Raw genomic sequence first — 54593 nt, 5'->3', positions numbered from 1 at the left:
TGCGCGAGCCAGACCAGCTCGGGGTCGAGCGCACGCACCCGCAGCTGGCCTGCGGTCTGCGGCTCGTCGAGCTCGCCGAACCACACCGCGACGTCGCCGGCGACGACGACCGGACGCCCGCCTGTCTCGACGACCACCACCTGGGTGCCCCGTGTGTGGCCCGGTGCGGGGACGAGTCGGACTCCGGGAAGCAGCTCGAGCTCGCCGTCGACCGGCACGTACCGCACGCCGGGCGCCTCGACCCACTCGCGAATGGTGTAGTCGTCCTCACTGCGCGCCTCGTCGAGCTCCCCCCGCTGGACGTAGACCGGCTTCCCGGCGAAGAGGTGGTTGCCGCCGCAGTGGTCGAAGTGCAGGTGTGTGTTGACCACGATGTCGATGCCGGCGAGATCGAAGTCCTGCTCGCTCAACGGGCGGAGACGGGGATCCATGTCGGCCACTGCCGGATGCAACTCCGTCATGCCGGTGTCGACCAGCACACGCGCATCGGGATGGTCGATGACGTGCACGTAGACCGGCATCAGCTCCCCCTCGGCGCGCAGGTCGGCAACGTGGACTGGCGTGATGGTGATGGAAGCGGGGGCGCTCATCGTGTACCGACCGCCGGGATCGTTGTTGGCAGGTGAGTCATGACGAGCTCCTTCACTGGGTGAGGTCACGCCCATGCATGGACGGTCGGAGCTGTCATGACTCATCGGTGCGATCAGCGGGGAGGACGACGACCACCACAGTTCCCCGCTGCCGGGCTCGGGTAGGTGGGCCTGCCCGGGACAGGAGTCGGGACGGCGGTCCCATGTGCCGGGACCACCGTCCGACCACCGTCGGTCGTGCGGCGCGGCGCCCGGCCGCGCACCGACCGAGAGGAACCACCATGCGATCCCAGCGGCTGGCACTCGCGAGCGGGGCGGTCTACGTCCTCGCCATCCTGATCGGCAACGGCCTCGCCGAGGCCGGCACCAGCGACGGGGACGACGCCGCCGCCGTCCTGGCCGACCTGCAGCGCGGTTTCTCCCCCGTCCAGGCCTTCGGGCTGACCCTCGAGATCCTCGGCTTCGCCCTGTTCCTCGTCTTCCTGGGCGCGCTGTACCGGACGCTGCGTCGCGCCGAGACCGCCGACGGATGGCTCGCCGCCACGGCGCTCGGCGCCGGGCTGGTGACCGTCGCGGTGAAGATCTCCTCCGTCGCGCCGGCCTTGGCCGCCCGGTTCCGCGCCGACGACCTGTCCCCCGAACTCGCGCGCACCATGGAGGACATCGGCGGCGCCGGCTTCGTGATCAGCGGCTACACGCTCGGGATCTTCGTGGGGGCGGCCGCGCTGGCGACCCTGGTCACCCGCCTGGTTCCCCGGTGGCTGGCCGCCGCGGGGGTCGTGGTGAGTGTGCTGACCATCGCGGCCGGGACGGCGGGCATCCTCGACCCGGCGGGCTACGTCCCGGTCCCGTTCCTGCTGGGCCTGGTCTGGATCGTCGCGGTCAGCGTCGTCCTGACCGTCCGCGCCCGCCCGGCCGGGGACCCGATCCGGCCCGGCCGTCCGGCAGAGGTTGTTCCGGCGGGTGCAGCCAGGACAGCATGAGGACCATGCGCCGCGAGGCCTGGGCACGGGCCGCGTGGATCGTCCCGGCGGTCTGCGCGGCCCTGCTCCTTGCCGCCGTGCTGTGGGAACGCTGGACCCACAGCGGCCTGCTGGGCGACGTCGAGGTGCTCGCCAACGTCCCGCTGTCGCTCGGCTTCGCGCTGGTGGGTGCGCTCATCGTCTCCCGGCGACCGGACAACCGGCTCGGCCGGCTCTACCTGGGCTCGGCGACGGCCATGGCGCTCACCGCGTTCGTCTACCAGTACGCGCAGTACGGCCTGGTCACGCGTCCCGGCTCGCTGCCCGGCGCCTCGGTGGCGGCCTGGGTGTCCTCCTGGATCTGGGCGCTCGGCTTCGCACCGCTGTTCACCCTCGGCCTGCTGCTCTACCCCGACGGCCGGGTGCCCTCTCCCCGCTGGCGGTGGCTGGTCCCGGTCGCCGTGCTGACGATCGGCTGCCTCGTGCTCCCCGGCGCCCTGATGCCCGGGCCCTTCCTCAACCATCCCGTCGCCGCCAACCCGATCGGCATCGAGGGCGCCGCGCCGGTCCTGGAGGCGGTGGGCGCGCTGGGCTTCCCGCTGGTCCTCTTCGGGGTCGTCGCGGGCATCGCGGCGCTGGCCGTGCGCTGGCGACGGGCGGCGCCCGGCGGCCTGGAACGCCGGCAGCTGGTCCTCCTGCTGATCGCGGCGACCCTGTGCCTGCTGGTCATCGCCTCCCCGGGCGACGCCCAGCCGCCGGTCTGGCTCGCCGTGAGCAGCCTGGTGGTGCTGGCGCTGGTGCCGGCCGCGATCGGCGTGGCCATCGTGCGACATCGGCTCTACGAGATCGACGTCGTGCTGAACCGGTCGCTGGTGTACGCGGGCCTGACCGGCGCCATCGTCGTCCTCTACACGGCCCTGGTCTGGGCGCTGGGCCGGCCGCTGGCCGCGGACGGCTGGGCCACCGCGGTGGCCGTCGGCATCATCGGTGCGCTGGTGCTGCCCCTGCGCACCGGGCTGCAGCGGCTGGTCGACCGGGCCATGTACGGCGACCGCGGGGATCCGTACGCCGCGCTGTCCCGGCTCACGGCCCGGCTGCAGGCAGCGGCGGCGCCCGGCGCCGCACTGCCCGCGCTCGCCGAGGCGATCGCGGCCTCCCTCCGATTGCCCTACGTCCGGGTCGAGGTGGCCTCCGGTGGGTCGGCGGACGCCGGCGAGCCGCGCGGCGGCCCGCTGCACGAGCTGCCGCTGACCCAGCACGGGCAGCAGGTCGGACGACTCCTGCTGGAGGGGCGCGACCGCCGCCCGGTGTCCGCGCGGGACCTCCAGCTGCTGACCGAGCTCGCCCGGCCGGCGGGGGCCGCCGTCGCGGCCGCCGCACTGGCGGACGCGCTCAGCGCCTCGCGTTCGCGGCTGGTCCAGGCGCGCGAGGACGAGCGCCGCCGGCTGCGCCGCGACCTGCACGACGGAGTCGGCCCCACGCTCGCCGGGGTCGCACTCGGGCTGGACCTGGTCGCGGCACGGATCGACGACGACCCCGCCGCCGCGCGGACGCTGATCGGGGAGCTGAAGGGCGAGACGGCCACGGCCGTGGACGACGTCCGCCGCCTGGTGCACGGGCTGCGGCCGCCCGCGCTGGACGAGCTGGGCCTCCTCGGTGCGCTGCGGCAGCAGACCGATCGCCTGGCGCTGCGCACGCCGGGGCTGCAGATCCGGGTGGACGCGAGCACGCCCTTGCCACCGTTGCGGGCCGCGACGGAGGTGGCCGCCTACCGCATCGCGCTCGAGGCGGTGACCAACAGCGTCCGGCACGCGGGTGCGCGGACGTGCAGCGTGTCCCTCGCGGCCGACGACGCGCTGCACGTCGAGGTGGCGGACGACGGCGTCGGCATCCCCGAGGGAACGCCGACCGGTGTGGGGCTCGGCGCGATGAGCGAGCGGGCCGCCGAGGTGGGCGGGGTCTGCACCGTGCTGCCCGCGGGTCGCACCGGAACGCGCGTCGTCGCCGTCCTGCCGCTGGACCCGCGGTGACCGAGCCGGCCGTGCGGATCCTGGTCGCGGACGACCACCCGCTCTACCGGCGCGGGCTGGCCGCACTCCTGGCCGGCCACGACGGGTGGCAGGTGGTGGGCGAGGAGTCCGACGGCGTCGGAGCCGTGACCGCGGCCCACGCCGGGCAGCCGGACGTCGTCGTCATGGACCTGCGCATGCCGGGCCTCGACGGCATCGAGGCCACCCGCCGGATCGTCGCGACCAGCCCGCACGTCGCCGTCCTGGTGCTGACCATGTACGACGACGACGCCTCGGTCTTCTCCGCGATGCGGGCCGGCGCCCGGGGCTACCTGCTCAAGGGCGCGGACCAGGCCGAGATCGTGCGTGCCGTCGCCGCGGTGGCCGGCGGCGAGGCCATCTTCGGCCCGTCGGTGGCCGCACGGATCATCGAGTTCTTCACCGCGGACCGGCCGCGCGGGACGGAGACGGTGTTCCCGCAGCTGACCGCCCGCGAGCACGAGGTGCTCGACCTGATCGCCGCCGGCCGGAGCAACGCCGAACTGGCCGCGGTCCTCGTGCTGAGCCCCAAGACGGTCCGCAACCACGTGTCCAACATCTTCACCAAGTTGCAGGTGGCCGACCGGGCGCAGGCGATCGTCAAGGCCCGGGACGCCGGCCTCGGTCGCTGAGGTCGATCAGCCGGTCGTTCGTAGGCAGGGGTCAGCCGGTCCTGAGGACGGCTGACAAGGGTGATGCCGATGGGTCCAGGGCGCCTTCACCCATCGGAGGTTCTCGTCACAGTCACCGGGACTACTCCGTCGCGTTTCGTGGTACTCGTGCACGCGGATGGGTCCGGCGCCGGCGACGTCGAGCAGAGACGTCCTGCCCTGCTGACGCTGCGGCTCGGGGGGAACCGATGGGGGCGACGCCGACCCTCGAGCTTGCCGAGATAGCCGATTCGACCAGCCCCCTCCCCGAACGGGCGCGGGAGATGCTGGACAGGCTTCGTCGCCTCGCGCCGTTCGACGCCGCCTGGCTGGCCCTCGCCGACCCGATGAGCAGCAGCTACCCCACAGTGGCCAGCAGCGACCTCGACGAGAGCATCCTGCAGTACCTGGACGGCCCCACCGTGGCGCACGACATCGAGCGGGCCCAGACCGTCCGGGGCCGGGCGCCGCTGAGCCCGTCCGACCTGCCTTACCCGGCCGTCGAAGTGCCGACCTGGGCCGAGTGCTTCATCCCTGCCGGCTTCCACGAGGCCCTGGGCGTCGCCCTGTTCGCCGGTGGGCAGCGCCACGTCGGACACCTGGTGCTGTTCTACAGGAGTGAGGAGCCACCGCCCCAGGTCCTGCGGCGCAGGCTGCACCAGCTCACCCCCGTCCTGGCGAGCGGCGCCGATCCATTGCGCTCGCTGGCCGCGGTGGCGCGGGTGGTGCGGGGGGCCACCGCTGGCGCGGTGCTGTGCTGCAGCGGAGCCACCGGACCACTGCCCGGCCTCGACGGCGACCCGCTGCTCGCGGAGGGATCGCCCGTCGTCGCCATCGCCCGCTCGTGCATCGACGATGGCCAGTACTACGCGTCCTTCCTGTGGCCGCGCGGGGGCCGCCACGCCCCGGACGGGCACGTCCGCGTGACCGTCCTCGCCAGTCCCGATGGAGTTGCGGCACGCCTGCTCGGAACGGTCGTCCTCTCGCCCGTGACCGACCTCCGGGGCCTGACGCCGCGGGAGCTGGAGGTGCTCGGGTTGCTGATCGACGGGTGTTCCAACCATCAGATCGCCCGGGCGCTGATGGTGGCCCCGCGCACCGTCGCGGCGCACCTGGAGCACATCCTCGCCAAGCTCGATGCGGCCACCAGGACGCTCGCCGCGGTGCGGGCCAAGCGCGCAGGCCTCTACGTGCCACTGTCGCCGTCACCCCTGCGTGCGTGAGTCAGGGCGTTCCTCAGATGCAGACGCCCCGTTCGGCACGACTCATGTGAGGACCGGATGTTCCGAGGGGTCGTCAAGCGGAGATCCGCGGCACGGTCGTTCATCGAGGCGGCGGGCGGCAGGGCTCCGGCAGCTCGCCCAACTGCACAGAGACGGACCCATCCATCATCCTGGTCTGCCGTACTCAGCCGGTCCAGACGTCGGCGATCTGCGCGGCCACCGTGGCGGCCTGCGCGCGGCCGGCCTTCGCCGACGGCGCCCTGGCAGCGGGGTCGAGCACGTTCTTCCCGATCGCCGTCCGGCTGGCCTTGTCCGGCGAGATCACCGCGACCCGCGACACCATCCCGGTGACCTGGGCGTCGACGCTCGCCATCGGACCGAAGCCGCGCGGGATGGGCGCGAGCACGACGAGCCGGTCGTAGCCCTGCGCCAGATCGGCGTTGGCCGCCGAGCGCATGCCGCCGTCGACGTACCGCCGTCCGCCGATCGTGACGGGCGGATAGACGCCGGGGACGGCGCAGCTGGCGGCCACCGCGGACAGCAGCGGGACGCCGGAGGACCTGTCGAACGGCGTGAACTCGCCGGTCCCCGCGTCGACGGCGGTGATCGTCAGGTCCCGCTCGGGCCAGTCCTTCCCGCCCAGGATCGCGTCGAAGACGTCCAGCCGCTCCTGCTCCGTCGGCGTGAGGCCGGCCTTCTCCGCGGCGAGCGCCAGCGCACCGATCCGGCGGCGGAACTCGACGTCCCGACCGCGGCTGCGCAGCATCGCCCAGCCGAACTGGGCGAGGGTCGCGCGGTTGAGGCGGAACGCCGTCTCCCCGGTCGCGGGCGCCAGCTGACGGACGTACATCTCGCCGAGGTCCTCCCCGGTCGCGAGCCGGGCCCCGACCACCGACCCGGCCGACGTGCCGACGACGAGGTCGGCCGCGCTGAGGTCGGTGCCCGCCTCGGCGAGTCCGGCGAGGAGCCCGATCTCCCAGGCGATGCCGGTGATGCCACCGCCGCCGAGGACGAGGGCGGTGCGCTGGTCGCTCATGGCGCCATCCTCACAGATCCTCCGACCGCCTCCCGGATGTCGACACCGCGTATGACCTGAGCCACGCTGTGTGCCCGCCTTCCGACGACGAGAGGTTCCGCATGACCGCCACGCAGTCCGACCCCACCACCGCCAGCTGGCCGCCGGGACTCCCCCGGTCGCTGGACTACCCGGAGGTACCGGTCGGGTCGATCCTGCGGGCGGCCGCGCGGCGCTGGGGCGACCGGCCGGCGTTCATCGACCACGAGGAGCCGCTGACGTTCACGGAGTTGGCGGAGCGGGCGCATGCCGTCGCCGGCTGGCTGGCCGACCACGGCGTCGGCCGCGGGGACGTGGTCGCCGTCCACATGCCGAACTGCCGCCAGTACCCGCCGGTCTACTACGGGGTCCTGCTGGCGGGCGCGGTCTTCTCCCCCACCAACCCGCTGCTTCCCGCGGCCGACCTGGCCGCCCAGCTCACCGACGCCGGCGCCACGGTGTTCATCACCTGGGACCAGGTGCTGCCCTTCGTCCGGAGCGCGCTCGCGCAGACCCCGGTCGCGACCGTCGTGGTCACCGGCGAAGCACACATCGTCGACTTCGCGGCCCGCCTGGACCTGACGGACGGCGACGTCGACCTCGCCGACCTGCTCACCGCCGATCCCACCGACCGGCGACTCGACGCCGGCATCGACCCGGCCGCCGATCTGGCCCACCTGGCCTACACCGGCGGCACGACCGGCGTCAGCAAGGGCGTCGAACTGCCGCACCGCAACGTCGTCACCAACGTGCTGCAGTCGGCGTGCTGGACCTCGGGCTCCGTGCCGGAACTGGACGGCGCCGGCGACGTGACCATCCGCCAGGTCCTGGGCGAGGACGAGTGCCCCACGCGTCTCGGCCAGGCCCGGATCGTGAACCTGACGCCGTGGTTCCACGCCATGGGCGCGATCGGCTACCTCAACGGCCTGGTCATGGGCGGTACGACGACAGTCATCCACATGCGCTTCGACCCGGTGAAGTACGTCGAGGACGCCGTGAAGTACGACGTCACCGCCATCGGCGGAGCCCCGCCGGTGTTCGTCGCGCTGCTCCAGGTGCCCGGCTTCGCCGACCACGACTGGTCCCGCGTGCGCGGCGTCTCCAGCGGCGCCGCACCCCTGCCGGTCACGCTCATCGAGAAGCTGCAGACCCTCCTGCCCAACGCCGTCATCGGCGAGGGCTACGGCCTGACCGAGGTCACCATGCAGGCGACCGGCAACCCGGCGTTCCGGTCCGGCACCCGCAAGGCCGGCACGGTCGGCGTCCCGGTGTTCGACACCGAGATCAGCATCCGGCCGCTCGACGGCGGCGACCCGCTACCACCCGGCGAGCGCGGCGAGGTCTGCATCCGCGGCCCGCAGGTGATGCGCGGCTACGCCCACCGCCCCGACGCGACGGCCGAGTCGATCGACCCCGACGGCTGGTTCCACACCGGGGACGTCGGGATCCTCGACGCCGACGGCTACCTGTCGATCGTCGACAGGACCAAGGACATGCTGCTCTACAAGGGCTACAACGTCTTCCCCCGCGAGCTCGAGGAGATCCTCTTCGGCGTCCCCGGGGTCGCCGGCGCGGCCGTGGTCGGGCGCCCTGACGAGGAGGCCGGTGAGCTGCCGATCGCCTACGTCGTCCGCAAGGGGGACGACGACGGTGCCGCGCTGACCGCGGAGTCGGTGATGGCCGCGGTCAACGCCGAGGTGACCCCCTACAAGCGGCTGCGCGACGTCGTGTTCATCGACGCCATCCCGGTCTCGGCGGCCGGCAAGGTGCTCAAGCGTGAACTGGCCGCCAAGGAGCGGGAGAAGGTCGGCGGCTGACCTGCAGCGCCGCACCTGTTCATGACCCGAACGGGTGCGGCGGCGCGCAGCAGCGCCCGCCGCTCACTACTGTCCCCCGGGTGGAGAGCGGGCACGTCGGTGCGGAGACCGAGCACACCGGTGTACGGCTCGCCCACCAGGAGCAGTCCCCGGTCCGCCAGGTGTGGCGCCGGGTGCTCATCGGTCTGGTCCTCCTGCTCTTCACCGTGGGGGTCATCTACCTCGACCGGGACGGGTACCGGGACGGCGACGACGTCGGCCTGACCCTGCTCGACTCCTTCTACTACGCGACGGTCACCCTCTCGACCACGGGCTACGGCGACATCACGCCGATCACGCCGACCGCGCGGCTGGTCAACATCCTGCTGATCACCCCGTTGCGCATCATGTTCCTGCTCGTCCTCATCGGAACGACCCTGGAGGCGCTGACCGCGCGCTCCCGGGAGGAGTTCCAGATCCGTCGGTGGAGGTCCCGCGTGCGCCAGCACGTCATCGTGTGCGGCTACGGCACCAAGGGCCGCAGCGCCATCCGTTCCCTGCAGGCCCTCGGCACGCCCCCGGACAAGATCGTCGTCGTCGACCCGGAGTCTCGGGCGATCGACGAGGCGAACTCCCTCGGGCTGACCGGCATCGTCGGCGACGCCGGGCGCACCGAGGTGCTGCGCCGGGCGTCGGTCGAGCGGGCCCGCGCCGTCATCGTCGCGGCCAACCGGGACGACGCCGCCGTCCTCATCACCCTCACCGTCCGGCAGCTCAACCCGACGGTGCCGATCACGACCAGTGTCCGCGAGGAGGAGAACGCCAACCTGCTGCGGCAGTCCGGCGCGGACACCGTCATCACCACGTCGGCGACGTCCGGCCGGCTGCTGGGTCTCTCGACCGACGCACCGCGGGTGGTCAACGTCGTCGAGGACCTCGTCACCGGCGGGGCGGGCCTGGACCTGCACCAGCGCTCGGTGTCCGCCAGCGAGGTCGGCCTGGACCCGCGGTCGCTGCGCGACCTCGTCCTGTCGGTCACGCGCAATGGGCAGAACTTCCGCTTCGACGACCCGTTGATCGGCACCCTGCAGGGCGGGGACGTCCTGGTCGTCGTGCGCTCGCACCATTGAGCGGTTCGCGGGCTGTGCGCTGATCCACCCCGGGAGCAGGATGAGGTGGACCAGCGCACGGTGACGCGCCCGGGTCACGTCAGGCGGTGACCCGCTTCCAGGGGACGAATGCGTTGTCCACTCCCCGCAGGGACGGGCGCAGCTGCGGGAAGTGGCGAAGCAGCACCGTGCGCATGTCGTTGTCGCGGATCCAGGCCAGGCCCGTCGGTGAATAGATCTCCGGCCGGTAGTCCGTCGTGAAGAACCGGTCGCTGTTGAGGCGGCGCGAGGCCATGAGGACGAAGATCCGGAACGCGGTGTCGCTGAACGCGAACCCGGTCGGCCGCTGCTCCGCGAACAGCCCGACCATCAGGTCGACCTTCTCGACGTCGCCGTCGTAGAGCCGCTCCATCTCCTCGACCAGCTCGGCGTCGTCGGTGATGTCGGCGATCGTCCTCGGCGCCGGCAGGTGCATCAGCCGCCGGAACTCGCAGTAGCGGGGCACGCCCATCTCCCGGATCCGCAGGATGTCGGTCGCGGCGAGGTCGATCACGGTGCCGTCGGGCCGGGTGAACTCCTGCAGGAAGTGCGGGAAGTTCCGCAGCACGATGGCCCCGGGGTGCGTCGTCCCGAAGGAGTAGAAGACGTCCTCCAGATCGAACCGGGCGTCGACGTCCTTCGAATGCGGCCCGGCCATCTCCGGGAAGGAGAGCTCGGCCAGCGGTCGGTCGCCGTCGAGCGACCGCAGGTCGAACAGGTCGGGCAGCAGCGGGTGCATCCGGTAGACGCTGGTGAACTCCTCGGTCAGGCAGAACGGGACGCCGTAGTGCTGGGTCTGCGAGCCCGGGATGCCGCTGATCACCTCGCTGTCGCTGATCCGGCCGAGCGAGCGGGCGATCCGCTCCCCCGCGACGCCGAACCAGTTGGCCCGCAGGGCGAAGGCCGTCGTGGGGTGGCTGATGACGGCCGGCGTCCACTCGGCGGTGTGGATCTTGGCGAGCAGCGCGGCGATCACCAGGCGGGCGCGCTGGAAGAGCTCCTCGTCGTCCCAGGTCGGGTAGTCGGTCCGGAGCCGGTCGCAGACGGCGTTGTGCTCGCGGACGAACAACGTGGCCAGCATGCCGAGGCCGGTCCACCAGCCGGGCACCCGCGTCGGGTCGAGCTCCGGGTCCTCCGGCAGCGGGATCTTCCCCTCGGGGGTCAGCCGCAGCTTGCCGTCCTCGTGGCTGCGCACCCGGTCCTGCTCCGCAGCGGTCGAGCCGTACAGCGACGAGCCGTCCCACCAGTGCGTGATCCCGTTGACGGAGGTGACCGGGCCGGTCGCACTCTCCGGCCGGCTGGGGTCGGGCAGGATCCGTGGGATCGTCATCGGGTTCTGGTGCCAGTCGTCGTCGGGCTCCAGCGGGATCTCCACCAGGCGGGTCGTGTCGCCCTCGCCGTGGGTGAACCAGTCGCGGATCATGAACTGCAGCCAGGCGGCGGCCAGGGTGTTGACGGTCTCGGCCGGCAGGAACGTCGTCCGGGTCATCAGCCTGCGGCTGACCTCCCGGGGGCTCGGCTCCATCAGCTGCTCACGGGTGACCGGCAGGACCTTGTCCAGCGGGATGTTGCGGCCGAAGCGGGCCTTCGCCATTCCCATCTCGGGGAAGCCGAGGTCGTTGTGCGAGCCGTCGGCGCTGCGGCTCACCAGGTGCTGCGGCGTCCGCGGCGGGGCGGTGGGGCCGCCGACGATCGGCACGACGGTGGAGGGGTCGTGCAGGTTCTCCCTCCGGAGGACGTTGCGGACGCCGATCAGGACGGCGAGCCCGCCCGGCAGGGGCAGCCGGTCCCAGCCGACCCTGCGGTCGACGATCTCGGCCACGGTGTCGTAGAGGCGCCAGAAGAGCGACTCGCGGTAGTCCCCGCCGGGCACGGGCGAGGGGGCCGGCGGCTCGACGCGGCCGGTCGCCGGATGGCCGTCGGAGTGGGCCCGGGGCTGTGGCACGGTCGTGCCGGAGAGGGTCCTGGGGCCGGGGGTCTCGGTGCTCATCGGATCTCCTGGACGGCGGTGGGGCGGGGGCCTGCGGGGTCGGGGCGGGACAGGGGCGACGGAAGGTCATCCCCCGCCCCTGCGGGACCCCGCGAGCGCGAGGACGGCGAGGGCGGTGTTCGCCCCCGACAGCACGGCCAGGGGGCGGGCCTGACCGGACGAGACCTGCCCGTTCCTCCACAGCGTCAGGACGGTGGCCAGGTCGCCGGCGTGGATGAGGGGTGCTGCCCGCAGCGCCCGCTCGAGCGCGCGCCCCTCCAGCCGGAAGAGATCGGTGCCGATCACCACGCTCCGGACACCGAACAGCCGCAGCCCGTAGATCGCGGCCGGGTTGTGGGCCGGGTCCTCGTCGCCGAAACGGCCGATGATCATCGCGGGCGCGAGCAGTCCGGCCGTCCCGCCCAGGACGCGGACGCCCCCGAGGACGAAACGGGCGGCCGTGCCGAGAGCTCCGATGGCGGACACTCCGGTCCTCCCCGCCCGGCTCGCACCGGACGAACTCGTCGGAGGAGGGCACGCGGGAACGCACGCGGCGCGGAACAGGGATCTGGCGTCGCGCGCATCCCGGTTCCGACAGGGACCGGGCCGGATTCCCCCTGGGTGGATGGCGCACCGGGTCTGCCCCCGGCGGCGCACAGGTTCCTCCCGGGCTCCCGAGATCACAAGGGTTTGCCCCATCGTCGCCCGCGCCGGACCCGACGCGCGGGGCGAACCCGCGACACGCGGCAGGAGCGGTCCGCGGGGCCGGCGGACCCTTGACGGCCCCAGGGCTTCGGCGGACGCTGCTCGACCACATGCGCGGGGGTCCGGCACCACCGACACGGAACAGGGACCGATGCGATGACGCACCCCGATCGCCGGGCCGACCTGGTGCTGGAGGGTGGCGGGGTCAAGGGGCTGGGCACCGCGGGTGTGGTCATGGGGCTGCTCGACGCGGGCTGGACGTTCCCGCGGGTCGCCGGCACCTCGGTCGGCGCGGTGGCCGCCGCGTTCGCCGCCACCGGCACCGACTCCGCGACGTTCCGGGAGGTCCTCGGACGCCTGGACCTGCGGCGGATCCCCGATCGGCAGGTGCCGTTACCCCTGCTCAGCGAGGGTTTCTCGCTGGTGGCGCGCCGGGGCGCCTACGCGGGTGACTGGGTCCGGGACTGGCTCCTGCGCGAACTGGAGGACCTCGGCGTGCGCACCTTCGGCGACCTGCGGCGCGAGGATCCGGGAGCCGACCCGGCCGACCACCGCTACCGCCTGGTGGTGACGGCCACCGACGTCACGAACGGCCGGCTGCTGCGGCTGCCCTGGGACTATCCGCGCTTCGGCCTCGATCCCGACGAGCAGCTGGTCGCCGACGCCGTCCGGATGTCGCTGTCCATCCCGTTCTTCTTCCGGCCCTGCACGCTGCGCAACGCCGACACGGGGGACGTCGCCACGATCGTCGACGGCGGGGTGCTCTCCAACTTCGCGATCGAGATCTTCGACCGCACCGACGGCCGCCCGCCGCGGTGGCCGACGTTCGGGGTCCGGCTGCTCCCAGACCTCCCCGCGGGGCTCGGCGACCTGGTCCCGTTCTTCGGGGTCCCGATGCTGCCTGCGGTGCGGCTGCTGGAGCAGGTCGTGGCGACCGCCCTGGTCGGCCGTGACCAGACGCACCTGGACCGGCCGGGTGTCCGGGAACGGACGATGACCGTGGACACGGCGGGCACCGCCATCACCGAGTTCGGCATCGGGCCGGAGGAGCGCCGCCGCCTCATCGAGCAGGGCGAGCAGACGGCCCGGGACTTCCTCGGACGCCGGGCCTAGACGTCGCGGCGCACCCAGGTCGTCGTCGTCTCGTCGCGGCCGCGGAGCTCGACCTGCGCGCCGGGCTGCCAGTGCGCGCGTTCGCCGTCGGCCGCGGCCAGCACGGTGGCCTCGCTCGCCACCGCCCGGCCGGGGTGGTCCTTCGCCAGCTCGGTGAGCCGCGCCGCCTCGTTCACCGGGTCGCCGATGACCGTGTACTCGAGGCGGCTGGCCGCGCCGACCTGCCCGGCCCAGACCCGGCCGCAGGCGACCCCGACGCCGACGTCGACCTCGCCCGCGCTGCGGACGGCGTCGCAGATCCGGCGGGCCGCCGCGAGGGCGGCCCCGGCCGGGTCGGGGTGGTCGGTGGGGGCGCCGAAGACGCAGAGGGCCGCATCGCCCTCGAACTTGTTCACCAGCCCGCCGCCGTCGGTCATGGTCTCGACGACGATCTCGAAGAAGCGGTTGAGGAGGCCCACCATCTCCGCCGGACCGGTGCGCCGGACCAGTGACGTCGAACCGGCGATGTCGACGAACAGCGCCGCGACCGTGCGTTCCTCCCCACCCAGGGAGACGCCGGTGTCCAGTGCCCGCTGCGCCACCGTCGTCCCGACGTGGCGGCCGAACAGGTCCCGCATCCGCTCGCGCTCGGCCAGTCCGGCGGCCATGGTGTTGACGCCCTCCTGCAGGAGGCCGATCTCGCCGGCGTCGTCCACCACCACGCTCACCCGGTAGTCGCCGTGGCCCACCCGCTGCACCGCCTGGCGCAGGTCGCGCAGCGGCTGCCCGACGGCCCGGGCGGTGAGCACGGTCGCGAGCCCGCCGACCAGCAGCGCGACCACGACCAGGAAGACCACCGCCCCCTTCCCCGGTCCTTGCGGATTGCTGGGGTCCAGGTACAGCAGGACGACGCCGAGCATCGGGACCCCGCTGGTGAGCCCCCAGGTGAGCAGCAGGCGGGGGCGCACGCCGAGGGTCAGGGCGCCCGCGGGCGGGTGGGCGGCGAGGGCGATGGCGGTGACCGACCGGGCCGCCCGCGCGACGAGGAGGTACGTGACCCCGGCCGTGGCCATGCCGCCCAGCAGCGTCGCCACGCTCGTGCGCAGGCCCACGAGCGGATCGGGGAAGGACGCGGCGGTGACAGGTCCGACGAGGACGGCGCCGACCAGCCAGATGGAGCCGGCGATCAGGGCGGTGTCGACCGGCAGCCGCAGGGCGTGCGCGGCCTCGTCCCCGGTCGGGCGTCGCCCCTCCATGAGCCAGCGGTTGGTGACCCGCTGCCGCCGGAGGCCGGCGACGGTGCCCACGGGGAAGGCGACCGCGAGGTAGATCGCCGCGGCGAGCAGCACCGGACCCCGGCCGGTGTCCCCGGCGCCGTCGTCCACGCCGATCAGCAGGAGGACGACGGTGGCCACCCCGACCAGGTTCGCCACGATGACCAGCAGCACGATGGCCGGCACGGCCCCGCGACCGGACGGCGCCCAGTAGGTCCAGGCGCCGTCGTCGCGGACCGTCTCGGGGTCGTCCGGACTGGTCACCGGCTCATGATCGCGGAGCAGCCGGGATGGTGCCCGGCCGGTCCCCCGGCCGGGGGACGACGACTCACCCCTGCTCGAGCAGCGAGCGCAGCCTCGCCAGGTCCTGCTGGTTGGCCCGGCGCATCGCCGCGGCCATGACCGGGCCGGCCACGGCGGCGAACCCGCTGGGACGGCCGCGGTTCCGCAGCGTCATGCGGGTCGCCCCGTCGTCCAGTGCCTGCCACGTGTAGGTGGTCTCCATCGGGAAGGGACCCTGCGCGGTGCGCATCACGAGCCGCTCACCGGGGACGAGCTCGGTCACCTCGTACGTGTAGGCCAGCCGGCGGCCGAGGAAGCGCGCCACGAACGCCATGCGGGAACCGACGGCGACCGGTGGCGGCGTCTCCCACTCGACCGAGGCGATGTTGACGTACCACTCGGGCGCGTTCGTGGGGTCGGCCGCGTACGCGGACACCTCGCGGACCGGACGCCGGATCACCGTCTCGGTCAGGACGTCGACGTCCTTCGCCATCGCGATCCCCTCTCGCACGCCGTCAGCGCGGTGCGGAGCACCTGCCCCACTGCATCCCGTCCGGGTCGCGGAGCCGGCCGGCCACCGCGATGGCCTGCACCGTCGAGCCGGTGTCCCCCGGGATCTCCGACGTCCATCGCTTCGCCCCTCGTGGACAGGTCACCCCGCCGGAAGGGTCCTCTCCGCGGGCGAGGCGGGACAAGACGTCCGTCCGCGCCCCTCAGGGCCACAGCCAGCGTTCCTCGTACGTCCAGGCGAGTTCCGATGCGGCCGGCTCCGCCACCGGGGTCAGCCCGTCCAGGACCGTTCCCGCCGCCGGTGACGCCGTCGCGACCTCCAGCTCGGCCCGACCGGGGAACAGGAACTCGACGACGGCGTCGAACCGGGGCGAGCCGGCGTCGTCGGGACGGGGTAGGGCGTACGTGGCTCGCCGGACCGCCGGCAGCGAGGTCGAGCCGAGTGCGGTCGCGGCGTGGATCGCGGCGTCGAACTCTCCCCGCGGTGTGTCGGCGCGCCGGCCGATAAGCAGCGTCAGCTTCCAGCCCTCCGGGTCGCCGGTCGCCATCGGCGGACCGGCGAGGACGACGTGCTCGGTGCAGTACAGCCAGGCCAGGCGGTCGCGGTCGACGAGGTTCGTCTCGTCCGCGTGGGATTCCCGGAAGTCGGGGTTGGTGTGCAGTGCCCGGGCATCGGCCAGGCTGTCGAACCAGACAGCGGGCAGACCGTCGTAACGAGTGTGCGGCCAGCCGGCCACGTCGGGCGCTGCCCCGAACGTGTGGTCCTGCACGTAGCGCCGGATGTCGCGGACCCGCATCGCGAGCCGGCCGTGCGGCTCGCGCCAGTGGGCGTGGAACTGCTCGTCGGTGAGGCCGTCCCTCCTCACCATCAACGCGTAGACCTTGACCGGGCCGTCGATGTGGCTGCTAATGGCTGGCCTCCTGGATGCAGCGGCGCGCCTGGGTGACGGTCATCGGTCTCGTCGTCAGTCCGACATCGCCGTCCGGGCGGGCTCGGAGACCGGCGATCATCAGGTCGACGTGGCGCTGCCAGGCGCGAGGTGCCGCCGTCCGGGTCATCTCGAGGATGCCGCGCAGGGACCAGAGCGTCATCCACACGTCAGTGGCCGCGAGGTCCGGGCGGATCCGGCCGGCCTCCTGCGCGTCGGCGAGCAGGTCGGCGAGCAGGACGAGGAACTCGTCGACCGCAGCCTGTTCCACCGTGGACCGGCTCCACAGGAACTGCATGTAGCCGGGGTCGCGCGCCTGCGCCCGCCCGGCGTCGCGGAGCAGTCGTTCGAGCCCGGTGCCGTCCTGGGCGCCCCGTGCCCGCCGGGCGAGCTCGAGCAGGCGATGGCGGACGTCGGCCACGAGCTCGTCGACGAGCGCCTGCCTGGTGGTGAAGTTCCGGTAGAAGGTGCCCATCCCGACGCCGGCTGCCTGCGCGATCTCCTCGACCCGTGCGTCCGGTCCCCGCTGGGCGAACACCTCGCGAGCGGCCTGGAGCAACCGTGCGCGGTTCTCGACGGCTTCGCGCCGGACCGCGCGCCGCCGGACGGGCGCGCTTTTCCCGCCGTCACTGCCGACGTCCTCCATGACCGGCCCCTCCTGGACACGCCAACCTTATGCGGAATCTTAATTCCGCTTAACGTCTTGCGCGACGTCCCGGCGGAACCCAATACTGGCCGCATCCCCGAACCCATGGAGGCCGCGATGTCCCGCGTTCCGCCCGCTCCAGCCGAGCAGTACTCGCCCCTGGTCGGCGCCGACGCTCCGCTGCGGCAGCAGGTCTACGCGCAGGCGCCGGGCATCGTGGGCCCCTACCTCACGTACATGAAGGCGCTCCGCGCGAACGGGACGCTGCCACCCAGGCTGGTGGAGCTCGTGCGTCTCCGGGTGTCCTTCCACAACCAGTGCCGCTCCTGCATGTCCATCCGGTACACCGACGGCCTGGACGGCGGTCTGACCGAGGGCCTGGTGTGCTCGCTGGAGAAGCCGCAGGAGTCCGAGGATCTGACGCCGGCCGAGAAGGCAGCGATCGCGTTCGCGGACGCGTTCGCGACCGACCACCTGTCGATCACCGACGAGATGTTCGCGACCCTGTACGACCACTTCACGACCCAGGAGGTCATGGAGCTCTGCTTCCAGGTGGCGACGTTCGTCGGGTACGGCCGCATGGGCGCCGTCCTCGCGATGACCGACGACCTGCCCAGCGAGTACAGCGACCCGGACGCAGTCCTCGCCCCGTGGCGGCAGGCCCCGCAGGAGATCGTCTGACCGACGTCGGAGCGGCGGACGCATCACCCGCCGCGCTGGACGCTCCGGAGAGCCAGGGAACCCCCCGTCCGACGCACGTCAGGCGCGGCTCGCGGTCCGCTCGTCCTTCCGGAGGGCTCCGGCGACGACGTCCCGGAGCTCCCCACGGGTCGGTCCGGGGGTGAACTCCGGCCGCCATCCGGTCTCGTAGACCGCACGGGCGAGTGGCTCGACGGGATCCAGGCACGCCGGCAGCTCGAGCATCGAGAAGTAGCCGCCGGTGGCCGGCCCGATCCGGGGGTCCCGTCGGGCAGCGGCCAGGATCAGGTCCGACGGCAGCCGCCGGGTGAGGTCCACGTCGCCGCCCTCCCACCGACGGACGACGTCCCGGTCCATCTCCACGTGGTCGGCGACCCACGGCAGCATGTTGTCCCCGCACCAGGCGTCGAAGGGCTCCCCCACCAGGGCCGGGTCCGGCTCGCCGTCGAGGAGGGACAACAGCTGGAGCGCCTGGACGAAGGTCGTGGCCACCCCCCGGCCGAAGATGGGCGTGGTCGTCGCGACCGCGTCGCCGACGCTGACGAGCCCGGGGATGCAGGGCCGGCCGTCGCGCCCGCGCTGCCCCCGGTAGGTGTTGCGCAGCGGACCGCCCGGGAGGACGTCGGTCACGGGCACCGCACGCTCGGGGTCCGTCCACGCGGCCAGGCCGGGGATGGCCCGGCAGGCGGCCTCGAAGGCGGCCCGGTGCCGCAGGTCCTTGAGGGCGGCGTCGGCGGTGGGCCGGACCAGGACCACGGAGAAGTGCCCCTGCTCGTGCAGGAAGACCAGCACCTGGTAGCCGTCGAAGTCGCCCTGCCAGGCCAGCGGGTTCGACATCGGGCCCGGCTCCGCGCCCTCGAGCAGGCGGTACTGCCGGTCGACGTACGCCATGCCGCACGGGCCGCCGAGGGACGCGGGCGCTCGCAGCGCGTCGACGCTGTGACCCGAGCGTCCGGACGCATCCACGACCAGGTCCGCCGCGACCGGGGAGCCGTCGACGACGATGCCGCGCACCCGGCCGGCCGACGAGACGACGTCGTCCACGTGCCCCTTGCCGATCGTCAGGCCGGGCACCCTCTCCGCAGCCGTCCGGAGCGCCCGTTCGAAGGTGTCGCGGCGCGACCGGTGCCCGGCCCGGACCAGGCCCATGCCGGGCACGTCGAACTCGATCGGCTCGGCGCCGGCGGCGAGCCAGGCGTCGAGGGCCTGCGGCCACTCCCGCTTCAGCGCCAGCCCGACCTGCGGCCGGAAGCCGTGTGCGTGGTGGAACTGCATGACGCCGGGCCGCGCCCAGTGCCCCGGCGGCGGGCGGCTGTCGCGGTCCACCGCGACCACCTCGTGGCCGCGCAGGGCCAGGGCACTGCCGACGAACAGGCCGGCCGGGCCGGCTCCGATGATCGCGACTCGCATGAGACCGCCTCGTCCCGCGCCGTGGCGCTCCGACTGCCGGCAGCGTGGCCGGGTGCGGGACGGCGCGTCAACGCATTAGCCGCCCTGGGGAGCGGGTGTGAGGTCACCGCGCAGCCACGCCACCGTCTCGGCCAGCCCCGTCCGAAGTCCGGTGCGCGGCTCCCACTGCAGGAGCCGCCGCGCCCGCGAGGCGTCCAGGGCCGAGCGGTGCAGCTCGCCGGCTCGGGCGGGCTCGGTCACGAACTCGTCACGCGCATCGCAGAGCTCGGCCAGCTCGCTGTGCAGCTGCCGGACCGACGTCTCGACGCCCGTGCCGATGTTGAGCCGCACCCCGTCCACCGGGAGCTCGCAGGCCGCCAGGAACGCGTCGGCGACGTCCTTGACGTAGACGAAGTCCCGGGTCTGGCTGCCGTCGCCGTAGATCGTCGTGGGCAGGCCGGCCAGCATGCGCGCGCCGAAGAGCGAGATCACGCCGGCCTCCCCAGCCGGGTCCTGGCGCGGGCCGTACACGTTGGCCAGCGCCAGCGCCGTCCACCGCAGGCCGTGCAGCCGCTGGAACGTCTGCAGCCACAGCTCGGCGGCCGCCTTGCTCGCGGCGTACGGCGACTCCGGGGCGATCACGGCAGACTCCGGGACGGGCGGCGGCGTGACCGATCCGTAGATCGAGCCACCTGAGGACGCGAAGACCACCTTCCGGGCCCCCGCCACGCACGCCGCCTGCAGCACGGCGACCGTGCCGACGACGTTCGCCTGCGCGTCCTGGACCGGGTCGGCGACCGAGGCGCGGACGTCGATCGCCGCGGCCAGATGGCAGACGACCTGGATCCCGGCGGCCTGCAACGCCGGCCCGAGCTCCGGTCCGGCGACGTCGGCCTCCAGCAGGTCGACGTCGCCCGCGACGGCGTCGAGATTCCCGGCCGAGCCGGTCGACAGGTCGTCGACGACGAGCACCCGGTGCCCGGCCGCGGCCAAGGCCTCGGTCACGTGCCCCCCGATGAACCCGGCACCACCGGTGACCGCGACCGGCACGGGCGCGGTCATCGGGGCGCCTCGCCGACGAGGAGGTGGTGCGGATGCACCCGGCCGCGGTCCAGTCGCCGGGCGCGAACGCGCTGGAGCCCGGCCGAGACGAGCCAGCGGGCCCGCTCGTCGGGGTCGACGAATCCGAACTCCGGCGAGCCCTCGGTGATCTTGAGGACCCGCACCGAGAGCGCTTCCTGCGCGGCGTTCCACCGGGCCTTCCAGCGCGGCCGGGTGGCCATGTCCTTGATCACCAGCACCCCGCCCGGCGCCAGTACCGACGCACAGGACTTCAGCAGGGCCCGCTGGGCCGCCTCGTCGAGCAGGTAGAGCACGTCCACCAGGACGACGGCGTCCCACGGCCCCGACGGGACCGAGCCGGAGTCCGCGACGGCGAAGTCGAGCCGGCCCCCTGCGGGGAATTCGGACTTCGCGGCGACGGCGATCTTCTCCTCGTCGATGTCCACCCCGTGCACGTGCAGCCCCGTCCGCCGCTGGGCCAGGTAGGCGCTGAACAACCCGTGCCCGCAGCCGACCTCGAGCACCCGGCCCTGGGACGGGAGGGCCTCGACGACCGGAGGGAACGGGCAGCTGAACCAGCGGACGGCGACGTGCACGCGGTCGCCGGGGGGCGCCGCCCGATAGCCGCGCAGCGCAGCCCGTGCGGCCGCGTCCGGCCACCGGCTCACGCGGCTGCCGCCACGTCGGCGAACGTGCCCAGCCGCCAGCCCCGCCGCTCGACGAGCGCCCGGGTGGACGACGCGGTCAGCATCGCCTGCTCGTCGGCCCAGCGGTACCCCCACTCGAACCGGGCGAGCTCGGGGTCCCCCGCCTCGCCGGGATGGGAGTTGACCTCGGCCGTCGCCGCCCCTCCGGCGGTCAGCCGCTCCAGGACACCGGCGAACCGCTCGCCGTCCAGGTGCCCGGCCTCGTCGAGCCCGGCGTAGGCGCCGGTGGTGACCAGGCCGGCCCGGTCGAGCCGGCGGCGCAGCCGCCCGGCCAACAGCGTCACTCCAGTGCCGAGCGGCCCACGGCGCCGGCTCCTGGGCAACCGGACGGCGCGGATCCCGGCCTCCCGGGCCAGGTCGACGACGACGGCAGCAACAGCGGGCCACAGATGGGTGTGCTGGTGCGTGTCGAGGTGGGTCACCGGCACCCCGATCCCCTGCACCCGCTCGAGCTGGGCGCGGAACTCCCGGGCGACGTCGTCGGCGTCGATCCGCCCGGCGGCCCCGCGGGCGACCACCGTGCGGTACGAGAGTGGGAAACGGCCCTCCCGGTCGACGAGGGTGGGCACCTCCCGGGCCGACAGGAGCGGGCGGTCCTCCCCCACGATCGCCAGGTGGGCGCCGACGGCCAGGTCGCCGGCGTCCCTCACCGTGGTGGCGGCCTGCTCGAACGCCCTTCCGACGGCGAGTACGGACGTCGAGGTGACGATCCCGCCTTCGTGGGCGCGCGCGACCGCTCGGCAGACCCCGCGGGTGAGGCCCATGTCGTCGGCGTTGATGACGAGCAGCCGGGTCACCGGGCGACCGGCGTGAGGTGGGCCAGCTCGGCCCGCAGTTCCCGCATCTCCTTCAGCATCCGGCGGATCACGGCCAGGGAGGAGAGGGTGGACACTCCGCGGGAGCGGGGGAAGTAGTCGACGCCGATCTGGACGATGTGGAAGCCCAGCTTCTGGGCCCGGATGACCAACTCGGCGTCGATGAACGAGCCTTCACTGACCGGCCGGGCGGCCTCGAGGACGTGGCGGCGGACCAGCTTGAACGCGAAGTTGATGTCCCGCACGCGGGTGCCGAAGGTCACCTGCACCAGGGAGTTGTAGACGAAGGAGTAGATGGCGCGCCGGGGACCCTCCCCGGTGCGGTCCAGCCGGTAGGCGCTGACCATGTCGGCCTCGTAGTGGCGCAGCACCCGCAGGGCGCGACCCAGCTCGAGCATCTCGAAAGGCAGGTCGGCGTCGGTGTAGAGCACGACGTCGCCGCGCACCGATTCGAACCCGGTCTTGATGCTGCCGCCCAGCCCGCGGTTGACGGGATGGTGCACCACCCGGATGCGGGGGTCGGTCGCGGCGAGGGCATCGGCGATCTCGGGAGTGCGGTCGGTCGAGCAGTCGTCGACGATGATCAGCTCGTAGGCGGCGATCTCGCCGATGTCGATCAGCCGCTGGCACTCGTCCTCGGCGGCGCGCACCGCCCGCTCGACGTAGTCCTCCTCGTTCCACATCGGGAAGAACACCGACAGCAGGTCGACCTTGGCGGACGCGTTCACGAGACCTCCACGCCGTTGACGAATGCGACTGTGGCGATGCACAGCCCGATGAACAGCACTGCGAGCACGCTCGGGGCAAGCCAGCGGGGGCGCCGCTCGTCGGTGAGCACCACCGCAGCGGCGGCCAGGACAGGATAGGCGGCCAGCACGTACCGGCCGGTGCCCATGAAGTCCTTGGTCCCGATGAGCGGGATGGCCAGCGAGATCACGGCATAGGCGGCATAACCCCAGCCGAACCGCCGCCACACGGTGCGGATCAGCAGGACGGCGGCGAGGCAGGCCAGCGCTTGCGGCACCAGCAGGACCGCGTCCCCCCAGATCCCCTTGAGCACGGTGCCGATGAAGGGCACCTTGAACCAGGTGTACGGACCGGCACCCTGGTTCCAGCCGGGGGCGGCCTGGACGCTCGCGAACGCCAGCGGGTCGTCGAACCGGACGCCCAGGTAGACCATCCACGCGAGCAGGCCGAAACCGGACGACAGCAGGGCGGCCTGGCGCCACCGCACGAACCGGACCGCCTGCACGAGGTCCCGGAACGACACGTGCGCGGAACTCGCGGTCAGGGGGGCGTCGACCGGTCGCCCGGGAGGGGGCAACGGGCCGCCGGCGCTCCCGACAGCCACCTCCGTGTCGCGGCGCGCCGCCCTGTCCTGAGCGAGCATCTCGACGGCCCTCACCACCAGGCCCACGGCCACGGCAACCCCGATCGGGCGACCCGCGGTCGCCAACGCTCCGACCAGCCCGGCCAGCACGTAGTGCCGCCGCTCCAGCAGCGCGAAGGAGCCGAGGGCGGTCACCAGGAACAAGGCGTCGCTGTAGCCGCTGCCGTACAGGAAGAAGCTGTAGGGGTAGACCAGCAGGAGGGCCACCGCGACGACGGCGGTGCGGGGCGCCACCCGGCGGCGCACCCAGTCGGCGAACAGCACGACCCCCCCGGCCGCGCACGCCAGCGTCAGCAGGCCGCCGGCGGTGGAGAAGTCCCCGCCGAGCAACCGGCCGACACCGTGGACCAGGAGCGGGTACGCGGGGAAGAAGGCGATCGGCGACTGCTGGCCGGGAACGTAGGAGTAGCCCTCCTCGGCGATCCGGTGGTACCAGGCCGAGTCCCCCTGGAACCACGCATCCAGCCAGCCGGGTCCGTCGAGCTGGGCGAACTCCGTGCGTCCGTCCACGACCCCGACCATGGACCAGCCGAGCACCGACAGGAACGCGGCGAGGAGGGCGAACGCACCGAGTGCCCAGAGGGGCAGGCGCCGGAGGATTCCCTCCAGCCTCCCGCTCAGAGGCCTCGTCACACGGGAAATCTATGTCGGGGGAGGATGCGAGTACACCGACACTCGCAACCGGGTCGACATCTTCACGAGATCATCGACCGTCCACCCGGAACAGCTCACCGATCGGTGGACCTGGCCGCTGCTCACGGAACGCAGGAAGAAGGTCGCCGTGCTCCTCGCGGTCGTGGCTGTCGCCGGGGCGGCTCTCTGCTACGGCGCGAGCGCCGTGCTGCAGGCGGCTGCGGTCGCACGGTCCGCCCGGACCGATCTGACCGGGCTGCTCGGTGGGCTGGCACGGGACCCGCGGTACCTGGGCGGGCTGTTCCTCGTCGTCGCGGGCTTCCTGCTGTCCGTCGTCGCGATCCGGGCACTCCCGCTCTTCGTGGTGCAGGCGGGGCGGGCCTCCAGCCTCGGGGTCACCGCCGTGCTGGCCGCGCTCGTCCTCGGGACGGGACTGCACGACCGCGAGAAGCTCGCCCTCGGCGGGGTCACCGTCGGGCTCGTCGCGGTTGCCCTCGCGGCGACCCCGCAGGGACCCGCGGTCGTGCCCGGCGCCGTGCGGTGGGCGGTGCTGGCGGCCGCCGTCCTCCTGGCCGGGCTCACCCTGGCGGCTGCGCGGACCCGGTCCTCCGCGCGGACAGCCGGCCTGATCGCTGCCCTGGCCGGGAGCTGCTTCGGATTGCTCGCGCTCGCGGCCCGAGTCCTCGGCCCGATCGCGATCCCCGGTGTGCTCACCGACCCCGCTGCCTACGCCGCCGGTGTGGCCGGTGTCGCAGGTCTGGCCGCCGGCGCCCTTGCGCTGCAACGGGGCGCGGTGGTCGCGGTGACGACGATCATGGTGGCCACGGAAGCCGTGTCCGGGTCGCTGCTGGGTCTGGCCGTCGGCGACCGTCCCGCCTCCGGGATGGCCTGGCTGGCCGCCCTCGGCTTCGTCGTGACCGTAGGGAGCGCCCTGTTCCTGTCCCGGTTCGGCGCTCCCGCCGGCGACGTCGAGGGTCTCGCCGACGAGCCGGCGCCCGGCTGAGACCAGGCGCCGGTCCCGGACGGCCGCGCCGGCCGGCGCCGCCCCCGCTCAGACGTCGACGGCCAGGCGGACGGTCACCACGAGGTCGTCGCCCGGCTCGCGCCGATGCCGAGCCGGACGGGGATCATGCCCCAGCCGTAGGTCACGAGCGAGGCAACCTGCCTCCTCCGCTAGCGTCCTCGTCGCATCGAGGCGAGGAGGCGGGAGTGGCCCTCCACATCCGGAACACCGAGCTCCCGGGGAACGACGAGTCGCGGACCTTTCTCGGTCGCGACCACGGCGGGGTGCCGGTCTCGTTCTTCGTCCAGGCGAGCCCGCCGGGCCATGGCCCAGGGCCGCACACCCACCCGTACGCCGAGGTCTTCGTGCTGCACGAGGGGTCGGGTGAGTTCCTGGCCGGCGAGGAGACGATCGAGGCGACGGGGGGCTCGGTCGTGGTCGTGCCGCCCGGCGAGGTGCACGGCTTCACCGCGTCGCCCGGGGGAACCCTGCGGATGACCTGCCTCCACCTGCACGACCGCATGATCACCGAATGGGTCGAGCCCCGGTCCTGAATGCACGGGGGCCTGCCCACTGGAGGACCGCGCGACCGCGCAGTCGTGCGGCGCCGGCGGATTCCACGGGCTGTCCCTCCCACCCGATCCGCCCTAGAGTGGCGCCCTCTGCTGCCGAGTCGCGCTGTGCCCGGTCGAGGCGGACGGCCCCACGCGTCGCCGGGCGGGCAGGAGGCCCGTCATGGTCGCGAACACGCACGAGCGGGACGTCATCGTGATCGGCGGCGGCCTCGCCGGGCTGACCGCGGCTCGTGAGCTACGGCATGCCGGCCGGGACGTGCTGATCCTGGAAGCCCGTGACCGACTCGGGGGACGGACCTGCACCAGCCAGCTGGTCGGCAGGGACGTGGAGCTCGGCGGTGCCCAGGTCCACTGGTTCCAGCCGCACGTCTTCGCGGAGCTCACCCGCTACCGGATCCCGTACCGTCCGCTGCCGATGCCCGACCGGTGGAACTACCGCAGTGGCGGGCAGCTGCACGAGAGCACGGTGGCCGACCTGGGGCCGCGGGTGGCCGAGCTGTTCGCCCGGCTCTTCCCCGACGCCCGGGAGACGTTCCCGCTGCCGCATCAACCGCTCGCGCTTCCCGATGCCGTCGCTGCGCTCGACCAGTTGTCCGTCCAGGACCGCATCGACGCCAGCCACTTCACCGCCGAGGAAGTGGATCTGGTCAATCCCGTCCTGAGCACCACGTGCTCTGCGCCCTGCTCGGAGGCGGGACTCCTCACCGTGATGCGCGAGTTGGCACTCTCCGGCTGGGACTTCGGCCTGATGCTCGACGCATCGGGTCTCCTGGGGATCCGCACGGCGGACCTGGTCATGGCGATCGCGGCTGACGGGGACCCGGCGGTGCGGAGCTCCATGCCCGCGACCGCGGTCGAGCAGCAGGACGACCTCGTCATGGTGTCGACCCGGGACGGATCGTCGTTCACCGCGTCGGCGGCGGTGGTCGCCGTTCCCCTGAACACGCTGGATGCCGTGGACTTCCGCCCGGCTCTCAGCGATGCCAAGCGGACGATGGTGGCGCAGGGGCAGGCCAGCCACGGCGTCAAGCTCTGGGCGGTCGTCACCGGCGTGCGGGAGCCGATCTTCGCCATGGCTCCCGACGACCAGCCACTGACGTTCGTGTGCAGCTGGGACACGCGCCCGGACGGGGCTCAGCTGGTGTTCGCCCTGGGACCCGACGCCGGTCGCCTGCCGCCCGGCGACGAGCGTGCCGTCCGGGCGGGCTTCCGCGACCTGCTGCCCTCGACGGCGCGGATCGAAGCGGTCACCGGGCACGACTGGGTCGCAGACGAGTTCTCCCGCGGCACGTGGTCGGTGTGGCGGCCCGGCCAACTGGCGTCGCTGGAGGCCCTGCAGGCGCCCGAGGGGCGGGTCGTCCTCGCCGGCTCCGACGTGGCCAGTGGCTGGAACGGATTCATGGACGGCGCCATCGAGTCCGGGCTGACGGCTGCCCGGCGGGTGTCGAGCCTGCTCCATGCCAGGACCGGCTGACCGACCGCCGCCGACGAGGTCGCGAGATCAGCACCGTGCACCGTGGCGGCGCAGGCGTGGCCCGCAAGGCAGTACGCCCCTTCTCAGCGGAACCGACGACTCCTAGCGTCGGTCCATGACTCGGAAGCCACTGCGGTGCCGGTTCGGTTTCACTCCTACGTCCGCCGACCCGCGACCCGCGAGGGGCCCTCGAGTCCGGACGACAAGATCTGCCGGCGGTGCGGGAAGCGCACCGGCACCCCGTTCGGGAACGCGCCGTGGGTCCTCCCCGGGTGACGTGAGAGGGCCCGGTCTGCTCGGGGGCTCGTCGAGCTGGCGACGTCCGGCCGGCTGATCCCGGACGACAGCGAACCGCCCCCGACCTTCCGGTCCGGGGCGGTTCGTCGTCCTGCGAGGGGTGGTGGAGGTGGCGGGAATCGAACCCGCGTCCTTCGACGCATCACCAGGGCTTCTCCGAGCGCAGTCCGCGTTGCCTCTGCTCGACCCCACCGATCATGCAGACGAGTCGGTGTGACGGGCCCAGTCACTGTTGGATGTCCCGCGCCTACCCGTGACCGGTAGGCGCAGTGAGTCATCTAGCTGATGCCAGGATCCGGGCCGATGACGAACCCGGGCTGACAGACTCGCCTAGCTGCCGTCAGGCAGCGAGAGCGAAGTCGCGCTGATCAGAGTCGGCGCTTGTGTTTTTTGCAACGGATGGTTAACGAGCTCATCGTTGCCTTCCTCGGCTCGCTTCCCCTGGTCACCCGACCGAAGTCGAGACCATTCACCCCCTGTGTAGTTGTGCAGAAAGCGTAACGGCTGCGTCCAGCGCTGTGTTCCCCCGCACGGGGGTGTCCCCCGGTCAGCGCACGCGGTGCAGCCACCAGCGCTGCCACGGCGTCTCCACCGCGCGCGTGGTGCTCCCGGCGCGCCCACGTCACCGCCTCGCGCGGCGACAGACCGGTGCGGCCAGGCCGGCCCGGGCCGGGTGCCACCACGAGAGCGCGAGGGGTGGGGGCAGGGGCGTCCTTCTAGATCCAGTCGCGTCGCTTGAACACCAGGTACAGCGTCAGGCTGACCCCGAGCATCAGCAGCAGGGCCAGCGGATAGCCGAACTGCCAGCCCAGCTCGGGCATCTCGTCGAAGTTCATCCCGTAGACCGTGCCGACCAGGGTCGGCGCGAACAGGATGGCCGCCCACGCCGAGATCTTCTTGACCTCCTCGCCCTGCGCGATCGAGGCCTCCGTGAGCTCCCGGATCTCCTCGTTCTGCCGCTGCGCGACCAGCGTCGCGTTCACGGTGAGGATGTCCCGCAGTTGCAGCCGGAACGCCTCCGCCCGCTCGTTGACCTGGGTGACGTGGTCGGCGACGTCGCGCAGGTAACTGCGCAGCTCCTCGTCGACGCCGTACTTGTCGAAGCCGGCGGTGATCGCGGCGAGGATCCCGGTCAGCGGCACCGAGGCCCGCTGGAACTCGAGGACCTCCTGCGACAGCTCGTAGATGCGCCGCGAGACGCCCGGGTCACCGCGGAAGACCTCGGTCTCGATCTCGTCGATGTCGGTGGCCAGCCCGTCGACGACCGGCCGGTACCCGTCGACGACGGCATCGAGCGTCGCGTAGAGCACCGCCTCGCTGCCCTTGGCCAGCAGCGCCGGCTCGCTCTCCAGCCGGCGCCGCACCCGCGAGAGGTCCGGCGACTCGCTGTGCCGGACGGTGATCGCGAAGTCCGCGCCCAGGAACAGGTGCAGCTCCCCGAACTCGACCTCCTCGACGGCGTCGAGGTACCGGGCCGCCTTGAGGACGACGAACAGCGTGTTGCCGTACCGCTCCAACTTGGGCCGCTGGTGCGCCTTGATCGCGTCCTCGACGGCGAGCTCCGGCAGATCGTAGAGCTCGGCCAATTCGCCGAGCTCACCCGGTTCCGGGCGGTAGAGCCCCAACCAGGCGAGGCGGTCCTCGCCGGCGGCCAGCTCCTCGCGGCTCTCGGCCGCGGTCTCGGGGGTCGCCACCCGTCGGCCCTCGGAGTAGACGGCGTTGTCGACCACGCGCGACCGGCCCGCCGGGGACGGCGGCTGGCTCACCCGGGTCACCGGGGTACGGGCGTCCACCCGCACCGGACGGCGGGCGAGCGTGGTGAGGGCGGTCAGCGGCGCGAGGCGGCGCTCGGTCATGACGGACTCCCGGAGGGCAGGGACGACGAGGGACACCGGGAGGTCCTCGCACGACGCCGTCCGGTCGGGGGCGGGCGCTAGGCGGGGAGGACCTCGGGATCGGTACTCGGAGGTTCGCTGCGCATGCGTCGCTCCCTCCCGTCGGGGCCGCCCTCCGTCGAGGAGGCCGTCGTCCATCGTGTCATGAGCTGTCCAGCCGGCGTCGCCCGTCCGGGTGACCGGGCCTCAGCCGACCGATCCCAGCACCAGCTCCACCATGACCGGCAGCAGCAGCACGATCAGCAGGGCACCGAGGACGTCGAACGAGATGCCGGAACGGATCATCTTGGTGATCGGCACGACACCCGAGCCGTACACGATCGCGTTCTGGGGCGTCGACACCGGCAGCATGAAGCCGAACGACGCGGCGAAGGTGGCCGCGAGCGCCGGGACGAACGGGTTGATGCCGGCGGCCATCGCCACCGGGATGATGATCGGCACCACGACGGCCGCGGAGGCGGTGTTGCTGGTCGTCTCGCTGATGATGATCGCGAGTATCACCGCGAAGATCGTGATCGCGAAGGTGCTGCTCAGTCCCAGCGTGTCCGCCGACGCCGTCCCGATCGTCTCGGCCAGGCCGGTGCTGGCCAGCAGCGAGCCGAAGATGATGCCGGTGCCGAACAGCAGGATCGTGCCCCAGTCGATCTTCGCCGCGTCGCTCCAGTTGAGCGTGAACTCCCGGTTCTTCCAGTCCGTCGGCAGCAGGAAGAGGAGCGAGGCGCCGACGACGGCGATGATGCCCTCGTCCATCCGGTCGCTGATCGTGGTGTAGAGGTCGGACTCCGTGCCGGCGGTGAGCGCGATGATGCCGGGGAAGATCCAGCAGAACACGGTGATCCCGAACGCGATGAGGGTGTTCTTCTCGGCGCGGGAGAAGCTCCCGAGCTCGGCCCGCTCCTTCTGCACGTACTCGCTGACGCCCTCGATGCGCTTGATCTCCGGCTTGTTGAGCAGCAGGAGCACCACGATCAGCGCGACGAACATCAGGGCGCAGATCGGCAGCGCCATGAGCATCCAGTCGAGGAAGCCGATCCGCTCCCCGGTCGCCTCCTCGATGAGCCCGCGGCCGATCAGGTTGGGTGGCGTGCCGACCGGTGTCAGCAGACCGCCGACGCTCGCCCCGTAGGCGAGCATGAGCATCAGCGCGGCGCCGACCCGCAGCCGCAGCGGGTCGAAGTCCGGCTTCACCAGCTCCTTGTCCTGCAGGAGCTTGGCGATGACCGAGAGGATGCCGAGCGCGGTGGGCAGCAGCATGGCGACGGTGGCGGTGTTGCTGACGAAGGCCGAGAGCAGGCAGGTGATCGCACCGAAGGCGATGATCGTGCGGTACGTCGAGGTGCCCACCCACTTCAGCGAGAGCACGAACATCGCGAAGCGACGGGCCAGGCCGTGCTTGAGCATCGCCATGGCGAGGATGAACGCGCCGATGAAGGTGAAGATCGTCGGGGAGCCGAACGGAGCCAGCGCGTCGTCGGACGGGACGACGCCCAGGATGACGATCGCCGCGACGCCGATGAGGCCGCCGATCGGGATCGGCACCGGCTCGGTGATCCACAGGACGATGACGCCGAGCAGGACCGCGGCGAGCAGGTGCTGGTCCCGGGGCAGGTCGATGGGCAGCAACGCGAAGACGATCGTGACCACCGGGGCCAGGAAGAGCCCGACGGTCCGGCGCCCCTTCTCGAAGCGCTCCTCGGCCGGGCTGAGCTCCTGCTCCCCCAGGCTCCGGTAGGTCGCGCTGCCGCGGAAGGCGGCGTCGACGTCGGTGCGCTGTACCTGCTCCCCCGATGCCCGCTCCGTTGCGGTCATGGCACCTCCCGTGACGGGTCGTTTCCCGGACCCTAAAGGAAGGACCTCGTCAGCTCCCGGCGAAGATCCCTGCCCCGAACGCGCCGGACGCGACCAGCCGGCGGGACAGACCCTTGCCCAGCTCGACGACCCGCGCGGTGCGCTCGGGTCCGAGCAGCAGCCACGGATCGGCCGACAGCGCGTCGGTCTGCGTCTCGATGTGTGCCCGCAGGCTCGTGCCGTCGTCGGTCAGCCCTGCGTCGTCCAGGAGACCCCGGTCGGCGAGCGCGGCGCAGGCCGCGGCCCACTCGTCCTCCTTCCAGCCGCGGGTCGCCCGGGCGGCCGGCTCGGTGAAGCCCCGGCCGGTGGCCGTGTGCGTGACGAGCGCCTCGAGACCGGTGAGCCCGGCGTGCAGCAGGACGGCGATGTGACCGTCGCCCCGGTGCTCGCGCAGCAGGGTCGCCCCGTGCCAGAGCGCCAGCAGCGGCTCCTCGGGCCACGGCAGGTCCGCGTGGCCGGCGTAGAGCGCCCGGCCCTCCGGCGTCAGGACGGCGCACGCCTCGCGCAGCAGCTCGGCGAGCTCCGCCACCTCCGCCGACCCGGCGGCCTCGGCGCCGAGCAGCCTGGTGAGCGACGACCGGGCGATGTCGAGCCGCGCGGCGAGGATGTGCTCGGGTGACGCCAGGCTCCAGGCGCGCGGGATCATGTGCGCCACGAGGGACGGCGAGAAGTTGTAGAAGGTCGCGGTCACGACGCCCGCCCCGACGGCGCCCATCGGCGCCGCCCGCCCGGCGAAGTAGCTCATCCGGCCCGGCTTGAGCCCCAGGGCGCCCAGCTTCTCGTCGTGCTCCGGCGCGAAGTACATGTGTGAGTGCAGCGGCTCCACCGCACGGTGGGCGCGGGCCACCATCGCGGGCTCGAGCACGGACGATGGCTGATCGACACTGACCATGCGCCGCACCCTACTGAGCGCTGCCCGCCTCTTCCGGCGCGAGGTCTTGCGACCACGCCACCTGCGTCAGCACGGTGGAGAAGCCCAGGTTCTCGTAGAGGCGCAGCGCGCCGGTGACGTTCTCGGTGTCCACGCCGAGGCGGGCGCCGACGCAGCCGGCCCCGGCCGCGACCCGGAGCGCCTCGACGATGGCCGCCGTCGCCAGCCCACGGCCCCGGGCGTGCGGCAGGACGCCGATCTGGCCGAAGTACGTCTGCTGGCGCCCGGTCGCCTGGGTGTCGGCCTCGTACACGTAGGCCAGGACGTAGGCGAGCAGGACGTCGTCCTCGATCGCGAGCACCGAGAGGTCGGGCCGGAACGCGCGCTGCCCGGTGTACAGCGCCGTCCACGTGTCCGGGTCGCGTTCGGCCGAACCGTGGTGCTCGGCGAACGCGACGTTGTGCGCGCGCCGCACCTCGTCGTCGCGGTCCCACGCGAACGGGACGAGGTCGACCCCGTCGACGGCCCGCGCGGCAGGCAGGTCGGTCAGCCAACGCTCCATGTCCCGGAACCAGCGCTCGGCGGTCAGCCCTGCCCGGCGCGCCAGTCCCTCGAGGGACGGCATCGTCTCCACGACGTTGAGCACGAGCTTTCCCGGCGCCGACGGCTGGCGCTCGACGTGGATCTCGGCCCCGCGCCGTAGCTCCCAGTCCAGCAGGATGCGACCCAGTCCGCGCCCGCGCAGATCAGGACGGACCCGCCCCTCGAGGTACACGCGGTAGGCGTCCCGGAACGTGGGCGGCGCGAAGGCCACGGCGAAACCGACCACCACGCCGGCGGCGTCGCAGACGGCGATGCCGTCCCGGCCCAGGTCGGCCTGCCAGCCGTCCCACCACTCGGTGAGGTCTTCGGGGGAGAAGTTCTCGTCGGTCCGGTCGACCTGCTCGGCCGCAGTGAGCAGCGCGGCGACGGGCACGGCGTCGTCGGCGCACATCGGCCGGACGGTCAGGCCCTCGGGTACCGCGGGAAGCTCGGCCACGGACGCCGAGGCTAGGCAGCGCAGGCGGTGACGGCCACCGAATTCAGCGGCGCACGAACAGGCAGAAGGGGTGACCCGCAGGGTCGCGGTAGACGCGCACGATCTCGTCGTCGTCCTCGTGGCCACCGGCGAGCGTGGCACCGGCGTCCTCGGCGACGGCGCACGCCCCCTCGAGATCGTCGACCAGGATGTCGAGGTGCAGCTGCATCTGCTGCGTGCCCGGCTCGGGCGGCCACACCGGTGGCTCGTGGTCGTTCTCCAGCTGGAAGGACAGCCCCGTGCTCCCGTCGGCCGGCCGCAGCGTCGCCCACTCGCCGGTGTCGTCCCGCAGCGGCCAGCCGAGCAGCCGCTGGTAGAAGCGGGCCAGTCCACGGGGGTCCGGCGTGCCGAGGACGGCGGCGGTCAGGGTGAAGCTGGGCATCAGGCCTCCAGGTCGAACAGCCGGGCGCCGTTCTCCCAGAGGACGGCGCGCAGCCACTCCTCCCCCAGCCCGAGCCGGTGCAGCGCCTGCAGCTGGTGGGCGTACGGGTACGGGATGGACGGGAAGTCGCTGCCGAGGAGCACCTTGGCACGCAGGGCCGACAGTCGCGGCCGGTCCGCAGGGTCGAACGGCATCAGCCGCTCGGTGAAGTCGGTGGCGAACATCGTGGTGTCCAGGTGCACGCGCTCGTACCGCTCGGCCAGCTCGAGGAAGTCGCGGTACTCGGGCATGCCCAGGTGCGCGACCACCAACTGCAGCCGCGGATACCTCTCGAGCAGCCCGGTCACCGGCTCGGGCCCGGTGTGCTCGCCCGCCAGCGGACCGGACCCGCAGTGGATGACCACCGGTGTCCCGGCCTCCTCCAGGCCGGCCCAGACCTCGTCGAGCAACGGGTCGCGCGGGTCGAAGCGCCCCACCTGCACGTGCACCTTGAACACCCGCGTGCCGCCGGCCAGTGCCTCGGCGACGTACCCGGCGGCCTCCGGCTCGGGGTAGAAGGTCGCCGACCGCAGCACCCGCGGGTCGCGGCGTGCGAACGCGGCCGACCACTCGTTCAGCCAGGCGGCCATGCCGGGCTTGTGCGGGTACGGCAACGTCGGGAAGGCGCGCACACCCAGCCGGTCGAGGACGGCGAGGCGTTCGTCCACCGGCAGCGCATAGGTGATCGGCCAGCCAGCGCCGTAGTGCGTCTCGGCCTGCGCGAAGTACTGCCAGACCTTGGCCTGCACCGGGTCGGGCAGGAAGTGCACGTGCACGTCGACCAGCCCGGGCAGCCCCAGCTCGCGCCAGTACCGCGGCACGTCGGCGTCGTCGGCCGGCGGGTGCAGCGAGGTCATTGCTCGGCTCCGCCCTCGTTCCGCTCCTCGGTCGCTGGCGCTCCCTGCGGTGCTCGCTCGGGCGTCGCTCTCGCGGTCATCGGAGCGTGACGACGACCTTGCCCCGCACGTGCCCGCCGGACACCAGCCGCTGGGCCTCGGCGACCAGTTCCAGCGGGAACGCCTTGGCGATCGGCACCCGCAGCTGGCCGGCGTCGGCCATCCGGCCCAGTTCCTCGAGGTCGTGCTGCTCGGGCCGGACGAACACGTAGCGGCCGCCGAGGTCGCGGACCGAGGGGTCGACGACGCTCACGATCCGGGAGGGGTTGCGGACCTGCTTCGGGGAGTCGGCCAGCGTCTCCCCGCCGACCAGGTCGAGGACGGCGTCGGCCGGCTCCGACAGCTGCTCGCTGATCGGGCCGGCGGAGTAGTCGAGGACCTCGGCCGCACCGGCGTCCCGCAGGAAGCCGTGGTTCCTCGGGCTGGCCGTGCCGATCACGTGGGCGCCCAGCGCCACGGCGATCTGGACGGCAGTGAAGCCGACGCCGCCCGCCGCCCGGTGGACGAGGACGCGGTCACCCTCGCCCACGTCGAGGGCCTCGGTGAGCGCCTGGTACGCGGTCAGCCCGGCGAGCGGCAGCGCCCCGGCCTCGGCGAACGACAGCGACTCCGGCTTGTGCCACAGGCAGCGCTGCGGGGCGGGCACGAGCTCGGCCATGGTCCCCCACTGGACGTCGTCCCGGCGGACGTAGCCGAACACCTCGTCGCCGGCGGCGAGGCCGGTCACCGCGGGACCGGCGGCCTCGACGACCCCGGACACGTCCCACCCCGGGACGATCGGGAAGTGGTGCGGGTACGCGCCGGCGAGGTGGCCCTCGCGGATCGCCATGTCGACCGGGTTCACACCCGCGGCGTGCACGCGGACGAGGACGGTGTCCGGGCCGACCGGGGGCTCGGGCAGGTCGTCGCGCAGCTGCAGGACGCTCTCGTCGCCGAACCGGTCGTAGGCGATACCCCTCAACGGCGTCCCTTCACGTACCGCCCGAAGGCCTTCTGGATCTCGCGGCGGGAGTCCCGCTCGGCGAGGTCGTGCCGCTTGTCGTAGGACTTCTTGCCCTTCGCGAGGGCGAGCGTCGCCTTGACCTTGCCGTCCTTGAAGTACAGGTCGAGCGGGACGAGCGTGAGCCCGCCTTCCTTGATCTTGCTGACCAGCTTGTCGATCTCGCTGCGGTGCATGAGCACCTTGCGCTTGCGGCGCGGGGCGTGGTTGGTCCACGTGCCCTGTACGTACTCGGGGATGTGGACGTGCTGCAGCCACACCTCCCCGTCGTCGATCGAGGCGAACCCGTCGACGAGGGAGGCACGGCCGGCACGAAGGCTCTTGACCTCGGTGCCGGTCAGCGCGAGGCCGACCTCGTAGGTGTCGAGGATGGAGTAGTCGTGCCGCGCCTTCTTGTTCTGGGCGATGAACTTCCGCCCCTGTTCCCGCGGCATGCCTCAAGGCTACCGGGGAGCGCGATCTTGCCTTCGGAACACCGCGAGATCGGCGATGTGGTCGCCAAGAGGCGCAGGAAGCGACCAGATCGCCGATCTCGGTGGGAAGAGCAGGGGCCGAACTACAGGCGCACGTACAGCCTGAGCGTCACGTAGGCGGCGATGCCGGCCAGACCCACGCCGGCGGCGGCGATGATCGGGCTGATGAAGGCGATCGCCGACCAGTCGACCGGCGGGATGATCCCCGCCTTGATCGGCCCGGCGAGCGTCTTGTCGACGAAGAGCACCTTGGTGAGGATCAGCCCGCCGATCGCCAGCAGCGCACCGATCAGGCCGGCGACCGCGGCCTCGAGGATGAACGGGAGCTGGGTGTACCAGCGCGAGGCGCCGACCAGCCGCATGATGTTCGTCTCGTTGCGGCGGTTGAACGCGGCCAGCTGGATGGTGTTCGAGATCAGCAGCAGCGCCGCCAGCGCCTGGACCACCGCCACGGCGATCGTCGCGTTGCGGGCGCCGTTGAGCAGGCTGAACAGGCGGTCGAGGAACTCGCCCTCGTCGCGGACCTGGTCCACGCCGTTCTGCCCGTTCGGGAACTCCTCGGCGATGACGCGGAACCGCTCCGGGTTCTCCAGCTCCACGCGGAAGCTCTCGGGCAGCGCGTCGGCGGGGGTGTTCTCGACCAGCTCGGGCTGCTGGCTGAACTGCTGCTGGAAGCGCTCGTAGGCCTCGTCCTTGGACTCGTAGATGAAGCTCTTGACCTCGTTCGAGCCCTCCAGCTCCGTCTGGATGGCGGTGCGCTGCTCCTCGGTGACGTCGTCGGCCAGGAAGATGGAGACCTGCACCTTGTCGTAGTAGATCTCCTTCATGTCGGAGATCATCCCGGCGATCAGCAGGCCGGTGCCCATGAGTCCGAGGGAGATGGCCGTCGTCAGGATCATCGCGACCGTCATGGTCAGGTTGCGACGAAGCCCGGTGGCCACCTCGGAGAGGACGAAGTTGACGCGCATGGATTCCCTGTCAGTGGGTTCGTGAGGGGTCGGTCGGGCCGGGCCGGACTAGCGGCCGACGCCGTAGACGCCCCGCGACTGGTCGCGGGTGATCTGGCCCCCGTTGAGCTCGATGACGCGGCGGCGCATGGAGTCGACGATGTGGTAGTCGTGCGTCGCCATGATCACCGTGGTGCCGGTGCGGTTGATCCGCTCCAGCAGCAGCATGATCCCCTCGCTGGTCTCCGGGTCGAGGTTTCCGGTGGGCTCGTCGGCGAGCAGGACCAGCGGCCGGTTCACGAAGGCCCGGGCGATCGCCACGCGCTGCTGCTCACCACCGGAGAGCTCGCTGGGGAGCCGGTGCGCCTTGCCCTCCAGGCCCACCATCTCCAGCACCTCGGGCACGACCCGCTTGATCGTCCGCGTGGGCTTGTTGATGACCTCGAGGGCGAACGCCACGTTCTGGGCGACCGTGCGGTCGCGCAGCAGGCGGAAGTCCTGGAAGACGCAGCCCATGGTCCGGCGCAGCTTGGGCACCTGCCACTTGCTCATCGTGTTCAGCGTCTTGCCGTTGACGACGACGGTGCCCGAGGTGGGGGTGTCCTCCTTGAGCAGGAGGCGCAGGAACGTCGACTTGCCCGAACCGGAGGACCCGATCAGGAAGACGAACTCGCCCTTGTCGATCTCGGTGGACACGTCGTCGAGGGCCGGCCGGCCGCTGGCCGGGTAGAGCTTGGTGACGTGTTGCATTTCGATCACGAGGCGCCACGGTACCTGCCCCGGCTGCTCGTCCGAGGCGGACGCACGGGAACTCTCCGGACTCGTTCCCGCGGGCGGCGACGCTCAGTTCAGGGCTGCGGTCTCCTGCTGACGGCGCCACCGGATGCCGGCCTCGATGAAGGCGTCGATGTCGCCGTCGAGCACCGAGGCGGTGTTGCCGGTCTCGTGCTCGGTGCGCAGGTCCTTGACCATCTGGTACGGGTGCAGGACGTAGGAGCGCATCTGGTTGCCCCAGCTGCTGCCCTCGCCCTTGAGTGCGTCCATCTCGGCGCGCTGCTCGGCCTGCCGGACGACGAGCAGCCGGGCCTGGAGCACGCGCAGCGCCGCGGCCCGGTTCTGGATCTGGCTCTTCTCGTTCTGGCAGGACACCACGATGCCGGTCGGGATGTGCGTCATCCGGACGGCGGAGTCGGTGGTGTTGACGCTCTGCCCCCCGGGGCCGGAGGACCGGAAGACGTCGACCCGGATCTCGTTCTCGGGGATCTCGACGTGGTCGGTCTGCTCGACCACCGGCAGCACCTCGACACCGGCGAACGACGTCTGCCGGCGGCCCTGGTTGTCGAACGGCGAGATGCGGACGAGCCGGTGCGTGCCCTGCTCGACGGAGAGGGTGCCGTAGGCGTAGGGCACCTTGACGGCGAAGGTGGCCGACTTGATCCCCGCCTCCTCCGCGTAGCTGACGTCGAGGACCTCGGTGGGGTACTTGTGCCGCTCGGCCCAGCGCAGGTACATGCGCATGAGCATCTCGGCGAAGTCCGCGGCGTCCACTCCCCCGGCCTCGGAGCGGATCGTCACGAGCGCCTCGCGGGAGTCGTACTCGCCGTTGAGCAGGGTGCGGACCTCGAGCTCGTCGATGACGGCGCGGATGCTGGTCAGCTCCCGCTCGGTCTCGGCGGTCGTGGCGTCGTCGCCCTCCTCCTCCGCCATCTCGTGCAGGAGCGCCACGTCGTCCAGTCGGCTGCGCAGCTCCTCGACGCGGCGGAGGTCGCCCTGCAGGTAGGAGAGCTTCGAGGTGATCGCCTGCGCGGCCTCGACGTCGTTCCAGAGGTCGGGCGCCGCGGCCTGTTGCTCGAGGTCGGCGATCTCGTTGCGCATGTCGTCGATGCGCAGGACGGCCTCGATCGACTTCAGGGTCGTGTTGAGCTCGTCGAGTACGACGGCGAAGTCGGCAGCCACGTCTAGCCAGGGTAGTGCGCCCCTCGCGGGGGTAGGGATTCACGGCATGAGCGAGCCGCGAAGACCCCGGTCGCGGGAGGACTACGAACAGGGCCTCCCCGACCACCACGACCCGACGGCCGGTTTCGGCGGCGCTGCACCGGCCCGGTCCGCGCTGACGCTGCGGCTGGTGCTCGCCGGCTTCGGTCTCGTCGTCTGCGTCGCCGGGGGGATCATCTTCCTCGCGGCCGGACTCCCGGTCTGGACGGCGGTGGCGCTGTTCGTGCTCGCGGCCGTCGCGCTCGTGGACCTCGTCGTGATCATCCGGCGCAAGGCCCGTGGCGAGCCGGGCTGAGCGGGTTCAGCGCCGCGCGCTCGGCGCCCGCAGCCCGTCGGACCGGGCGCCGACCCAGGCGGGCACGTCCTCGGCCGGCATCGGCCGCGCGATGAAGAAGCCCTGCGCGTAGGTGCAGCCGAGCTCCTGCGCCAGCGCCAGCTGCTCGGCCGTCTCCACGCCCTCGGCCAGGCTCCGCATGCCGCAGGCGCGCGCGAGCGCGACGACCGCCGCGATCGCCGCGGCGGACTGGCTCCGGCGGTCCGGGGAGCCGGCCACCAGGCTGCGGTCGATCTTCAGCACGCCTGCCGGGATGTTGACCAGCTGCCCGAGCGAGGAGTAGCCGCTCCCGAAGTCGTCGATCGCGACCTCGACGCCGGAGACGCGGAGGGAGGCGAACTGCTCGGCCGCCCGCTCCGGGTCGTCGGCCACCGTCGTCTCCGTGAGCTCGATGACCAGGCGGTCGGCCGGCAGCCCCGACTCGGCGAGCGCCGCGGCGACGTCGGAGAGGAGCGTCCCACCGGCGATCGTCACCGCACTGACGTTGACCCCGACGAGCAGGGACAGCCCCGAGGAGTGCCAGGCGGCGGCCTGCCGGGTCGCGGTCGCCAGCACCCAGCGGGTGAGCGGGCCGATCAGCTCGTACTGCTCCGCGAGGGGGATGAACTCGCACGGCGGGACCAGGCCCCGCTCCGGGTGCCGCCAGCGCACGAGGGCCTCGGCGCCGTCGACGAGGCCGGTCGGCAGGTGGATGACCGGCTGGTAGTGCAGCACGAGCTGGTCGCTCTCGATCGCGTCCCGCAGCTCCGCTGCCAGCTGCATCCGCTGCTGCACCGCGGACCTGAGGTCGGGGCTGAAGACGCGGACCCGGTTCCGGCCGGCGGCCTTCGCCGCGTACATCGCCAGGTCGGCGTCCCGCACGAGGTCGGTCGACCGGGAGCTGTGGTCGTCGGTCCGGCCGACGGCGGCGATCCCGATGCTGGCGCTGAGCCGGACGGCACGGCCGCCGAGGTCGAACGGCTTCTCCAGGGCCGCCTGGCACCGCGCGGCCAGGTGCTCCGCGCCGTCGGTGTCGCAGTCACGGCAGAGGACGACGAACTCGTCGCCACCCAGGCGGCCGACCGTGTCCTGGGCGCGGGTGCCCGCCAGGAGCCGGCTCGCCAGCTGCCGGAGCAGCTCGTCGCCGACGTCGTGCCCGAGGGAGTCGTTGACGTCCTTGAACCCGTCGACGTCGAGGAAGAGCACGGCGACCGAGGGGCGGTCGGCCCGCTGCAGCTCGGCGTCGATGAGCTCGTGGAGGTGGGCCCGGTTCGGCAGCTCGGTGAGGTGGTCGTGGCGCGCCTGCCACGCCGACGTCCGCTCGGCCTGCACGCGCGCGGTGACGTCGGTGTGAGTGACGACGACGTGCCCGCTCCGGTCGACCCGGCTGCCCTGTACGTGGAACCACAGCGTGCCGGCGCCAGCGGGGCTCGACAGCGAGCGGTCGACGGAGACCTGCGCGCGGTCGCCGCGCGCCAGTTCCCGGAGCGAGTGCACGAGGTACCGGGCGGCGTCGTCGTCGCAGAGACGCAGCGCGCTGGCGTAGTAGTCGGCGCCGACGGCGATGTGTCCGCCGTACTCCTCGTCCGCCGCCGTCCACGCGGAGTTGCCCATGACGATCGTGCCGTCGGGGTCGAGCAGGACCGTCGGCGAGGGCAGCGCGTCGAGCACGGACCGCATCAGCCCGGCGTCGGCGGCGGCGCCGTCCGCGCGGCGCACGTCGAGGGACGGCTCGGCGCGTTCCGGGAGCGGTCCCACGTCGTCCCCCTCCTTCTCGCGGACGTCGCCGGCCGACGTCCCTGCTTCTCTCATCGGCAGGGGGGACCGCAGGAGCAGCGGAACGGGACCGGCCCACCCGCTCGGGTGAGCCGGAGGGCTCAGCTCTCCGGTGGCCTGGTCTCGTCGGCGATCCAGCGAAGGTACGCCGGGTTGCCGCCCACGAGCGGCAGGGCGATCACGCACGGGACGTCGTAAGGGTGCAGCTCCGCGGTGCGCCCGAGGATCTCCGGCACCAGCGAGCGGCGCGTGTGCAGCGCCACCCGCGCCTCGGGCTCGTCGTGGACGGCGCCGTCCCAGCGGTAGACCGACCGGACGGCGGCCAGGGTGTGGCCGCACGCGGCCAGCCGCTCGTCGACGAGGGTCCGGGTGTAGCCGGCGAGCCAGTCGGCGTCCGGGCCGGTCACGACGATCTCGCAGAACTCTTCCTCCACACCGCCATCCTGGCGTGGATCCGAGGGGGATGCGGGTAGGTGGCGGTCATGACCGACGACATGACGATCAGGATCGACAGCGAGGAGTACGTCCTCCGCAGCGGTGGTGAGGGGCTCGAGGTGGGCCGCCGCAACGGCTCGGACGTGGCGTGGCTGGACACCGTGGACCTCGATCTGCTGCCCGCCGGCGCGCGGCAGGCCATCGACCGTGGCGACGCCTCGGACGAGGCGCTGCTCACCGCCCTGCGCGGTGTCGTCCAGGCGGAGGTGGAGCGCGGCGGCTGACCCGACGACTGGCGGGCGGCGTGACGGGCCCACCTCCCGTCACGCCGCCAGGTCCACGCCCACCCCCAGCGGGAGCCAGCGCAGGGCCTGGGCCTCGCCCGGCGCCCGGCCGAACTCCGCCTCCACGGCGTCGCGTCCCTGCCGGAAGTGCGACCACCCCTCGTAGTGGACCGGGATGGCGGTGCGCGGCCGCAGGAGGCGGCACAGCTCCACGGCCTGGCGGGCCGTCATCGAGTACCGCAGCGGACCGGTGACCGGGAACCGGACGCCACCGAGGTGCAGCAGCGCGGTGTCCACCCGCAGGCGCTCGGCCACCGTGCGCACGCCGTCGAAGAGCACCGTGTCCCCCGAGATCCAGAGCACGCCGTCCTCCTGACCGGCCCACCGCAACGCGAAGCCGACGACGGCACCGGCGACGGGCCGGCTCAGCGGTGGGCCGTGCCGGGCCGGGGTGGCGGTGATCTCGATCGGCGGCCGCCCGGCGGCCGTGAGCTCCGTCGTGTCCCAGGCCCTGAGGCCCCGCGCGGAGCCGAGCCGCCGGGCGCCGGGCAGCGTGGTCACCACGACCCCGGCGGCAGGCAGCAGCGCCCGCCCCGCGTCGTCGAGGTTGTCGGCGTGGTGGTCGTGGCTGAGCAGGACCGCGTCCACCGGCAGCACGTCGGCGGCCGCCACGGCCGGACCGGTCACCTTGCGCGACGACGTCCCCCAGCCGAAGGCGTACCTCCGGCCGGGGGCGTCGAACGTCGGGTCGACCAGCAACCGCCAGCCGTGCACCTCGATGAGGACGGTCGGCCCGCCGATGTGGGTGAGCCGCACGTCCTTCACTGCTGGCCGGCCGCCTGCCGCTGGACCGCGTGCCCGAGCGCCCACTCCAGCGCGTGGTCCGCGAGGGCCTCCCAGCCCTCCTGCGCCGGGAGCAGGTGCGCGTACCCCGGGTACTCCTCGTGCTCGGTGAGGACGCCGGACGTGTAGTGCTTGACGTTGGAGCGCTGCACGCTCGGCGGCATGATGTGGTCCTCGCTGCCGGAGATGAACAGCAGTGGCGGCCGGTCCTGGTTCTCGTAGTCCACCGCCGCGTCCTGCGGACCGGGCATGAAGTTCGCCAGCACCGAGTCCCACAGGATCCGCCCGGACGCCGGGATCGCGTACCGCTCGTAGAGCGCCCGGGACTCCGGCTCGTCGAAGGTGTTGGTGAACGCGTAGTGCCACTGCTCGTAGGTGAGCGGGACGGCGCGGTGCCGGTTGGCCGGGTTCTTGAACGCGGTGAAGGTCGACCGCAGCTGGGACAGCGGCAGCACCCGCACGCCCTCGGTGGGTGCCGAGTTCAGGACGACACCGACGGCTCCGTAGCCGCGGTCGAGCAGCAGCTGCACCAGCGTGCCGCCGGCGGAGTGGCCGATGAGGATCGGGGGCTTCCCCAGCGCACCGACGACACCTTCCAGGTGCGCCATGATCGTCGGGAGGGTCAGCTCCGCGATGACGCTGGGGTCGGCGTTCAGCGCCTCGACCTCGACCTCGAAACCCGGATAGGCCGGCGTCAGGACACGGAAGCCCTTGGCCTCGTAGTGGGTCTTCCAGTTCTCCCAGCTGCGGGGGGTCACCCAGAAGCCGTGGACGAGCACGATCGTGTCCGGACCGCCGGGCGCAGGTCCGTCGGCCGGTCGCGGGGCAGGGATGTCGGTCATGTCGCTTCCTCTCACGCCCGCGCGAACGCGAGCAGGTCGGCGTTGAACTCCTGCTCATGGGCTCCGGTCAGGCCGTGCGGCGCGCCGGGGTAGACCTTCAGCGTCGCGTCCTTCAACAGCTCCGCCGTCTTCGGCGCGGAGTCGGCGAAGGGCACGATCTGGTCGTCGTCGCCGTGGGCGACGAGCACGGGGACGTCGATCTGGTGCAGGTCCTGGGTGAAGTCGGTCTCGGAGAAGGCCCGGATGCAGTCGAGCGCCCCTGCGAGACCAGCCTGCATGCTCCACATCCAGAAGGCGTCGACGACGCCCTGCGGGACGTCGGCGCCGTCCCGGTTCATCCCGTAGAACGGGACGGCCAGGTCCCGGTAGAACTGCGACCTGTTCCCCGCGACGCCCGCGCGGATCCCGTCGAACGCCTCGATCGGCAGGCCGTCGGGATGGGCGTCGGTCTTCAGCATCAGCGGCGGAACGGCACCCAGCAGCACCGCCTTCGCCACCCGGGCGGTGCCGTGGCGGCCCATGTACCGGGTCACCTCACCGCCGCCTGTGGAGTGGCCGACCAGGATCACGTCGTGCAGGTCCAGCGAGTCGATGAGCCCGGCCAGGTCGTCGGCGTAGGTGTCCATGTCGTTGCCGTCCCACGGCTGTGACGAGCGACCATGCCCCCGCCGGTCGTGGGCGATCGCCCGGAAGCCGTGGGACGCGATGTGGTGCATCGAGCCGTCCCAGGCATCGGCGTTGAGCGGCCAGCCGTGACTGAAGAGGACCGGCTGACCGCTGCCCCAGTCCTTGTAGAAGATCTCGGTGGCGTCGTCGGTCGTGAAGAAGGCCATGCCTGTCTCCCTGCGAATTAGTTGTCGGCTCATCCGTATCGCCGAGCCTGGCAGTCGGCCCGGATCGCAGGTGGCCTGTACGTGCACAGCTCCGGTCCCTCTCTGCAGGACCTCCTCCCGCGCTGAGGCGTTCCCTGCGCGGGAGCGCTCTGCGATGCTCGGCCGGTCAACGGGGACGCCGGTCCGCGCCGCGTGATTCCGCGACGGCCGAGTCGCTCCCCGGGGGTCGCCATGCTGCTTCTCGACACCGCCGGTCTGCCGGTCGACGAGCGGGTGGACGCGTTCCGCGCGGCCATGGGCCAGGCATCGGTGCCGTGCCGCATCGAGCATTTCGCCCCGGCCGACCGGATCCAGGCACGGATGAACTTGTGGATGTGCGGCCGGGGGAACCTCTTCACGGCCGACTCGTCGGGTTTCCGGCTCGTCCGGACGCCCAAGCACGTGCGGATGGAGGCGCCGGCCGTGGTGGCGATCGCGGTCCAGCCGCACGGGCAGGGCCGGTTCACGCAGTTCGGCCGCGACCAGCTCGTCGGCGCGGGCGATCTGATGCTCAACGACCTGACCGCCCCGTACTCCTTCTCCTGGGAGGGCACCGGCGGCTCACGTGCCTTCCAGGTCCCCTACGAGCAGCTCGCCCTGCCGGTGGACGTCGTCCGACGCGCCGCAGGGCGACTACCCGCGAGCCCGCTGTACGAGCTCGTGCTCCGGCACCTGGCCCGGCTCGCACGGTCCGCCGACGAGCTGGCAGCCGACCCGGCCGCGGCGATCCTGGGAACGGCGACCACCGAGCTCCTGCGGGCTCTCCTGGTCTCGGCCGCCGCGGACGAGCGGCTCCTGCCGCCGGTCCTGGCCGACACCCTGCTCACGCGGGTCACGACCTACGTCCAGCAGCACCTGAGGGACCCGGAGCTGACGCCGGAGGGGATCGCGGCGGCGCACAGCGTGTCCGTGCGGCAGCTCTACCAGGCTTTCGCGGGGGCGGGGACGAGCCTCGAGCAGTGGATCATCGGCCGGCGACTCGAGGCCGCGCGCGCTGAACTCCGGACTCCGGCCGGACGGCGGCGGGCGGTCGCCGCCACCGCCCGGGCGTGCGGTTTCCGCGACGCCAGCCACTTCTCCCGGCGGTTCCGTGCCGCCTACGGCCTGAGCCCGCGGGACTGGCAGCACGCGGCGGACGGCTGACCGCCCCGAGGAGTCATCAACGGGCGAACACGTACGGCTCCAGGGCCGGCTCGTCCGGCTCCGACGGAGCGTTGCCCGAGCCGTCGCCGGCGTAGCGGAGGAAGGCGGCGTAGTCGCGGTGGAACGTCGCGGGGTCGACCCCGGGTTGGAACGGCTGGCCACAGGTGGTCAGCGGGATCCGGGCGCGCACGGCGGGGCCGTCGTTGAGCAGTGCGTCCACGACGATCGCGTAGCCGACGGCGTCGTAGCTGCCGATCGCGAAGTGGTCGGCCGCGTTCGCCGGGCAGACCTCCTGCAGGGCGATGGTGGCGATCCGGCCCTGACCGGAGTGCAGCGCCGAGCTCCGGGCCGGTCCGGCGTTCGGCACGACGACCTCGTCTGCGTTCGTGTACGCGACGGTGTAGTCGATGCCGGCGAACGTCTCCGTGCCGCTGTTGAGCGCCTGCAGGAAGCGCGACTGCGACGCCTGCTGGTGGAACGAGGGGTTGCAGTCACGTTGACAGGCGGCGTCGGCGACCGACGTGCCGTGGTTGGAGGGGCTGAGGCCGACGAGGTCGTCGACGAGCGCGCGGGTGTCGGGCCAGAAGCGCAGCGCCCAGCGCGGGACCATGCCGCCCTGGCTCCACCCGACGACGTCCACGTCGCGGCCCGACTGCCTGCTGATCGTGCGCAGGGCGTGGACGACGTACTCCCCTGCCACCTGGATGTCACCGGTGGCGTCGTACGGGAGGGTCACCGCGCACCAGCGCCACCCGAGCCGGGTGAACGCCCGCTCGTAGTTCCAGGCGAAGTTCACCTCCGGGTTCATGGTCGTGCCCGGCGCGAGCAGGATCGGGTCACGGGAAAGGCCCTTCAGGGACCCGTTGCAGGTGAGCGCCGCGTCCAAGTGGGCGGCCGGCACGCTGAGCCGGGGACCGGGCCTGTCCAGCGGCGCGAACTCACCGGCCGACGGCGCGGGCGTGGCCGTCGCCGTCCCGCCGCCGAAGAGGACGAGCAGCGCGGCCGCCACGATCACCAGCCTGGACGGACTCCGGCGCACAGGAACTCCTCCGCTCCACCGGGCGCGCGACGTGCCCGCCCGGTATGGGAACGACTGGTGCGGCGTCCGGTTGTGCTCGGCATTCCGCAGCGGGCAGCGGGACCGGCCGTTACGGTCCCGCTGTGAGCGAGTCGAGCCCTCAGGCGCGGGACGCCGGCGCGGAGACCGCCGCCCGGGTCGCGGCCGGCTACGCGATCGAGGGCGCGGCGCTGGAACTGGGCGCCGTGATGCACGGCGGCGTGCCGCATCCCGAGGCGCAGGTCCGGGTGCCGCTGGCCATGATGAACCGGCACGGCCTCATCGCGGGCGCGACCGGCACCGGCAAGACGAAGACGCTGCAGGTGATCGCCGAGCAGCTGTCGACGGCGGGGGTGCCCGTCGTGCTGGCCGACATCAAAGGGGACCTGAGCGGGCTGGCCCAGCCCGGCGCCGCGGGTGACCGGATCACGGAGCGGGCCACCGGCACCGGTGACCCGTGGGCGGCGACGTCCTACCCGGTGGAGTTCCTGTCGCTGGGCGGACTGGGTCCGGGGGTGCCGGTGCGCGCGACGGTGACCGACTTCGGGCCGGTGCTGCTGTCGAAGGTGCTCGACCTCAACCCCACGCAGGAGAGTTCGCTCGGGCTGATCTTCCACTACGCCGACGACGCCGGGCTGCCGCTGCTCGACCTCAAGGACCTGCGGTCGGTCGTCAGCTGGCTGGTCAGCGACGAGGGCAAGCCGCAGCTGAAGAGCCTCGGCGGGCTGTCGTCGGCCACCGCGGGCGTGATCCTGCGCAACCTCATCGGGCTGGAGGAGCTCGGCGGCGACGTCTTCTTCGGCGAGCCCGAGTGGGAGCCGGCCGACATCCTGCGGACCGCGGCCGACGGCCGCGGCGTGATCACGGCGGTCGAGCTGGCCGCCGTCCAGGACCGCCCGGCCCTCTTCTCGACCTTCCTCATGTGGCTACTGGCCGAGCTGTTCGAGGAGCTGCCCGAGGCCGGCGACCTCGACAAGCCCAAGCTGGTCTTCTTCTTCGACGAGGCGCACCTGCTGTTCAGCGGGGCGAGCAAGGCGTTCCTCGAGTCGGTCACGCAGACCGTGCGGCTCATCCGGTCGAAGGGGGTGGGCATCTTCTTCGTCACGCAGAACCCGACCGACGTCCCGAGCGCGGTGCTCGGCCAGCTCGGCAACCGCGTGCAGCACGCCCTGCGCACGTTCACCCCCGAGGACGCCAAGGCCCTCCGCAGGACCGTGTCGACGTTTCCCGAGTCCGACGACTACGACGTCGCGGAGATGCTCACGTCCCTGGGCACGGGCGAGGCCGCGGTGACGGTGCTGTCCGAGCGCGGCTCACCCACGCCGGTGGCCTGGACGATGCTGCGCGCGCCGCGCTCGCTCATGGCACCGGTCGATCCCGCCGTCCTGTCGGCTGCCGTCGCGGGCTCGCCGCTGTGGGTGAAGTACGGGCAGCCGGTGGACCGGGAGTCGGCCTACGAGCGCCTGGCCGCCCGCCTCGCTCCCCCGCCGCCGCCCCCGCCGGCCTAGGCACCGGAGCCCGAGCTGCCGAACCCGTGGCCGGAGATCCGCGAGCCGGCACAGCGTCGGCGGAGCCGGGCCGAGGAACCGCCCGGGGACGACGTCGTCGGCACGGTGCTCGGGTCCGCGGCGTTCCGGTCCTTCGCGCGTTCGGCGGCCTCGGCGCTCGGCCGCGAGCTGACGCGCGGCATCTTCGGCAACCGCCGGCGCCGCCGCTGAGCGGGTCAGCCCCAGGGAGTCCCGGTGTCACGGACGCACACCGGGCAGGCGTGCTCGTCCCCGCCCTCCGGGGGCCAGTCGCCGTCGACCACGTCGACCTTCGCGCCGCACTCCGCCCGGTACGGCCCGTCCTTGCGCGTGGCGACGGCGACCACCGCGTGCCGCTCCCCGACCGGACCGCCGCCGGCACCTGCTCGCCGACCGATCACGTACTCACTCCCGCTCATGGACAGGGAGTACCACCTCTGGCCCTCGTCGGCCTGTCGTGGGTCCCCATACGGTGACGGGATGGGCGAGAACGGCAGCACGTACGTCCCCGTGACCTACGACCACTGCGAGCAGATCCAGGGACCCTTCTTCCACGGGACGAGGTCCGTGCTCGAGGTCGGCGACGAACTGGTCCCCGGCTACGGCTCCAACTTCCAGGCGGGCCGGGTGTCGAACCACATCTACTTCACCGCCCTCGTGGACACCGCGATCTGGGGTGCGGAGCTGGCGACCGCGCCGGCCGGGAACGGAGAGCGGGGACGCATCTACGTCGTCGAGCCCGTCGGCCCCTTCGAGGACGACCCGAACGTGACGAACAAGAGATTCCCCGGCAACCCCACGGAGTCCTACCGCACCCGCCATCCGCTGCGCGTCGTCGGCGAGGTCGACGACTGGGAGGGCCACGACCCCGAGGTGCTGAAGGGGATGCTGGACCACCTGGCGCAGCTGCGGGAGCAGGGGCTGGACGTGATCGAGGACTAGGACGGCTGGGAGATGTTGACCATCCACTGGATCCCGAACCGGTCGACGCACATGCCGAACTCGTCGCCCCAGACCTGCTTCTCCAGCGGCATGGTCACGCTGCCGCCCTCGGCGAGCTTGGTGAAGTAGCCGCGGAGGTCGTCGGCGTCGTCCCCGCTGAGGCTGATGGAGATGTTGCTGCCGGTGCTGGGCTCCATGCCGGCGGGCGCGTCCGAGAGCATGAGGGTGTAGCCGGCCGGCGTCTCCAGCTGGGCGTGCATGACCTTGTCCTCGTCACCCGGGGCGGCCATGCCGCTCCCGCCGTAGGTGTCCACGGCGAGGTCCCCGCCGAACACGTCCCGGTAGAACTCCGCGGCCTGGCGTGCGTTGCCCGAGAAACCGATGTAGGGGTTCAGCCGAGATGTCACGGGGAGCTCCCTCCGAGCAGGTCGAGTGGGAGATCAACGTAGCGGGGCCTGGTCGTCGTGCGGAACGTTCTCCGGCCTGACGTAGTCGCCGAGCGCGTGCACCCGCCAGCCGCCCAGCCGAGGCCGGCGCACCAGGGTCGCGATGGCGATGTCCCCGACAAGGACCATGTCCGGCGGCGGCCCGGTGGTCTCGCCGGTGTCGCGCAGGTAGGTGATGTAGACGACGTCCGGGTCGTCGACCGACGGAGTGGCCTCCGACGCCATGCCGTAGCCGAGCAGGAGCTCGGCGGGGCCGGCGAAGGTGCCCCACCCCCGCCAGCTCTCGGGGGTGACGATGACGCTGAGGACGTCGAGGTTCGGGCCGTCGGGCTCGGTGACCGCCGTCCAGAAGACGGCGGCCACGGTCACCGGGTTGTCCGGTCCGGGAGGGCCTGCGTCCACCAGTGCGGCAACCTCGGACGTCGGTACCCGGGGCGGCGGCAGGTCCTCCGGTGGCAGCCAGGCCATGTGCCCAGCATGCGCTGCTTCTCCGCGAGGCGTCAGCAGCCGGAGACGTCGTAGTCCTCGACGGCCGGCCACGCGGACGGCGGAGTGGTCGGCCAGTCCCAGATGGAGACGCCGATGGCCTGCTGCTCGGTCGCCGCCCGGGCCATGGCCGAGTAGTCGTCGGACGTCTCCTGGGCGTCGTAGCCGCCGATCACCGAGACGGTCGCACACGGGTCGTCGAGGTGCCGGCGCACCCGTTCGATGTTCTCGGTGACGTACCAGTGGGGGTCGGTGAACCCCTCCTCCGACCGGTTGGACCAGTACGCCATGGGCAGCCAGACGTCGTAGAGGTCGCGCAGTTCCGCCCATGGGAACTCCGGCCAGTACCCGGAGTTCAGCACGTCGGTGACCACCGGTGGGAGCACGACGGCGCCGAGCTCGACATCGGGCAGCGCGGCCCGCAGCTGCTGCGACAGCTCGATCAGCGCCGCGTTCCGCGGTGCGAGCGCGACGGCGTCGGTGAACTCGATGTCGACGGCGACCGCGTCGAAGCCCTGTCCGTCGACGCGGAACTCCGCGATCGCCTCCAGCCTCCGCAGGTCGCCGGCGATGTCGCCGAAGCGCGGCAGGTACCAGGCGACCACCTGCATGTCGCGCGCGTGCGCCCGCACGAGGAAGTCGCCGAGGACGTCCGTGCTCAGCAGCCCGGGGTACCGGGGGTCGTCGGCGGCCGGCTGCAGGTAGATCGTGCGGATGCCCGCCTCGGCCATCGTGTCGACGACGGCCGGCGTCACCGGCGGAACCGCGCCGCCGAACTCCCGGGTGAACCGGTACCGCGACAGCCACGTGCCGACGCCGGCGTAGGGCGACGTCTCCTCGACCACCGGGGCGGTGGTGGTCGGCGGTTCCGACGGGGCAGTGGTGGCGTCGGCCGACGGCCGGTCCCCGCGCGGTTCCGCGACGGGTTCGGCCAGTACCACGACGAGGACGGCGATCAGCAGGACGCCGAGCAGCAGACCACCGACGCGGTGGTTCGACCGCCGCCTGTGCGCGCCCCTGCCCACCGCCGCATCATCCTGGGGTGGCCGCCGCGGCGACCAGTCGATCAGCCGTCGACGTATCGGTCGCGCTCGACGACGAACTGGCCGGTCGCGGTGTTCGACTCGATGAACTCCGGCAGCAGCGGGATCCGCACGGTCACGGTGACGCACACGGAGAACTCCTCGCCCGGCACCAGAGTCGGCGTGTATCCCCCGGCGGACGCGCAGTCCGCGCCGGCCGGCGCGTAGGCCAGCTGCAGGTCGGTGGCGTCGACCGACTGGTCCTCGACCGCCAGCTCCGCCGCCCGCAGTGCCCGCTCCTGCCCGGTGACGGGGTCCGGCGCCGTGCCGATCGCGCGGCCTGCCTCACGGGCCGCCGCCGTCGAGGCGAACACCCCGCGCTGGACGGCCGAGAACCCCGCGACGATGTAGACCAGCGGCACGAAGACGACGAGTGCGATGAACACGAACTCGACCAGTGCCGACCCCCGCTCCTCGCGCAGCATCCCGAGCCGGCGGCGCAGCCGGCTCACGGGCCCTCCTTGACCGCGCGGCCCGTGACGTCCAGCGGCAGCAGGTTGCCCAGCGCCGACAGCAGCGACGGCACCGAGCCCGAGCACTGCACCACCACGAGGGTCAACCCGCTGGCGTCGACCTCCTCGGCCGACGTGCACGCCAGCCCCTCGGCGGTCTGCGTCGACGTCGCCTGCGCCACCACCTCCACGGTGCGCGCGGCCCCGGCGGCCGGGTCGACGTCGGCGTTCGCCGCATACCGGGCGCCCTGCTGCGCGCTCGCCGTCACCACGTTGCGCACGTGCACGTAGACGGCAACCTGCAGCACCGCGAGCAGCAGCGCCACGATGAGCATCGAGACCATGACGAAGTCGACGACGGCGCTGCCCCGCTCGTCGTCGTCCGTCGGTACGACCGACGGTTCAGCCACCGCTCGTGACGGAGGTGAGCGCGTTCTCGACGGCGGAGACGATCGCCTCCCGGAACGGGATGAGGATGGCGAGCACGAGGGCCGCGGTCATCACCGTGATCATGACCCAGCCCGGGACGTCGCCCCGTTCGGGATCGTCGCCCGTCACCCGGGCCGAGAGCGCAGCCAGTGCGGCGGTCAGGTACGCGTAACCGCGCATCCGTGTTCCTTCCTCCAGGTCCGCTGTCACTGCGCCAGCGAGACGATGCTGATCAGCCCCGGGAACAGGGCGAAGAGAACGGTGACCGGCAGCACCAGGAACACGACCGGCACCATCATGGCGATCTCCTTGCGGCCGCCCGCCTCGAGCAGCCGGCGCTTGCCGGCCTCCCGGACGTCGGCTGCCTGGGCGCGGAGCACCTCGGCCAGCGGGGTGCCGCGCTCGATCGCCACGAGCAGCCCGTCGATGAACCGGGCCAGCGGGTCCAGCGACGTGCGGTCGGCGACCTGCTGCAGGGCGTCGACGAGCGGGACGCCGGCGCGCGCGCGGCCGAGGGCCGCCCCGAGCTCGCGCGCCAGTTCCCCGCCGGAGAGCCGGGTGACCCGGGCGATCGCCGCGGTGGGGCTCTCCCCCGCCGTCACGGCCAGGGCGAGCAGCTCGGCGACGACCGGGAACTCGGCGAGCAGCAGCTCCTCGCGCTTCAGCACCTGCTGGGTCAGCCACCAGTCGCGGCCGAGCACCCCGCCGAGCAGGCCCGCCACGCACAGCAGCCCGGCCGAGAGCACGTTCAGCCCGCCGGCCGCGACCGAGCCGACGGTGGCGACCACGGCTGCCCCCAGCAGCCCGATTCCGCCCCAGACCACCTGCTCCACGCGGAAGTCCTCGACGGTCGCCTCGTCGGCCAGCGCGTCCAGCCGGCGGCGGACCGCGGCCCGTCCGCCCAGCAGCCGGTCGACCAGCCGTGCGCCGTCCCCGACGGCCGGGCCGAACACCCGGCGGACGGCGGTGAGCAGGCCCGGCTCGGTCGCGGTGCCCAGCAGCCGGGACGGCGGAGGGGTGTCGTGCACGTAGGGCGCGAGCCGGTCGACCAGCCGCACCGAGCGGAACGGCGGGGCGTAGGTCAGCACCAGCACCAGGCCGGTCGCCGCGACCAGTCCCAGCACCATCCCCGTGAGACCCGCACTCACTGCAGCACCCTGACGTCCTCGGGCAGACGCCCGATCCGCAGCATCAGCCGGTAGGCCACGAGGCACACCGCTCCGCCGCCCAGCAGGATCGCCGTCCCCAGGGGGGAGTCGTAGGCGGCGAGCGTCGTCGACTGCGTCGCCAGCAGCAGGAGCACGACCCACGGCGCGGCCACCGCCAGCCGCGCTGCCGAGACCACCCAGCCCTGCCGTGTCTCGAGCTCGGCCCGTGCACGGGCGTCCTCGCGCAGGAAGGTCGCCAGGGTCCGCAGCACCCGGCCGAGGTCGCTGCCGCCGACCTCACGGGCCACCCGCAGCGTCTCCACGATCCGGTCACCGACAGGGTCGGCCAGGTCGTCCTTGAGCCGGTCGAGGCACACGCTGAACCGGCCGCTCGAGCGGTACTCGGTGGCGAAGCGGGCGAACGGCGGCCGCAACACCTCGGGACCGCGCGTCGACAGCGCCGACAGCGCCTCCGGCAGCGACAGCCCGGCGCGGACGGCCGAGGCGAGGTTGTCGACGACCTCCGGCCACACCTCCCGGAGGTCGGCCCTGCGCCGGGCGGCGAGCCGGCGGACCTGCGCGTAGGGCAGGAAGAAGCCGAACAGGCCGAACACCAGACTGACGGTCACCGTGCCGGTGGTCAGCAGGACGACGACCAGCACCGCCAGCCCAAGCCCGAGCTGCAGCGCCAGGAGTTGGGTGGCGTTGATGCCGGTCAGCCCCGCCTCGGCGAGCAGAACCTGACGACGACCCGGCTGCCGGGGCCCGGTGCGGGGCTGCGGCGCCCGCGATCCGCTCCGCCAGATCAGCAGCAGGCCGACCCCGGCGAGCAGCCCCAGCAGCGCGCCGGACTCAGTCATCGCCCGTCGCCGAGCAGCGCCGGCAGGTCATGGCCGAGGGCGGCGAACCGCTCGGGGTGCGGCGGGTAGCCGTCGGCACGGACGAGCCGCCCGTCCCGGGAGGTGAAGACGTCGGCGGTCTCGATGACGCCGCCCTCGGCGCGGCCGGGCAGGGCGACGATCTCGCGCACCCGGCGGTGCCCGGAGACGTCGGTGCCGACGTGGACGACCAGGTCGACGCTGGAGGCCACGGTCGGGACGACGAACGCCGTCCCGATGTTCTCGCCGGCCAGCAGGGGCAGCGTGCACATCTTGACCACGGCCTCGCGGGCGCTGTTGGCGTGCAGGGTGCACATGCCCGGCAGGCCGGAGTTGAGCGCGATCAGCAGGTCGAGGCACTCCTCCTGCCGCACCTCGCCGACGACGATCCGCGAGGGCCGCATCCGCAGCGCCTCCTTCACGAGGCGGCGCAGCGGGATCTCGCCGGCGCCCTCGAGGTTGGGCTGCCGGGTCTGCATCGAGACGACGTCGGGCAGCGGCACCTGCAGCTCGAAGACCTCCTCGCAGGTGACCACGCGCTCCCGGGCCGGCACGGCTGCGCAGAGGCAGTTGAGCAGCGTCGTCTTGCCGGCCTGGGTGCCGCCGGAGACCAGGATGTTCAGCCCCGAGGCGACGGCGGCCTCCAGGAAGCGGGCCGCCTGGGTCGTGATGGTGCCGAGGGCGACGAGCTCGTCGAGGCTGTGCGCCTGCAGCACGAACTTGCGGATGTTGACCGCCATGTGGCGGCGGGTGATGTCGGGGATCACCACGTGCAGGCGCGAGCCGTCCGGCATCATCGCGTCGACGAACGGCGTGCTCATGTCGATCCGCCGTCCGGACGTGCGGAGCATCCGCTCGACGAGGTCGGCGAGCTCCCCGTGCCCGAGGATCGTCGTCGTCAGTTCGCTGCGCCCGCGCCGGGCGATGAACACCCGGCCCGGTTCGTTGACCCAGAACTACTTCCGGACGTTTGACCACGTACGATCATCGACGGAAAGCAACGCTGAGCTGGACTTTTGCTGTTTATAGTCGCTAGCTGGTGAGTGCCGTGACTGGCCATTCTGCGGACTAGTTGCGGACTGGCTGCGGACCAAGATCGCGTGCGTCCCCGTCCTCTTACCCCTCGAGACACGGCTTCCGCTTTCCACCCGGATCAGCATTGCCGTGCGGCGCAGGCTGGCCAGCGAGCCCGGACGCTGTCAACCCGAGCGCAGCCTTGCTGTCCGGCTTCCGCACCGGCTGCGGGGCGCAGCGCATGCCTCCGCGTCCCTGGCGGGGCGCCACGGGTGGGCC

56 protein-coding genes, 1 other RNA gene and 1 pseudogene are annotated in these 54593 nt (G+C 72.6%); 16 read left to right on the top strand and 42 right to left on the bottom strand.

The window, feature by feature from the left end; genetic code table 11:
• Positions 1-590 (bottom strand): MBL fold metallo-hydrolase (locus E4P40_RS01730; protein ID WP_135156806.1); only part of this gene is annotated, 590 nt, incomplete at its 3' end.
• 281 nt (positions 591-871) lie between these two features.
• Between E4P40_RS01730 and E4P40_RS01725 the strand changes: the two genes are divergently transcribed.
• From E4P40_RS01725 to E4P40_RS01710, 4 genes are all read left to right on the top strand, one after another.
• The gene (locus E4P40_RS01725; RefSeq protein WP_167762073.1) at positions 872-1573 is read left to right on the top strand and encodes a DUF4386 family protein; all 702 of its coding nucleotides are present in this window, start codon (positions 872-874) and stop codon (positions 1571-1573) included.
• A gap of 5 nt (positions 1574-1578) precedes the next feature.
• Complete coding sequence (locus E4P40_RS01720; RefSeq protein WP_135156810.1) at positions 1579-3582, top strand: sensor histidine kinase; 2004 nt, start codon at positions 1579-1581, stop codon at positions 3580-3582.
• Complete coding sequence (locus E4P40_RS01715; RefSeq protein ID WP_135156812.1) at positions 3579-4232, top strand: response regulator transcription factor; 654 nt, start codon at positions 3579-3581, stop codon at positions 4230-4232. The genes E4P40_RS01720 and E4P40_RS01715 overlap by 4 nt, the downstream gene beginning before the upstream one ends.
• A 227-nt stretch (positions 4233-4459) precedes the next feature.
• Positions 4460-5473: a LuxR C-terminal-related transcriptional regulator gene (locus E4P40_RS01710; RefSeq protein WP_135156814.1), complete on the top strand. Its 1014-nt coding sequence runs from the start codon at positions 4460-4462 to the stop codon at positions 5471-5473.
• 184 nt (positions 5474-5657) lie between these two features.
• On the opposite strand, the gene E4P40_RS01705 is transcribed toward E4P40_RS01710, so the two are convergent.
• Entirely contained in the window at positions 5658-6509 is an 852-nt protein-coding gene (locus E4P40_RS01705) for a patatin-like phospholipase family protein (RefSeq protein ID WP_135156816.1), read from the bottom strand.
• Positions 6510-6610: 101 nt separating this feature from the next.
• Here E4P40_RS01705 and E4P40_RS01700 point away from each other — a divergent pair, with 101 nt between their 5' ends.
• The gene (locus E4P40_RS01700) at positions 6611-8344 is read left to right on the top strand and encodes a class I adenylate-forming enzyme family protein (protein WP_135156818.1); all 1734 of its coding nucleotides are present in this window, start codon (positions 6611-6613) and stop codon (positions 8342-8344) included.
• A gap of 80 nt (positions 8345-8424) precedes the next feature.
• Complete coding sequence (locus E4P40_RS01695) at positions 8425-9453, top strand: potassium channel family protein (protein ID WP_135156820.1); 1029 nt, start codon at positions 8425-8427, stop codon at positions 9451-9453.
• Between the two features lie 79 nt (positions 9454-9532).
• Here E4P40_RS01695 and E4P40_RS01690 read toward each other — a convergent pair whose 3' ends face one another.
• On the bottom strand, positions 9533-11461 hold the full coding sequence (locus E4P40_RS01690; protein ID WP_135156822.1) for a peroxidase family protein: 1929 nt from the start codon (positions 11459-11461) through the stop codon (positions 9533-9535).
• Positions 11462-11527: 66 nt separating this feature from the next.
• Complete coding sequence (locus tag E4P40_RS01685) at positions 11528-11926, bottom strand: hypothetical protein (protein WP_135156824.1); 399 nt, start codon at positions 11924-11926, stop codon at positions 11528-11530.
• A gap of 375 nt (positions 11927-12301) precedes the next feature.
• Between E4P40_RS01685 and E4P40_RS01680 the strand changes: the two genes are divergently transcribed.
• The gene (locus tag E4P40_RS01680) at positions 12302-13258 is read left to right on the top strand and encodes a patatin-like phospholipase family protein (protein WP_135156826.1); all 957 of its coding nucleotides are present in this window, start codon (positions 12302-12304) and stop codon (positions 13256-13258) included.
• Here the strand turns inward: E4P40_RS01680 and E4P40_RS01675 are convergent.
• The 4 genes from E4P40_RS01675 to E4P40_RS01660 all read right to left on the bottom strand — a co-directional run bounded on the left by E4P40_RS01675 (position 13255) and on the right by E4P40_RS01660 (position 16878).
• Positions 13255-14775, bottom strand: coding sequence for an adenylate/guanylate cyclase domain-containing protein (locus tag E4P40_RS01675; protein WP_135156828.1), 1521 nt, complete (start codon positions 14773-14775; stop codon positions 13255-13257). The two genes, E4P40_RS01680 and E4P40_RS01675, sit on opposite strands and share 4 nt — an antisense overlap.
• A gap of 64 nt (positions 14776-14839) precedes the next feature.
• Positions 14840-15304 carry an SRPBCC family protein gene (locus E4P40_RS01670; protein WP_209305157.1) on the bottom strand — a complete coding sequence of 155 codons (465 nt, stop codon included), beginning with the start codon at positions 15302-15304 and terminating at the stop codon, positions 14840-14842.
• Positions 15305-15506: 202 nt separating this feature from the next.
• Positions 15507-16172, bottom strand: a complete 666-nt coding sequence (locus E4P40_RS01665; RefSeq protein WP_135156830.1) for an EthD family reductase — start codon at positions 16170-16172, stop codon at positions 15507-15509.
• A gap of 37 nt (positions 16173-16209) precedes the next feature.
• The gene (locus E4P40_RS01660) at positions 16210-16878 is read right to left on the bottom strand and encodes a TetR/AcrR family transcriptional regulator (protein ID WP_135156832.1); all 669 of its coding nucleotides are present in this window, start codon (positions 16876-16878) and stop codon (positions 16210-16212) included.
• A 117-nt stretch (positions 16879-16995) separates the two neighbouring features.
• Between E4P40_RS01660 and E4P40_RS01655 the strand changes: the two genes are divergently transcribed.
• Positions 16996-17559: a carboxymuconolactone decarboxylase family protein gene (locus E4P40_RS01655; protein ID WP_209305158.1), complete on the top strand. Its 564-nt coding sequence runs from the start codon at positions 16996-16998 to the stop codon at positions 17557-17559.
• 78 nt (positions 17560-17637) lie between these two features.
• Here the strand turns inward: E4P40_RS01655 and E4P40_RS01650 are convergent, their stop codons facing one another.
• The 6 genes from E4P40_RS01650 to E4P40_RS01625 all read right to left on the bottom strand — a co-directional run bounded on the left by E4P40_RS01650 (position 17638) and on the right by E4P40_RS01625 (position 23573).
• On the bottom strand, positions 17638-18987 hold the full coding sequence (locus E4P40_RS01650; RefSeq protein WP_135156836.1) for an FAD-dependent monooxygenase: 1350 nt from the start codon (positions 18985-18987) through the stop codon (positions 17638-17640).
• A gap of 75 nt (positions 18988-19062) precedes the next feature.
• Entirely contained in the window at positions 19063-20028 is a 966-nt protein-coding gene (locus E4P40_RS01645) for an NAD-dependent epimerase/dehydratase family protein (RefSeq protein WP_209305159.1), read from the bottom strand.
• Entirely contained in the window at positions 20025-20696 is a 672-nt protein-coding gene (locus E4P40_RS01640) for a class I SAM-dependent methyltransferase (RefSeq protein WP_135156838.1), read from the bottom strand. Before E4P40_RS01640 ends, E4P40_RS01645 begins: the two co-directional genes overlap by 4 nt.
• On the bottom strand, positions 20693-21532 hold the full coding sequence (locus E4P40_RS01635) for a ChbG/HpnK family deacetylase (protein WP_135156840.1): 840 nt from the start codon (positions 21530-21532) through the stop codon (positions 20693-20695). Before E4P40_RS01635 ends, E4P40_RS01640 begins: the two co-directional genes overlap by 4 nt.
• Positions 21529-22278, bottom strand: a complete 750-nt coding sequence (locus E4P40_RS01630; protein WP_209305160.1) for a glycosyltransferase family 2 protein — start codon at positions 22276-22278, stop codon at positions 21529-21531. The genes E4P40_RS01635 and E4P40_RS01630 overlap by 4 nt, the downstream gene beginning before the upstream one ends.
• Positions 22275-23573 carry a hypothetical protein gene (locus E4P40_RS01625; RefSeq protein WP_135156842.1) on the bottom strand — a complete coding sequence of 433 codons (1299 nt, stop codon included), beginning with the start codon at positions 23571-23573 and terminating at the stop codon, positions 22275-22277. Before E4P40_RS01625 ends, E4P40_RS01630 begins: the two co-directional genes overlap by 4 nt.
• Before the next feature lie 148 nt (positions 23574-23721).
• Between E4P40_RS01625 and E4P40_RS01620 the strand changes: the two genes are divergently transcribed.
• The 3 genes from E4P40_RS01620 (at position 23722) to E4P40_RS01610 (ending at position 26625) form a co-directional block, all read left to right on the top strand.
• Positions 23722-24576, top strand: a complete 855-nt coding sequence (locus E4P40_RS01620) for a hypothetical protein (protein WP_135156844.1) — start codon at positions 23722-23724, stop codon at positions 24574-24576.
• Positions 24577-24782: 206 nt separating this feature from the next.
• The gene (locus E4P40_RS01615; RefSeq protein ID WP_167762074.1) at positions 24783-25130 is read left to right on the top strand and encodes an AraC family ligand binding domain-containing protein; all 348 of its coding nucleotides are present in this window, start codon (positions 24783-24785) and stop codon (positions 25128-25130) included.
• 181 nt (positions 25131-25311) lie between these two features.
• Entirely contained in the window at positions 25312-26625 is a 1314-nt protein-coding gene (locus E4P40_RS01610) for an NAD(P)/FAD-dependent oxidoreductase (RefSeq protein WP_135156846.1), read from the top strand.
• Positions 26626-27023: 398 nt separating this feature from the next.
• Here the strand turns inward: E4P40_RS01610 and ssrA are convergent.
• From ssrA to prfB, 12 genes are all read right to left on the bottom strand, one after another.
• Positions 27024-27399, bottom strand: a transfer-messenger RNA (tmRNA) gene (ssrA, locus tag E4P40_RS01605).
• Between the two features lie 239 nt (positions 27400-27638).
• The gene (locus tag E4P40_RS01600; protein ID WP_245160080.1) at positions 27639-28814 is read right to left on the bottom strand and encodes a magnesium and cobalt transport protein CorA; all 1176 of its coding nucleotides are present in this window, start codon (positions 28812-28814) and stop codon (positions 27639-27641) included.
• Between the two features lie 189 nt (positions 28815-29003).
• Entirely contained in the window at positions 29004-30626 is a 1623-nt protein-coding gene (locus E4P40_RS01595) for a DASS family sodium-coupled anion symporter (RefSeq protein WP_135156850.1), read from the bottom strand.
• A gap of 49 nt (positions 30627-30675) precedes the next feature.
• Positions 30676-31557, bottom strand: coding sequence for a hypothetical protein (locus E4P40_RS01590; protein ID WP_135156853.1), 882 nt, complete (start codon positions 31555-31557; stop codon positions 30676-30678).
• Between the two features lie 10 nt (positions 31558-31567).
• Positions 31568-32575 (bottom strand): GNAT family N-acetyltransferase, encoded by a 1008-nt coding sequence (locus tag E4P40_RS01585; protein WP_245160081.1) that lies wholly within the window; start codon positions 32573-32575, stop codon positions 31568-31570.
• A gap of 43 nt (positions 32576-32618) precedes the next feature.
• Positions 32619-32996 carry a VOC family protein gene (locus E4P40_RS01580; RefSeq protein WP_135156855.1) on the bottom strand — a complete coding sequence of 126 codons (378 nt, stop codon included), beginning with the start codon at positions 32994-32996 and terminating at the stop codon, positions 32619-32621.
• Positions 32996-33892: an amidohydrolase family protein gene (locus E4P40_RS01575; protein WP_135156857.1), complete on the bottom strand. Its 897-nt coding sequence runs from the start codon at positions 33890-33892 to the stop codon at positions 32996-32998. The genes E4P40_RS01580 and E4P40_RS01575 overlap by 1 nt, the downstream gene beginning before the upstream one ends.
• 76 nt (positions 33893-33968) lie before the next feature.
• On the bottom strand, positions 33969-34892 hold the full coding sequence (locus E4P40_RS01570) for an NADP-dependent oxidoreductase (protein ID WP_135156859.1): 924 nt from the start codon (positions 34890-34892) through the stop codon (positions 33969-33971).
• The gene (gene smpB / locus E4P40_RS01565) at positions 34889-35365 is read right to left on the bottom strand and encodes an SsrA-binding protein SmpB (protein WP_135156861.1); all 477 of its coding nucleotides are present in this window, start codon (positions 35363-35365) and stop codon (positions 34889-34891) included. Before smpB ends, E4P40_RS01570 begins: the two co-directional genes overlap by 4 nt.
• A gap of 122 nt (positions 35366-35487) precedes the next feature.
• Positions 35488-36372, bottom strand: coding sequence for a permease-like cell division protein FtsX (ftsX, locus tag E4P40_RS01560; protein WP_135156863.1), 885 nt, complete (start codon positions 36370-36372; stop codon positions 35488-35490).
• Between the two features lie 48 nt (positions 36373-36420).
• Positions 36421-37101 (bottom strand): cell division ATP-binding protein FtsE, encoded by a 681-nt coding sequence (gene ftsE, locus E4P40_RS01555; protein WP_209305164.1) that lies wholly within the window; start codon positions 37099-37101, stop codon positions 36421-36423.
• A 93-nt stretch (positions 37102-37194) separates the two neighbouring features.
• Entirely contained in the window at positions 37195-38307 is a 1113-nt protein-coding gene (gene prfB / locus E4P40_RS01550) for a peptide chain release factor 2 (RefSeq protein ID WP_135156867.1), read from the bottom strand.
• 46 nt (positions 38308-38353) lie between these two features.
• On the opposite strand from prfB, the gene E4P40_RS01545 reads away from it, so the two are divergent.
• Positions 38354-38641, top strand: coding sequence for a DUF6343 family protein (locus E4P40_RS01545; RefSeq protein ID WP_135156869.1), 288 nt, complete (start codon positions 38354-38356; stop codon positions 38639-38641).
• Positions 38642-38647: 6 nt separating this feature from the next.
• On the opposite strand, the gene E4P40_RS01540 is transcribed toward E4P40_RS01545, so the two are convergent.
• Together E4P40_RS01540 and cutA are read right to left on the bottom strand one after the other, a co-directional pair.
• Positions 38648-40471: a bifunctional diguanylate cyclase/phosphodiesterase gene (locus E4P40_RS01540; RefSeq protein WP_135156871.1), complete on the bottom strand. Its 1824-nt coding sequence runs from the start codon at positions 40469-40471 to the stop codon at positions 38648-38650.
• A 65-nt stretch (positions 40472-40536) separates the two neighbouring features.
• Positions 40537-40869: a divalent-cation tolerance protein CutA gene (gene cutA / locus E4P40_RS01535; protein WP_135156873.1), complete on the bottom strand. Its 333-nt coding sequence runs from the start codon at positions 40867-40869 to the stop codon at positions 40537-40539.
• A gap of 48 nt (positions 40870-40917) precedes the next feature.
• On the opposite strand from cutA, the gene E4P40_RS01530 reads away from it, so the two are divergent.
• Positions 40918-41154, top strand: coding sequence for a hypothetical protein (locus E4P40_RS01530; RefSeq protein WP_135156875.1), 237 nt, complete (start codon positions 40918-40920; stop codon positions 41152-41154).
• A gap of 39 nt (positions 41155-41193) precedes the next feature.
• Here the strand turns inward: E4P40_RS01530 and E4P40_RS01525 are convergent, their stop codons facing one another.
• From E4P40_RS01525 to E4P40_RS01515, 3 genes are read right to left on the bottom strand one after another with little or no spacing between them, the layout of a single operon-like run.
• On the bottom strand, positions 41194-41970 hold the full coding sequence (locus tag E4P40_RS01525; RefSeq protein ID WP_209305161.1) for an MBL fold metallo-hydrolase: 777 nt from the start codon (positions 41968-41970) through the stop codon (positions 41194-41196).
• Positions 41971-41975: 5 nt separating this feature from the next.
• Positions 41976-42839, bottom strand: a complete 864-nt coding sequence (locus E4P40_RS01520) for an alpha/beta hydrolase (RefSeq protein ID WP_135156879.1) — start codon at positions 42837-42839, stop codon at positions 41976-41978.
• Positions 42840-42850: 11 nt separating this feature from the next.
• Positions 42851-43672 (bottom strand): alpha/beta hydrolase, encoded by an 822-nt coding sequence (locus tag E4P40_RS01515; RefSeq protein ID WP_135156881.1) that lies wholly within the window; start codon positions 43670-43672, stop codon positions 42851-42853.
• Between the two features lie 231 nt (positions 43673-43903).
• Here E4P40_RS01515 and E4P40_RS01510 point away from each other — a divergent pair, with 231 nt between their 5' ends.
• A complete protein-coding gene (locus E4P40_RS01510; RefSeq protein ID WP_135156883.1) occupies positions 43904-44854 on the top strand; it encodes a helix-turn-helix domain-containing protein in 951 nt (316 codons plus the stop codon).
• Positions 44855-44870: 16 nt separating this feature from the next.
• Here the strand turns inward: E4P40_RS01510 and E4P40_RS01505 are convergent, their stop codons facing one another.
• Positions 44871-45893, bottom strand: coding sequence for a lipase (locus E4P40_RS01505; protein ID WP_135156885.1), 1023 nt, complete (start codon positions 45891-45893; stop codon positions 44871-44873).
• Between the two features lie 122 nt (positions 45894-46015).
• Here E4P40_RS01505 and E4P40_RS01500 point away from each other — a divergent pair, with 122 nt between their 5' ends.
• Positions 46016-47419 carry a helicase HerA-like domain-containing protein gene (locus E4P40_RS01500; RefSeq protein ID WP_245160082.1) on the top strand — a complete coding sequence of 468 codons (1404 nt, stop codon included), beginning with the start codon at positions 46016-46018 and terminating at the stop codon, positions 47417-47419.
• Positions 47420-47634: 215 nt separating this feature from the next.
• Here E4P40_RS01500 and E4P40_RS01495 read toward each other — a convergent pair whose 3' ends face one another.
• A complete protein-coding gene (locus E4P40_RS01495) occupies positions 47635-47856 on the bottom strand; it encodes a hypothetical protein (protein ID WP_135156893.1) in 222 nt (73 codons plus the stop codon).
• 61 nt (positions 47857-47917) lie between these two features.
• Here E4P40_RS01495 and arr point away from each other — a divergent pair, with 61 nt between their 5' ends.
• Positions 47918-48379, top strand: coding sequence for an NAD(+)--rifampin ADP-ribosyltransferase (gene arr / locus E4P40_RS01490; protein WP_135156895.1), 462 nt, complete (start codon positions 47918-47920; stop codon positions 48377-48379).
• On the opposite strand, the gene E4P40_RS01485 is transcribed toward arr, so the two are convergent.
• The 9 genes and pseudogenes from E4P40_RS01485 to E4P40_RS01445 form a co-directional block, all read right to left on the bottom strand.
• Positions 48376-48786, bottom strand: a complete 411-nt coding sequence (locus E4P40_RS01485; protein WP_135156897.1) for a VOC family protein — start codon at positions 48784-48786, stop codon at positions 48376-48378. The genes arr and E4P40_RS01485 overlap by 4 nt on opposite strands.
• A gap of 33 nt (positions 48787-48819) precedes the next feature.
• Positions 48820-49293, bottom strand: a complete 474-nt coding sequence (locus E4P40_RS01480) for a hypothetical protein (protein WP_135156899.1) — start codon at positions 49291-49293, stop codon at positions 48820-48822.
• A gap of 32 nt (positions 49294-49325) precedes the next feature.
• Positions 49326-50336 carry a hypothetical protein gene (locus E4P40_RS01475; protein ID WP_135156901.1) on the bottom strand — a complete coding sequence of 337 codons (1011 nt, stop codon included), beginning with the start codon at positions 50334-50336 and terminating at the stop codon, positions 49326-49328.
• A 41-nt stretch (positions 50337-50377) separates the two neighbouring features.
• Positions 50378-50845 (bottom strand): hypothetical protein, encoded by a 468-nt coding sequence (locus E4P40_RS01470; protein ID WP_135156903.1) that lies wholly within the window; start codon positions 50843-50845, stop codon positions 50378-50380.
• Positions 50842-51255 carry a TadE/TadG family type IV pilus assembly protein gene (locus E4P40_RS01465; protein WP_135156906.1) on the bottom strand — a complete coding sequence of 138 codons (414 nt, stop codon included), beginning with the start codon at positions 51253-51255 and terminating at the stop codon, positions 50842-50844. The genes E4P40_RS01470 and E4P40_RS01465 overlap by 4 nt, the downstream gene beginning before the upstream one ends.
• Entirely contained in the window at positions 51248-51454 is a 207-nt protein-coding gene (locus tag E4P40_RS01460) for a hypothetical protein (RefSeq protein WP_135156908.1), read from the bottom strand. The genes E4P40_RS01465 and E4P40_RS01460 overlap by 8 nt, the downstream gene beginning before the upstream one ends.
• Before the next feature lie 26 nt (positions 51455-51480).
• Entirely contained in the window at positions 51481-52422 is a 942-nt protein-coding gene (locus E4P40_RS01455) for a type II secretion system F family protein (protein ID WP_135156910.1), read from the bottom strand.
• Positions 52419-53282 carry a type II secretion system F family protein gene (locus E4P40_RS01450; RefSeq protein WP_135156912.1) on the bottom strand — a complete coding sequence of 288 codons (864 nt, stop codon included), beginning with the start codon at positions 53280-53282 and terminating at the stop codon, positions 52419-52421. Before E4P40_RS01450 ends, E4P40_RS01455 begins: the two co-directional genes overlap by 4 nt.
• Positions 53279-54241, bottom strand: a pseudogene (locus E4P40_RS01445) (ATPase, T2SS/T4P/T4SS family); the annotation flags it as partial. The gene E4P40_RS01450 and the pseudogene E4P40_RS01445, both read right to left, overlap by 4 nt.
• Between the last annotated feature and the right edge of the window lie 352 nt (positions 54242-54593).

Source organism: Blastococcus sp. CT_GayMR20 (genome assembly GCF_004570345.1).
Note: the sequence above shows the minus strand (reverse complement) of the source record. Positions and strands in the feature narration are given on the sequence as shown.

Bases quoted from the DNA above. Each gene is read 5' to 3' on its own strand.
- E4P40_RS01725 (WP_167762073.1), top strand. From the start codon at position 872: ATGCGATCCCAGCGGCTGGCACTCGCGAGCGGGGCGGTCTACGTCCTC.
- E4P40_RS01720 (WP_135156810.1), top strand. From the start codon at position 1,579: ATGCGCCGCGAGGCCTGGGCACGGGCCGCGTGGATCGTCCCGGCGGTC.
- E4P40_RS01710 (WP_135156814.1), top strand. From the start codon at position 4,460: ATGGGGGCGACGCCGACCCTCGAGCTTGCCGAGATAGCCGATTCGACC.
- E4P40_RS01705 (WP_135156816.1), bottom strand. From the start codon at position 6,509: ATGAGCGACCAGCGCACCGCCCTCGTCCTCGGCGGCGGTGGCATCACC.
- E4P40_RS01700 (WP_135156818.1), top strand. From the start codon at position 6,611: ATGACCGCCACGCAGTCCGACCCCACCACCGCCAGCTGGCCGCCGGGA.
- E4P40_RS01690 (WP_135156822.1), bottom strand. From the start codon at position 11,461: ATGAGCACCGAGACCCCCGGCCCCAGGACCCTCTCCGGCACGACCGTG.
- E4P40_RS01680 (WP_135156826.1), top strand. From the start codon at position 12,302: ATGACGCACCCCGATCGCCGGGCCGACCTGGTGCTGGAGGGTGGCGGG.
- E4P40_RS01665 (WP_135156830.1), bottom strand. From the start codon at position 16,172: ATGGTGAGGAGGGACGGCCTCACCGACGAGCAGTTCCACGCCCACTGG.
- E4P40_RS01660 (WP_135156832.1), bottom strand. From the start codon at position 16,878: ATGGAGGACGTCGGCAGTGACGGCGGGAAAAGCGCGCCCGTCCGGCGG.
- E4P40_RS01655 (WP_209305158.1), top strand. From the start codon at position 16,996: ATGTCCCGCGTTCCGCCCGCTCCAGCCGAGCAGTACTCGCCCCTGGTC.
- E4P40_RS01650 (WP_135156836.1), bottom strand. From the start codon at position 18,987: ATGCGAGTCGCGATCATCGGAGCCGGCCCGGCCGGCCTGTTCGTCGGC.
- E4P40_RS01645 (WP_209305159.1), bottom strand. From the start codon at position 20,028: ATGACCGCGCCCGTGCCGGTCGCGGTCACCGGTGGTGCCGGGTTCATC.
- E4P40_RS01610 (WP_135156846.1), top strand. From the start codon at position 25,312: ATGGTCGCGAACACGCACGAGCGGGACGTCATCGTGATCGGCGGCGGC.
- E4P40_RS01595 (WP_135156850.1), bottom strand. From the start codon at position 30,626: ATGACCGCAACGGAGCGGGCATCGGGGGAGCAGGTACAGCGCACCGAC.
- E4P40_RS01590 (WP_135156853.1), bottom strand. From the start codon at position 31,557: ATGGTCAGTGTCGATCAGCCATCGTCCGTGCTCGAGCCCGCGATGGTG.
- E4P40_RS01580 (WP_135156855.1), bottom strand. From the start codon at position 32,996: ATGCCCAGCTTCACCCTGACCGCCGCCGTCCTCGGCACGCCGGACCCC.
- E4P40_RS01575 (WP_135156857.1), bottom strand. From the start codon at position 33,892: ATGACCTCGCTGCACCCGCCGGCCGACGACGCCGACGTGCCGCGGTAC.
- smpB (WP_135156861.1), bottom strand. From the start codon at position 35,365: ATGCCGCGGGAACAGGGGCGGAAGTTCATCGCCCAGAACAAGAAGGCG.
- ftsX (WP_135156863.1), bottom strand. From the start codon at position 36,372: ATGCGCGTCAACTTCGTCCTCTCCGAGGTGGCCACCGGGCTTCGTCGC.
- ftsE (WP_209305164.1), bottom strand. From the start codon at position 37,101: ATGCAACACGTCACCAAGCTCTACCCGGCCAGCGGCCGGCCGGCCCTC.
- E4P40_RS01545 (WP_135156869.1), top strand. From the start codon at position 38,354: ATGAGCGAGCCGCGAAGACCCCGGTCGCGGGAGGACTACGAACAGGGC.
- E4P40_RS01540 (WP_135156871.1), bottom strand. From the start codon at position 40,471: ATGAGAGAAGCAGGGACGTCGGCCGGCGACGTCCGCGAGAAGGAGGGG.
- E4P40_RS01530 (WP_135156875.1), top strand. From the start codon at position 40,918: ATGACCGACGACATGACGATCAGGATCGACAGCGAGGAGTACGTCCTC.
- E4P40_RS01520 (WP_135156879.1), bottom strand. From the start codon at position 42,839: ATGACCGACATCCCTGCCCCGCGACCGGCCGACGGACCTGCGCCCGGC.
- E4P40_RS01515 (WP_135156881.1), bottom strand. From the start codon at position 43,672: ATGGCCTTCTTCACGACCGACGACGCCACCGAGATCTTCTACAAGGAC.
- E4P40_RS01510 (WP_135156883.1), top strand. From the start codon at position 43,904: ATGCTGCTTCTCGACACCGCCGGTCTGCCGGTCGACGAGCGGGTGGAC.
- E4P40_RS01495 (WP_135156893.1), bottom strand. From the start codon at position 47,856: ATGAGCGGGAGTGAGTACGTGATCGGTCGGCGAGCAGGTGCCGGCGGC.
- arr (WP_135156895.1), top strand. From the start codon at position 47,918: ATGGGCGAGAACGGCAGCACGTACGTCCCCGTGACCTACGACCACTGC.
- E4P40_RS01480 (WP_135156899.1), bottom strand. From the start codon at position 49,293: ATGGCCTGGCTGCCACCGGAGGACCTGCCGCCGCCCCGGGTACCGACG.
- E4P40_RS01460 (WP_135156908.1), bottom strand. From the start codon at position 51,454: ATGCGCGGTTACGCGTACCTGACCGCCGCACTGGCTGCGCTCTCGGCC.
- E4P40_RS01450 (WP_135156912.1), bottom strand. From the start codon at position 53,282: ATGACTGAGTCCGGCGCGCTGCTGGGGCTGCTCGCCGGGGTCGGCCTG.